The organism is Streptomyces longisporoflavus (assembly GCF_014649775.1).
GTDB classification, from domain to species: domain Bacteria; phylum Actinomycetota; class Actinomycetes; order Streptomycetales; family Streptomycetaceae; genus Streptomyces; species Streptomyces longisporoflavus.
Genome location: NZ_BMTR01000024.1, coordinates 1 through 55,549, shown reverse-complemented (window position 1 = coordinate 55,549; position 55,549 = coordinate 1). Strand labels below are relative to the sequence as shown.

Genomic DNA, 55,549 nt, shown 5'->3' with positions numbered 1-55,549 from the left:
AAGGAAGTGCAGGCGTCGGCGACGCACGGCACACCGCTGCGCGTCGAGGACCACATCCAGACGTTCCCGGCCGACCCCGGCCAGCTGTACATGATCCCCGCCGGCACCCCGCACGCCTCCGGCGCGGGCAACCTCGTTCTGGAGATCAGCGCCACCCCGTACCTCTACTCGCTGCGGTTTTACGACTGGCTGCGCCGCGCCTCCGGAGTGCCCAGGCCGTTGTCGCACCAGCACGCCTTCGCCAACCTCGACACCGCGCGGCGCGGCACCGACGTCGTCGCCGATCTCGTCCAGCAGCCGCGCGTCCTGCGGGAGGCGGCGGGCTGGCGCGAGGAGGTCGTCGGCTCCCTGCCCGAGATGTTCTACGCGGTCCACCGTTTCGTCCTCGACGGTACGAGCCCGGCGCAGGACGACACGAAGGGCCGTTTCCACATCCTGAACGTCGCCGCCGGTGACGGCGTGGTGGTGGAGACCGCCGACGGCCGGCGTCACGACCTCGCGTTCGCCGAGACACTCACCGTGCCCGCGGCGGTGGGCGGTTACCGTCTGCACCCCGTCGGCGCACGGCCCGTCCACGTCGTCAAGTCCCTGGTGACACCCTCATGACCCGCGTGCCCGTCCTTGAGATCGGCGGCACCCACGTCACCGCCGCCCTGGTGGACACGGCCGGCGGCCCGCCGGTCACCGATTCCGTCGTCCGCAGGCCGGTGTCCGCCGACGCGGGCGCCGCGCAGATCCTCGACTCCTTCGCCGAGGCCGCCCGGCACATACCGGCGCCCGCCGGTGCGCACTGGGGTGTCGCCGTACCAGGTCCGTTCGACTACGCGGCCGGCATCGGCAGATTCCGGGGCATCGGCAAGTTCGAAGCGCTGCACGACCTCGACGTCGGACAGGGGCTGCGCGAGCGGCTGCCGCACGCGCAGGTCATCAGCTTCCTCAACGACGCCGACGCCTTCGCCCTCGGAGAACACCACAGCGGTGCCGCGGCCGGCCGGAGCCGGTCGGTGTGCCTCACGCTCGGTACCGGCGTCGGATCCTCCTTCCTGTCCGAGGGACACCCCGTCACCGAAGGGCCCGCTGTCCCGCCGGAAGGCCGGGCCCACCGCATCAGCGTCGACGGACTGCCGCTGGAGAAGGTGGTCTCGCGGTGGGCGATCCGTACGCGCTATGCCAGGGCCGCCGGTCTGGACGACACGGCCGAAGGCCCGGACGTCAGCACCATCGCCGAGCTGGCCCGCCGGGGCGACCGGCACGCCGCCGGGACCATCGGCGGGTGCTTCACCACGCTGGGGCGCACCCTGGCACCCTGGTGTGCCGCCTTCCGGCCGGACGTCATGGTGATCGGCGGCTCCATGGCCGCCTCCTGGGACCTCATCGGTCCCGCGCTGCGCGACGGTCTCACCCTGGGAGCCGAGGCCGCCGGGCCAGGAGCGGAGCGCATCATCGCCGCGATGGACCTGTGCACCGCCCGACGCCCCGACGACGCACCCCTGATCGGCGCCGCGCACTGGGCCCTTGCGCACCGGCCCGAGGGCTCCCCGCCCGATCCGGCCGCCCTCGCCGCCGCCCCCGTCACCGGTATCGCCCACCGAGCGGCCCGGCCGTGACCCTCACGACCCGCGAAGGCGGGCCGCAGCATCCACCCGCCGGGTCGGACGCCGCCGATGGCCGGACACTCTCTACAATGGCGGCGCCCGCGGCTCCGGCAACCCACCGTCGGCGCAGCCCCCCTGACGGCACGAAGGAAGGACCGGCCGTGGCGCAGCAACGACCGACCGACGCCGCCGCCGCCGCGCCGACGATGCGCGACGTCGCCGCCCGTGCCGGGGTCAGTGCGATGACCGTCTCGCGGGTACTCAAAGACGACCCCCGGGTCACCGAGGCGACCAGAAGGCGGGTGCTGAGCGCCGTCGACGCACTCGGCTACCGGCGCAACGAAACCGCTCGACGTCTGCGGGTCGGCGGCAGCGGGATGATCGGTCTGCTCGTCACCAACCTGTCCAACCCCTTCTACTCCCGCCTGGCGCTCGGCGTCCAGGAGGTGGCCTACGCACACGGCCTGCGCGTCCTGCTCGGCAACACCGCCGAACAGGCCGACCGGGAGCGCGGCCTGGTGGAGGACCTCGCCGCCAGCCAGGTCGACGGAATGATCGTCGTGCCCGCGAGCGGCATCCACCGACACCTGACACCGGCGGCCCTGCGCGGCATGCCCCTCGTCCTGGCCTCGCGGCCGCCGGCGGGACTGGAAGCCGACTGCGTCCTGGTGGACGACTTCGGCGGAGCCGAAGCGGCCACCGGCCGGCTCATCGAGGACGGCCACCGGCGCATCGGTTTCCTCGGCAACCCGCCGGCGCTCTACACCGGCGCCGAACGGTTCCGCGGCTACTGGGCCGCCCACGAGGAAGCCGGCCTGGAACCGGACGAGCGCCACATCCGCCGCGGACTGTCCGACGTTGCCACGGCCGAACGCGCCGCCGTCGCCCTGCTGAGCGAGCCGGACGCCCCCACCGCCCTCTTCTGCACCAACAACCGTCTCACCCACGGCGCCATCCGGGCCGTCCGCACCCTCGGCGCCCCGGTGTCCCTGGCCGGATTCGACGATTTCGACCTCGCGGACGTCCTCGGACTCCCGCTGACGCTCGCCTCCTACGACGCCGACGAGATCGGGCGCAGAGCCGGCCAGATGCTCGTCGACCGCATCAACGCGGGTCCCGGCACCCCGCTGCCCGTACGACGTTCGGTGGTCCCCATCGAAGTCATCCGATACGGCGCCGACCTCACCTAAAACTGCTGCCATCCGCTCCTCCGGGCCCGCCGACGCTCACCGAGCCGTCCGCCGGCCCGGCGGACAGACCTGCCGCCCCCGCGCGCGGAATCCTCGACGGAGTCACCATGCACGACGACCGTACGCTGACCGAACGCCGACTCGCTCGGGTACTCGACCAGCGCCTCAGGCCCGCAGTCCACGCCCGCTCCGTCCCACTTGAGGTGAGCGCCCATCACATCCCGGGCGAACCCCTGCCGGTGAGCGAAGGGATCGCCGGGCCCTACAAGCCGATCGACACCGGCGCGCACTGGGGGCCGGCCTGGTCCACCAGCTGGTTCAGGATCCGCGGCACCATCCCCGCGGACTGGGCCGGGGAACGGGTCGAGGCGGTGCTCGACCTCGGCTTCGGCACCACCCAGCCCGGGTTCTCCGCCGAAGGACTCGTCTACCGGGCGGACGGCACACCGGTGAAGGCCCTCAACCCGCGCAACTCCTGGCTCCTGATAGCCGAACGAGCCCTGGGCGGCGAGGACTTCGAGTTCCACATCGAGGCCGCCGCCAACCCGCTGATCTTCGACTCCGCCGCCGGCGACCCCTTCGTCCCCACCCGTGCGGGCGACGTCGCCTCCTGGCTGCGCTCCGACAACCCCGCCGGGCCCGTGGGCGAACCGCTGTACCGGCTCACCCGCATGGATCTCGCCGTCTTCGACGAGACCGTCTGGGAACTCGTCCAGGACCTCGACGTGCTGTCCGGGCTCATGCACCAGCTTCCCGAGGACTCCACCCGCCGCAGCCAGATCCGCACCACGGTGAGCAGGGCTCTCGATGCGATCGACCTCCAGGACATCAGCGGCACCGCAGGAGAGGCGAGGACCCTGCTGTCCCCCGCACTCTCCGCGCCCGCGCACGCGAGCGCCCACCGCATCTCGGCCGTCGGCCACGCGCACATCGACACGGCCTGGCTGTGGCCGGTACGGGAAACCGTCCGCAAGGCGGCCCGCACCGTATCGAACGTGACCGCCCTGATGGACGACCACCCCGACTTCCGGTTCGTCATGTCCCAGGCCCAGCAACTGGCCTGGCTCAAGGAACTGCGCCCCGAGGTGTACGCCCGGGTGCGGCAGAAGGTGGCGACCGGGCAGTTCCTGCCGACCGGCAGCCTGTGGGTCGAGCCCGACACCAACCTCTCCGGCGGCGAGTCCCTGGTCCGCCAGTTCGTCCACGGCAAGCGGTTCTACCTGGAGGAATTCGGCGTCGAGACGCGCGACATGTGGCTGCCGGACACCTTCGGCTACAACGCCGCACTGCCCCAGCTCATGAAACTCGCCGGCATCGACTGGTTCCTGACGCAGAAGATCTCCTGGAACACCACCAACGCGTTCCCGCACCACACCTTCTGGTGGGAGGGCATCGACGGCTCCCGCGTCTTCAGCCACTTCCCGCCCGTCGACTCCTACAACGGCGACCTCTCCGGCGCCGACATCGGCCACACCGAACGCAACTTCCGCGACAAGGGAGCAGCCAACCGCTCCCTGGTGCCCTTCGGCTACGGCGACGGCGGAGGCGGGCCCACCCGCGAGATGCTGGCACGCGCCGACCGGCTCGCGGACCTCGAGGGCTCGGCGAAGGTCGAGATGGAGGGCCCCGCCGACTTCTTCACCAAGGCACAGCAGGAGTACGCCGACGCGCCGGTATGGGTCGGCGAGCTCTACCTGGAACTCCACCGGGGCACCCTCACCAGCCAGCTCGCCACCAAACAGGGCAACCGGCGCTGCGAACACCTGCTGCGCGAGGCGGAGTTGTGGTCCGCCACCGCGGCGGTGCGTATTGGTGAGCCGTACCCGTACGCCGCACTCGACCGCATCTGGAAGACCGTTCTGCTCCACCAGTTCCACGACATCCTGCCCGGCTCCTCCATCGCCTGGGTACACCGGGAGACGGAAGAGGCCCACCAGGAGGCCGCCCGCGAGCTGAACGCCATCATCGACGCTGCCCAACGAGCCCTGGCCGGCCCGCCGGCCACCGACGGCGGCGAAGTCATCTTCAACGCCGCCCCGCACAGCCGCGCGGGTGTGCCCGCCCTCGGCGCCGCACCCCGGAACACGGCGCCCCGTGCGACGCCCGTACGAGCAGGCCGCGACGGCAGTCTCGTCCTGGACAACGGCCTCGTGCGGATCACGGTCGACGCCCGTGGACTGATCACCTCCGCGTACGATCTGACCGCCGGGCGCGAAGCACTCGCCCCCGGCACGTTGGGCAACCTCCTCCAGCTCCACCAGGATTTCCCCAACCAATGGGACGCCTGGGACGTCGACGCGTTCTACCGCAACACCGTCCACGACCTCACCCGGGCCGACGAAGTCAGCGCCGACGGCGACGCCATCGAGGTCGTACGCATCGTCAACCGGTCCCGCATCCGCCAACGGCTGTCACTGGGCGAGGGGGCCCGCCGACTCGACATCGACACCACCGTCGACTGGCGGGAGCGAGAGAAGATCCTCAAGGCCGCGTTCCCCTTCGACCTCCGCGCCGGCCACTCCACCGGCGAGATCCCCTTCGGCCACGTCCAACGACCCACTCACTCCAATACCAGTTGGGACGCGGCCCGCTTCGAGATCTGCGCCCACCGCTTCCTGCACCTCGCCGAGCCTGGCTGGGGAACGGCCCTGGTCAACGACTCCACCTACGGCCACGACGTCACCCACGACGTGCGGCCCGACGGGGGTACGACCACCACGGCCAGGCTCTCGCTGCTGCGCGCCCCCCTCTTCCCCGACCCGGAAGCCGACCAGGGCGAACACCGGTTCCGTTACGGCCTGGTGATCGGCGCGGACATCGGCGACGCCGTCCGCGAGGGCTACGGCTTCAACCTTGCCGAACGCGCCGTCGCCGGCACGGCCGTCGTGGCCCCCTTGGTCGGTGTCGACCACGCCGGTGTCGTGATCGAGGCGGTCAAGCTCGCGGACGACGGCTCGGGTGACGTGATCGTGCGTCTCTACGAATCGCTCGGCGGCCGCGCCAAGGCGACCTTGCGCGCGGGATTTCCCCTGGCCTCCGCCACCATGACCGACCTTCTCGAACGCCCCCTCGCGGACGAACCCGAACCGGCCGTCACCGCCGACGGGGTGGCCCTCGCCTTGCGCCCGTTCCAGATCGTCACGGTACGGCTGCTCCCGCGCGACTGAGTTCCGCGCGGCGGAGGGGGCGGCAGCTCTGTGAATCTTCAACAGACCCTCCCTTTCGGACACTCGGGCACCCAGCACGAAAGACGTTGAGCTGGCTTCCAGGGCGGCCGGCGTGCCCGAATGTTGGCGTTTCTTGACCTGTACACGACCATCCCTTGGGTTTGCAATGACGTGACGCACGTCTACTGCATCGCATAGGGGGAACAGCACGGTGAGATCGTTACGCATCAAGGCGGCCGTCACAGGTCTGGCCGCCGCGGCTCTGTTGCTGGTCGGCGCCGTACCGGCCCCGGCACAGAGCCAGCAGGAAGACAAAAAGACCACCTACAAGATCACCCCGTACGTCATCTCCGACCCGGCACTCATCGCCGAACCGGAGAAACTCGTCGAGGAAGTGAAGAAACACGGCGATCTGGACCGGCTGGGCATCAAGCCGTCGACCTCCAACGGCCCCTCGAAGATGACGAAGAAGTCAGCCCTCGCGGCAGATCCGGCGAGCTACGTGGTGGACTCCTCACGGTTCCCGAGCGGCCGCATCCCGGACGACATCTACGACTACACCAACTGGGACGAGTGCGACACCAACTCCGGTGCCGCGTCACAGGACGCCGGGTGGATCAAGAACCGCTACTCGTACTGCCAGAAGCACCTGGTGTTCATGCCGGCCTTCGAATGCGGGCTCTTCCCTCCGCGATGCCGGCTTGCCGGCACCTACTCCTCGTCGAACACGCTGATCGGCTACGGCAAGGTCGGCGGTCACGAGGATCACCCCAACTTCCGCTGGGCCGACTTCCGGCTCAAGGTGGAGAACATCGTCACCACCGGCCCGTTCGCCGGCTCCGGAGCGGACATGAGCGCCGCCATGGAGTGCGAGGGCGACTACAAGGACGATGAGCCCAACCACAACGACGAGCACGCCTGCTACGCACACGAGAACGAGGAAACCGAAAAGTCCATCAATGAGTGGCGCGTGAACAACGAGGCGTACTTCGACATCGCTTCCCAGGCGGTCAGCTCGGACCCGTTGTGGGGCGAACAGATCGCCACCGGCGTGTTCCACATCGAGTACGAGTTTGATCTGCCGTGGTACTTCCAGTTCATCGACACCGAGGGTCCCGAAGGGGGCATGCGGTTCGACTCGGCGTGGTACCTGCAGTCGCACAAGCTCGGCTCCGTGTTCGACCGGGCGGTGCCCGGCATGTCGTACACGAAGTCCGACGCGGCCGTCGGCGGCGTCGCCACCCACCTGGAAGAGGCAAGGGCCAACCCGGGGGCCACGATGCCCACCCAGACCGACAAGCACCTGGCCGGCGGCACACCCGGCGACCCCATACACCGGCTCGCACAGGCCAAGGGCGAAAAGCAGAGCTTCCGGTACGACGAGAACCGGCGCATCGTCCGCAACTTCTGCGCCACCAAAGCGATGCAGGACCTCAAGGCGACCCTGCCGGTGAACCAGGGACCATACGACTGCGACGAATACCCCATGGCCTCGACCTATGAGGGCGCGGGACGGCACCTGTTCCCCGACGAGCCCTACGGCGGCGCCCAGTATGAGCGCCACTACTCGGCGCGCTGGGTCAACAGCGAGGTCAACCAGGAGGCCGGGCGCCGCCTCGGCCGCTGGTACGACGTCGACCGGCTGCTCGATCAGGACGCGTTCTACATACCCATTCGCTGAGCGGCCGAGCTCCCCGCCGAGGGAACCAATCCGCTTCTGAGTACCGCTCGTGTGGGGTCCGGCCGACAGGCCGGGCCCCACACACGTACCCGTTCAGTCCGTTCAGCCCGCTCCGTCTGTTCAGTCCGCTCGGTCCGCGTCCGGCCAGAACTGGACCAGGGCCCAGCCGCCCGGCTCGGCGAACCCACCGTCCGGGGCAGGGTCGTTCTCCCGCCACGCCACCCGTGCCCGCCACTTGCCGGCATGCGGGAGCCTGAAGACGTCCGACTTGCCCCCGGCCGCGATCTCGTCCACCAGGAACCGGCCCGAGGGCAGGTCAAGCGACACGAGTTCCGTCGACGGCCACTCCTCCGCCAGGGCCGCCGGACCGTCCCAGGCCTCCAGGCGCAACCGCGCGTTCAGAATGTCCTCGTCCGACCCGATGTAGAGCATGGTGGCGTTGGAGCTGACGAAACTGCCCACCGACCGCGGTGACGCCGGCCGTTCCCCGTCCTGCCCCTCCTCGTCGACCAGGCCGAACAGCCGGTGGTCCACGACCACTTTCAGCTCGTGCGACGCCACGATTCGGGACATACGACACCTCCTGAGACCGCTGCCAGGGGTGACACTTTGCCGCAGGACCCGCCCGGGCGCCACCGACTACCCGATCGAGGCCGTGCCGGCCACCGCGGCGCGCGATCCCACGATCAGACTCGCGTCTCGCGGGTACCGGATCCCCATGGGCGACATCCTGACAGGCACCTGCTCGTGGACCGACCCGGCACTGATGCGCAGCGGCTGGTATCCGACCGGCCACCGCAGCGCCGAGGGCCGACTGCGGTACTACGCGGAACGGTTCGCGGTGGTCGAGGCCGACGCCTCGTACTACGCCCTGCCCCAAGAACGCGTCAGCCGCATGTGGGCCCAGCGCACACCGGACGGCTTCACCTTCGACATCAAAGCCTTCTCCCTGCTGACCGGACACCCCACCCGCCAGGCGGTCATGCCCGACGGACTGCCGGCCGATCCCCGCGACGGCGGCGTACTCGACCACGTGTGGGCGCGCTTCGCCCAGGCGGTCGAACCACTGCGGCAGACCGGACGGCTCGGCAGCGTACTGTTCCAGTTCCCGCCCTGGCTGCAGCCCGGCGCCCGTGCCGAACAGGTCCTGGCGCAGACCGCGCGGCGCACGGCCGGCTGGCCCATCGCCGTGGAGTTCCGGCACCCCGACTGGTGGCGCGCACAGCAGGCCGCCTCGACGTGCTCCCTGCTCGCCGAGCACGGCATGAGCGCCGTCGCCGTCGACATGGTCCAGGGCCTGCCCTCCTCCCTGCCGCCCGTCGCGCCCGTGACCGCCCAGCGGCTGGCCGTGGTGCGTTTCCACGGGCGCAACCCGTCGTGGGGGCGAGGCAGCAAGGAAGAGCGCTTCCGGTACACGTACACCCGAGACGAACTCGCCCAGTGGCTACCGCGGCTGCGTGAACTCGCCCGGCAGACAGACCGGGTCCACGTCCTGTTCAACAACTGCTGCGGCGACGCTTCAGCACGGGCCGCCGAACAGATGCACCGCCTGCTCTACGCAGATCACGAACAGACATGACCGAGCCTGTGGATGGGAGCCGCGCCGACCCATTGGTGGTAGGTGTCTACGTCGACGTTGCTGCCGCACACGATGGTGACAATGTGCCGCCCGGCGAAGCGGTCACGGTCTTCGAGGATCGCCGCGATGCCGAGCGCGGCCGACGGTTCGACGACGAGACCGGCGTGGTCGAGGAGCATCCGCATACCGGCGGTGATCGACGCCTCCCGGACCAGGACGGCGTCGTCGGCGACCAGGAGAAGGTCGTCCAGGACGGCCGGGATGGGGCGCCGGCCGGCGACGCCGTCAGCGATGGTGTCGGTCGAGTCGGTGGTGACGACACGCCGTTGGCGCCATGAGTGTGTCATCGCCGGCGCGCCCAGCGGCTGGACGCAGATCACCTCGACTTCGGGCGCCAAGGCCCTCATCACATGACCCACGCCGGTGGCCAGCGCCCCGCCGCCGAGAGCGATCAGGACGGTGTCGAAGGACGGCGCGGTGTCCACCAGCTCCAGGCCGATGGTCGCCGCGCCCTCGCAGGTCTCGATGTCCAGGCTGTCCTCGACCAGCCTGATGCCGTCGTACCGCGCAATCGCCGCCGCCCGCTCGCGAGCCATCTCGTGGTCGCCGTCGACCAGCTCCAACCCGGCGCCCAGTGCGCGGATGCGATCAAGCTTGGCCCGAGTCGCAAAGCGGGATGCCACGACCGTGACGTCCAGTCCCCGGCCACGACCGGACCACGCGAGGGCTTGGCCGAGGTTGCCCGCGCTCGCGCACACCACGGCTCGCGAGGCGTTGTCGGCCAGCAGGCTGGCGACGACCTCGGTGCCGCGTGCCTTGAAGCTGCGGACCGGGTTCGCCGTCTCGAGCTTGATGCTCACCGCACACCCGAGGTCGTGCTCCAGCGCCTCGCAGCGGTACAGCGGAGTATCGAGAAAGACCGGATCGATTACCCGGCGGGCCGCCCGTATCCGGGCAGTGTCGAGGCGCGTCTCCTGCACGACACAGCAGCGTAGCGCCACCGGCGCTGGTCCCGTGGACAACTTCCGTGATTTGCGGGCCGGTTGAGGTGCCGCCCTCCGGCGGGTTCCTCGGGGCGTTCGGGCGTTCGGCTCACGCCGCCTACCGGACCGCTTTGCGCTGCTCCCTGCGCAGGTACGCGTCATGCACGGCAGAGATGAAAACTCCGGCGACGAAAGCGGCCGGAGCGCCATAGAGCAGCAGGCCCTCGACACTGGAGATCCAGTCCCCGATTGCCAGCGCCGCAACGAAATCGACGTAGCAGAACAGGAACAGCAACCCAGAGCCGGTCTTCGACATCATCAGATCCCCCCGCCGTCACCGTCACCACCCTCACCACTCGCTGCATGCCCGGCCTGATGCCGCCTGACACCGCCTTCCCCACCCCTCAAGTGACGCCGAACCTCAGTCGTAATGACATTCGTTTTCATGTACCGTCTGCTGTGCTCACTGCTCACCGAACACACCGGAGGTCCTCATGGCCGTGCCCAAACGCAAGATGTCACGCAGCAACACCCGGCACCGTCGCGCGCAGTGGAAGGCCACGACGCCGCAGCTGGTGGTGGTCACACTGGACGGCGTGCCGTACCGCGTCCCCCAGCGTTTGGCCAAGGCGTACGAGCGTGGCCTGCTCCGCCCCGAAGGCTGAAGCCCGCATGACTCACGCCCCCTCGCGGCGCCTCCCCGTCACCGTCCTGTCGGGATTCCTGGGCGCCGGAAAGACCACTCTGCTCAATCATGTCCTCGGGAACCGCGAGGGTCTGCGCGTCGCCGTCATCGTCAACGACATGAGCGAGGTCAACATCGACGCCGCCCTCGTGCGCGGTGGCGAGGCGGCCCTGTCGCGTACCGAGGAGCGCCTGGTCGAGATGACGAACGGGTGCATCTGCTGCACCCTGCGCGACGACCTCCTGGAGGAGGTGGACCGGCTGGCGCGCGACGGGCGCTTCGACTACCTCCTCATCGAGTCCTCCGGCATCTCCGAGCCCATGCCGGTGGCGGCCACCTTCGCCTTCGCCCGCGACGACGGCGCCACGCTCGGCGACCTGGCCCGCCTCGACACGATGGTCACGCTCGTGGACGCCGCCAACTTCCTGCTCGAGCTGGCCGGAGGTGACGAGCTGGCCGAACGGGGCCTGGACCAGTACGAGGACGACGAACGCACTGTCAGCGACCTGCTGATGGACCAGATCGAGTTCGCCGACGTCATCGTCCTCAACAAGCTCGACCTCGTCGACGCCGCATCCGCCGCCCGGCTGCGGGCCACGTTGGCACGGCTCAACCCCGCCGCCCGCGTCGTACCGGCCGTGCGGGGCCGCGTACCGGTCGGCGAGGTCCTGGGTACCGGCAGTTTCGACCTGGAGCGGGCGCAGCAGGCCCCGGGGTGGGTCAGGGAACTCAACGGTGACCATGTTCCCGAGACGGAGGAGTACGGCATCTCCTCGACCGTCTTCCGCTCCGGAACCCCTTTCCACCCAGGGCGGTTGTGGACATTTGTGACGGAGGCGCTGGACAGCGGCGCCTACGGGCAGGTTCTCAGGTCCAAAGGCTTCTTCGCCCTCGCCAGCCGGCCCCGAGTGACGGGGCTGTGGTCGCAGGCCGGCTCGGTGGCGCGCTTCGAGCCTTCCTACGCTCGTGACACCGACAGCCCTCACGCCCAGGAACTCGTCTTCATCGGAACCCAGTTGGAAGCGGAGCCGTTGCGGACCGCCCTGACCGGCTGCCTGATGCGGGAAGGCGAGGCCCTGCCCGCTTCCGACCCCTTCCCCGCCTGGGACACCTATGGCTTCGACGAGAGCTGCGCGCACGAGCACGTCCCCCTCACCACCGTGACGGGGCACTGAGACTCCGGGCCTGGCGGTGGTCGCAGCGACGGCACCGTCCGGCCCGGTACATGCCTGTGCCAGAAAGGCCCGCCCGGGGACGACAGGAAGAAGCCTGCCGCGATCGCCGTCCAGCGCCTCCCCCCAAGCCGAGGGCTACCGGCTCAGTCTCCTGCGCCTGCCCTGACATCCGCAGGCGAGTCCCGCTCCCGAATCGCTGATGGAAATGATTACCATGTACCTTACGATTCTGGAGGTGGGCGGCCTGCGCGAAACATCAGTAACTCAGCTGCCGGCGCCGTTGCGCCCGACACGCCAGCGGAAGGCCGTGATGAGCGCTCTGCACCAGCGCGCCGGTTTCACCTCCGCCCGGGAGTTGCATGAAGCACTGGAAGCCGAGGGCATCACCATCGGCCTGACCACGGTGTACCGGACTCTCCACACCCTGGACCGGTCCGGACGGCTCGACGTCGTACGGGAGAAGAACGGGGAACGGCTCTACCGGCCCCGCCCCGCCGACGGGCACCGCCACTACCTCGTCTGCCGCGACTGCGGCCTCAGCGCGGAGGTCGAGGCCGGCGTGGTCGAACGTTGGGCGGAGTACGTCTCCGAGGTCATGGGCTTCACCGAGGTCGAGCACACAGTGGAACTGACCGGTGTCTGCGACCGGTGCCGCTTCCCCCGGCCCACCACCCCGAACTCCGGGGAGCAGCACGCCTGAAGGCGGCCAACTGCCGATGGAGCGCACATCAAGCCCCGGCGTCCCCGTGCCCCTGCCCAGCGTGGTCTTCGCGGTCGTCTCCGGCGAAGGCGGCATCCTGCTCGCCCTCGGCGGTTGCGTTCCCACGAGCCCGTACGTCACGACGATCTCGCACCGTCTCCCTGACCTGCCGGACGGTCGGTGCAGCAGGACACACCGGCCTCCGCCGCGCTCGCATGATCCCCTGTCACGGCAGCGTGGAGCGCCCGCCGACCGTCTGTCGGCGGGCGCTCCGGGAGAAGCCCTTGGGGAGAGGACCGGTCAGTGACCGTCCACCGTTCCGGAGAGTTCGTTGGTGCTCTTCGGCAGCTTCACGGACTTCAGCTTCTTACCCGAGTCCAGGTCGAAGGCGTGCAGTTGGCGCTTGCCCGGCTCCGAGACGTACGCCGTGTGGTCACGGACGAAGAGGGTGGGCCTGGGCTGCTGCCAGTCCAGGGGCTCCGTCCAGTCGCCGACCGCTTCGATCTTCCTGTCCACCTTCCCGGTCTCCGGGTCGATGACGTGGAGAACACCGTTGGTGCCGAGCACCAGGGCTTCGCCGTGCGGGCCACGGGCGAGCGAACGGAAGGAGTAGCTGGTGCCGAGGTCGACCAGCTTCATCTTCGCCGTGCGGGTGTCGATCAGGGATATGCGGGTGGGCCGTTCCAGTTCCGCCTCGGGGTCGGTCTTGTAGTCGCCCAGGAGGACCGGGGAGACGTCGCTGCCGGCCTGGTTGCCGATGCGGGCGTAGTCGTCGGGGGCGTCGACCTTGGTGAACTTGCCCTCCTTGTAGAGCAGTACGCCGTCCTCACAGCCGAGACCGACCACCTCACCCTTGGCGGCGGCCTCTCCGTGGACACCCGGGCAGTTCTCGGCGCGTGCGATCTCCTTGTTCTTCTTGTTCAGGACGAGGGCGCCGGTGCGCTTCTCCTCGGTGCCCAGGGTGCTGACGAGTTCACCGTTGGCCAGTTCGATGGCGACGCCGTGGTGGGGCTTGGCGGAGGTGTAGTTCCGGTCTTGCGGCTGCTTCCCGTCGGCCAGGTCTGCGGGATCGAAGACGTTCACCTTGCCCGTACCGTCGGTGAACAGGGTTGTCTTGCCGCCGTGCCGTACGACGTGACCGGGCTTCGAACCCTTGAAATCGGCGTCCGTGAAGGACTGCCGGGCCGCGTCGAACACGCGGAAGCCGCTGTCGGTGGAGATCATGACGTGGTCTTTGTCGCCCGCCGGGTTGACCCGGTTGAATCCGGGCAGCTCGACGGTCTTCGCCAACTTCAGGCTCTCGCCGTCGAGTACGTACAGTCCGCCGTCGTAGGAGGCGACCAGCGGGTTCTTGACCGCGGTGGCCTTGCTGCTCTTCGTCTGCGTCGGCTCGGCGTCGGACGAGACGTCGTCGCTGCCGCCGCAGGCGGTCAGTGCCATGGACGTCGTCAGGGCGAGGGCCGCCCCCGTGAGCATTCTGGCGCGTGTCGACCTGTTCATTGTGTGTATGTCCTCTCCGGCCCCGGGGGGCGCGGGATTGTGTGGTGGGCGGCCGGCGGTCGATGCGCCGGTCCTCGGGGGAAGTTGGTCAGTCACCGGTGAGGCCTTCGGCCATGGCCGAGGTGTTGGCGCGCATCATTTCCAGGTAGGTGCCGGCGCCCTTGCCCTTCTCGGTCAGCGACTCGGAGTACAGGGAGACGACGTCCACCTCGCCGCCCATCTCCTGGCGCAGGACCTCTGCGAGCCGGGTGGGCTGGGAGGAGTCGGCGAAGACGGTGCGCACCTCGGCCTTCTCCATGGCCCGGGTGAGGGAGCGCAGGTCGGAGGAGCTCGGTGAGGCGAGTGTGGTGCCGCTGGGGATGACCGCGCCGATCACTCGGAAGCCGAAGCGCTCGGCCAGGTACCCGAAGACGTGGTGGTTGGTCACCAGGGCGCGGCGGTCCTCGGGGATGTCCGCGAAGGACTTCTCCATCCAGGTGGTGAGGTCGGCGAGTTGTCCGTCGTAGTGTTCGGCGTTGTCCCGGACGGCCTTCTCGCGCACGCCGTCGACGTGTTCCACGACTTGGTCGGTGATCAGGCCGACCGTCTCGCGCACGCGGTCGGGGTCGGTCCAGAAGTGCGGGTCCGGCTCGCCGGCCCCGGCGTCGGGGCCGCCCTCCTCGCCGGCGTGGAAGGTGAGGGGATCGGCCGCCTCGCCGGCCGCGAAGGTGGCCACCCCTGATTCGCGGGCCGCCTCCACGTGCCGCAGGACGTTCTCCTCAAGGCCCAGGCCGTTGTAGACGACGAGGTCGGCGTTCTCCAACTCGGCGGCCTGTACGGCCGACAGGCCGAACGAGTGCGGGTCGGCGTTGGGCTTCATCAGGACACTGACGTCCGCCTCGTCCCCGACGATTTCCCGGGTGATGTCACCGAGGATGTTGGTCGTCACCACGACCCGGGGCCGCTCATCGCCACCCGCACAGCCGGACGCCGTACCGGCGACGACAAAGAAGGCGACCAGGGTCAACAGCGCGGCGCGCACCCGCGCTGCCCGCACACGCGCGCTCATCGGCCCGTCTCCGCCATCAGGGACGGCCGGATCTCCAGCTCGAAGGTGCGGGCGACACGGAGATTGTCGTTGTAGTCGATCTCGTACACGCGCTTGCCCGCGGGATCGTTGAGGTAGGCCCGGCTCCGGTCGACCTCGATCACCTGCGCCGCGGCCTTACCGGTGGCGGCCTCGGGGACGTCCTTCAGCAGACGCTTGGTGACCGCGGTCTCCTTGCCGGTGGATATGTCGTAACCGTGCAGGGCTCCGTCGGTCTCCAGGACGACGAGCGGGGCGCCTTCACCGGCGGTGTTGGCGGCGACCACGGGGCCGGTCTCCACTCGCTTCCAGGAACGCTCGGTGACGTCCAGGACCCAGACGGCGTCCTTCCCCGCCGGTGCGGTGAGCGTGGTGCTGCCCGGCCGGTGCCGGAATTCCGTGGCCCGCTCCGCCTTCGGCACGTCCTTGCCGTACGGGATCTTCTCGGCGGCGAAGGTGCCGTCGTCCTCGTGGACGAGCAACGCACCGTCGGCGCACCCGAGGACGATCCCCCGCCGGGTGACCGCGTCCCCCTTGGGGTCCTTGCACCGGGACTCCGGAGCGACGACGCGCTTGCCGGACCGGTCGAGCACAACGACCTTCGCGGCGGCGTCGCCGTCGCTCGTGAGGGCGACCAGGTGTTCCGCGTACGGCACGACGGCCCCGGCATAGGTACCCGGGAGGTGGTCGGGGGCGGAGAGGGCACCCTTCTCCAGATCGGCACGGGCGTATACGTCCGTCTTGCCGTCCGCTGCCGTGACCACCGTGACGCCCGCATCGCTGCGGATGCTCGTGCCGGCGCCGCCGGGGATTTGGCCCACCTGTCGGATCTTCGCGCGGTAGTAGTGCACGTGGTCTCCGTGGTCGACCATCCAGGCACCGCTGTCGAGGACGTGGGTGCCGTCCGCGCCGTGGAAGTAGCCGAAGCGGCCGTCCGTGGTGAGTTCGGTGGCACCGGCTCTGCGAGCCGTGTCGTGGGTCTTGCCGGTGATCAGGTCCAGCACTCGGGTGTCGCCGGTGCCGGGGTCGCCGAGAAGGAGCCGGGACTGCTGCTCGGCGGCCTCTTCGGCACCCTCGACGTAGCCGTGGGGGGTGGCGGAGGAAGAGGGGCTTTCGGAGCTGGACTTGGCGTCGTCCTGGCCGGCGCAACCCGCGGTCAGCAAGACCACGGACAGGAGTGCAGGCACCAGGGGTATGACGTTTCTTCGGACGAACAAGGGAGATCGCCTCAGGTTTCGTTCGGTCGGGTCGTGGGGGCGTTTGCGGTGAACGTGGCGGCACGGGCGGGAAGCCCGGCGCGGCGGGCACGACGCCGGTGCCGCCACCCGGACGCCAGGTGGGACAAGAAGAAGAGGCTGACGGCGAGGGCCGAGACGGTCGCGCCGGCGGCGGTGCTCAGGTGCCAGGAGAGCAGCAGGCCGCCGAAGGTGGCGGCCGCGCCGAGCGCCGCGGCGAGGCTCATGACGCCGCGGACGCTGCGCGCCCAGGGCAGGGCTGCCGCCGGCGGGGCGATGAGCAGGCCGAGTACGAGCAGCGTGCCCACGATGTGGAAGGAGGCGACGATGGCCAGGGCCAGCAGCCCGAGCAGCACGGCGTGCGCCAGTCGAGGACGCAGGCCGAGCGTCCGTGCCTTGCGTTCGTCGAACGCGAGGGCCAGGAAGGCACGGTGACCGAACACCGAGACGACCAGCGCAAGGACCAGCGCCGCCCCCAGGAGGATCAAGTCGCTCTCGCGTACGGCGAGGACGTCACCGAAGAGGAACCCGGTGAGGTCCACGGCGAACGACTGCGAGCGCGACACGATGATGACGCCGAGGGACAGCATGCCGACGAAGAGCAGACCGATGCCGGTGTCCTGGGACAGCCTCGGAGTTCGGCCGAGGGCGGTGACACCGGCCGTCATGACGACCGCGCTCACCACCGCCCCCACCAGCAGGTTGCCCCCGAGCAGCGCGGCGACCGCGACGCCGGGCAGCAGGCCGTGGGACATGGCGTCACCGAGGAAGGCCATCCCCCTCAGCACCACCCACGTCCCCGCGAGGGCGCATATCGCCGACACCAGAATCCCGGCCCACAGGGCCCGCTGCACAAAGGCCACCTCGAAAGGGGCCGTCAACCACTCCATGCGAGCACCCTACAATGACAACCATGTTCAAAAACCACCCACCGGCACCGCCCGGCGACGCCCCGGGGAGCGAGCGCCTCCGGTTCAGCGACCTGGACGCGGGCTACCCCGGCCGTCCAGTACTCCGCCAACTCAGCGCCTCCATACCGGCCTTGGCCATGACAGCGCTCGTCGGACCGAACGGCAGCGGTAAGTCCACGCTGCTCGGCGTCATCGCCGGAGTGATCGACACCACATCCGGACAGCTCCGCTACGCAGAAGGCCGCCCCCCTGCCTTCGTCCCGCAGCGCGGCGCCGTGGGCGACACACTCCCCCTCACGGCACGGCAGACCGTGGAGATGGGCCGCTGGCAAGAGCGAGGGCTGTGGCGGCGGCCGACCCACCAGGACCACAGCGTGGTCGAATCCGCCATGGAACGACTGGGCATCGCCGACCTGGCCACCCGCCAGCTCGGCGAGTTGTCCGGCGGGCAACGTCAGCGCGTCCTGATCGCCCAGGGCCTCGCCCAACAATCCGACCTGCTGCTCCTGGACGAGCCGACCACCGGGCTCGACCCCGAAGCCCGGCAGCGGATCACTGCGCTGCTGACGGAACTTGTCGCCGACGGCACGACCGTCGTCCAGGCCACCCACGACCTGGAGGCCGCCCGCTCGGCCGACGCCTGCCTGCTCCTCAGCGACGGACGGCTGGTCGGGCAGGGCCCGCCCGAGCAGGTACTCACCCCCACGGCCCTGTCCCGGATCTGGCAACCGGCGTGAAGCGGCCGGATACGGGCGGCCCGCGCCGGTTCCGCTCGGCACCGTGTGATCACCGCACCGAGGGCCGCCGGCCGGTCGGGAACAGTGGATGCGCAACGGCGAAGCGAGTTACGTGAGCGATCAGAAGTACGCGGGGAGACGTGGCGGATTCGCCGACGCCGTGCGCCTGACCATGCGGATCTGCGTGCAGCTCCTGCTCGGCGCACTCGCACTCCTCACCATCGTCACGGTCGCCGTCCTGCTCGGGCCGATGCTCGCGCTCGACCTCTACACACCGCCCGTCGCGGCCTGGTGGACCGTGTTCACCGCCGTCGTCGTCCAGGGGGTGCCGTTCCTCCTGCTCGGCGCGTTGGTCTCCGCGGCCGTCGGCGCGCTCGTCCCCGGGCGGGTCTTCTCCCGCTTGCTGCCGCGCAGTCCGGCGCTGGCGGTGCCGGTGGCGGGCGCGGCCGGTGCGGTCCTGCCCGGATGCGAGTGCGCGTCCGTGCCGGTGGCCGGCAGTCTGATGCGGCGCGGGGTCGCCCCAGCGGCAGCGCTCGCCTTCCTGCTCTCCGCTCCCGCGATCAACCCCGTCGTGCTCGTCGCCACGTCGCTCGCGTTCCCCGGCCAACCGATGATGGTGGTAGCTCGGTTCACCGCCTCGCTCGCCACCGCCGTGGCCATGGGCTGGCTGTGGGCGCGCTTCGGCCGCACGCAGTGGCTTCGCCTGTCGTCGAGACCGGCGGCCGAATCCGGCACCTCACGCGCGGGTGCCTTCGTGGCGGGGCTGCAACACGACTTCCTGCACGCCGGGGGCTTTTTGGTGGTGGGAGCGGGCGCGGCAGCGACCTTCAACATCGCCGTGCCGCGAGCGCTGCTCGACGTCTTCACGGCATCCGCCTGGGTGTCGGTCCTGCTCCTGGCCCTGCTCGCCGTGGTGTTGTGCGTGTGCAGCGAGGCGGACGCCTTCGTCGCCGCGTCGCTGAGCGGGTTCGGACCGGTGGCCCAGCTGGCCTTCATGGTGGTCGGGCCGATGGTCGACCTCAAGCTGTTCGCGCTCCAGGCGGGCACGTTCGGGCGGGAGTTCGCCCTGCGGTTCTCGTCCGCCACCTGGGTGACCGCGGTGTTGGGCAGTGTGCTCGTGGGGTGGTGGCTGCTGTGAGGAAGTACGGTCCCGCCGTTCTCTTGCTCCTGGTGGGCGCCGCGGTGCTGCGCATCTCGCTGTTCAGTGACCTCTACCTCCGGTACGTACAGGCAGGGTTGCGTCCCTATCTGATCCTCTCCGGGGTGATGCTGGGATCGCTCGGTCTGCTACGGGGTGCACTGACCGTGCGAGCGGCACGGACGGGTGCCCCCGGCACCGAAGGGCACGGTCACCCGGCCGAGGACGGACCGGACCACGGCCACTCCCACGCGGGCGGCCCGCGCATCGCCTGGCTGCTCGCTCTTCCCGCCGTCGCGCTGCTCTGTTTCCCGCCGCCTGCGCTGGGTTCCTACAGTGCGGCCCGGGAGGAAGCCCGGCGTGCCGAGGAGTACGTCGGCACGTTCCCCGCACTTCCGGCCGGCGACCCGGTGGAGTTGAGCCTGGCCGAGTTCGGCTCCCGCGCCGCCTACGACAGCAGGTACTCGCTGCGCGACCGCACGGTGCGCCTGACCGGGTTCGTCTCCACGGGCGACGGCGGCACCTGGTACGTCACCCGGCTGCAAGTGGCGTGCTGCGCCGCCGACGCGACCGCGGTCAAGGCAGAGGTCCGAGGCGCGGGGGCACCGGAGGCCGACGCATGGGTGACGGTGACGGGCACCTGGCACCCCCGGGGCAGGCTGGGTCCGGCAGCGGCCTGGCCCCCCGTGCTGGACGCCACGACGGTCCGTGCGATCACCGAGCCGTCGGACCCCTACGAGGAACGCTGAGGCCAGGCCCCTCTCCCGGTGTCACGCCACGCCCGGCCCTCTGATGCCGGGCGTCCGTCATCCGGCATGCAGGCTGAAGGGCGGGTAACTGTCGGTGAGCAGGCCGACGTATGCCTGCACACGCAGGTTGTAGCGATAGACGCCCACGACGAAAGCCCGGAGCCCGGGAGGGTATTCGCCGGTGATCAGAACAGCGAAGAATCCCGCGATCACAGCGATCATCGCGGCCATGCTGAGCACGAACAGCACCAGGTAGTGCGGGACAGCGAGCAGCCACTTGACCAGGGGCTGCCACCGCGACATCCGTTCGGGGTAGGTGAACGTCACGAGGGTGTTCGGATCGACCCCGTCGTCGCCTGAAGCGGACTGGAAGTCGAAGGGCGGGTAATCCTCCCGCAGGAACAGCACGTAGCTGGCGACGCGCCACTCGTAGCGGAAGGTCATGGCGATCGCGTCGAAGAGCGGGCGGGGGATGCGCCGGGTGAACAGCACGGTGAAGAAGGCGATGAAGGTCAGCACGCTACGCAGCAGGCTGAGCGCGTAGGCGATCAGCAGTTGCGGCACCGCGAGGAGCCACTGCACCAGCGGCCGCCAGCGGGCCACGTGATGTGTGCTTCGAAGGTCGAGTTGAGCGGGGTAGGGAGTGGCCAGTGTCATGGTGCCCTCCTTGGGACGGCACGGCATGGGGTGCGGCGACCTCGCGCCGCCGCGTGCGTGACCCGCAGGCGACCTGCTGCCCGTATGGGCCCTTCGGTCTGCGCTGTTCGGAGACCATGATCGGACCCTTACAACGTAAGCTTACTTTGTAAGTCGTACGCTTGCTGAAGACAACCGTCAAGGCGCGGGACCGGAGAGAGCCGATGAGCCACGCCGAGGCCGGTTCCCGGCCCCCGCTGAGCCGGGAGCGGGTACTGCGCACTGCCGTCCTGCTCGCCGACGCGAACGGGATCGACTCGCTCACCATGCGCAAGCTCGGCGTGGAACTCGGTGTCGAGGCAATGTCGTTGTACCGTCACGTGGCGAACAAGGTCGACCTGCTCGACGGCATGATCGACTCCGTTTTCGAGGAGATCGACCTGCCGACCGGCGAAAGCGACTGGCAATCCGCCATGCGCCGCCGGGCCGTCTCCGCCCGCACGGTCATGTCCCGCCATCCCTGGGCGACGGGCCTCATGGAGTCACGGGCCGCCCCGGGGCCGGCCACCCTGCGCCACCACGACGCCGTGATCGCAACGCTCCGCGCAGCGGGATTCACGATCGAGTTGACCGCCCATGTGGTCTCCGTCCTGGACAGCTACATCTACGGCTTCGCACTCCAGGAGGCGAGCCTGCCCCTCGACGCCACGGCTGAGCAGGGAACGGCGGAGGACGCCACGGCGGAGACAGCGCAGAAGTCGGCGAAAGTCACGCCCGCTCCGCACGCGCAACTCACCTCGGGCCGCTATCCCCACCTCACCGAGATGACCGTAGAACACATCCTTCAGCCGGGATACGACCACGGCGACGAGTTCATGTTCGGACTCGACCTGATCCTCGACGGGCTCGAGCGGGCCCGCGCCGACGGACCGACCCGGCCGCGAACCGCCCGCCGTCGATCCTGACGACGGTGCCGTGGTCAGTACAGCTGAGAGGCGGAGCGGGTCACGGCCTGCTGCCTGTTTGGCGTGGTGTAGGCGAAGTTGAGGACTGTACGGCGCAGGCCGGCTCGGCGTAGCGGAGTGACGCGATGGGCCGTGGTGTCGCTGCGCAGGAGATAGCCGTCACCGGGCCGGTGATGGGCACGCCTGGCGGCGTCGCTGCGGAGGGTGTTCAGGTTGCCGGCGCGTTGGGCGTATTCCAGGAGTCCGCCGTCGGCGGGGTCGGCCGGTGCCTCGGTGAACAGCACCAGCGCCAGGGGGTAGTCGTCGGTGTGAGCTCCGTGGGTGTCGCCTTGCTGATGGAGGCTGTTGATGACGTGGCGTTCGAGGGGATCGCTCACGGGAACGGCCTGCAGGTCCGCGATCCGGCCGAGCAGGTCGAGCAGATACTCGTCGCGGTACAGCTGCGGGATCAGTTCGGACTCCCGGGCGATGGCGTGGCCGCCGAGGGTGGTCATGTGACGGGGTGAGCGGTCCATGCATTCCATGGCGAAGTCCCGTCGCACGGCAAGCTTTCCCAGCCGCTTGACCTCGCTGTCGAGGACCGGCAGCGCCTCGGGTGGCACCAGTGCGGGCAGGGGCAGGTAGCCGTCGGCGGCGAAACGGTCGCGGAGGGCACGGGTGTACTCGGGTAAGGACAGCACGCACACGCTTTACCCGGCTCCGCCCACAACCATGTCGCTCCGTCCCGGGGCCGTCTCCTCTTTCCGCGCGGCGCCATCCGTCCCGGAAATTCATCCGCGTAGGCGTAGACCGCAGGCAGAAAAAGCGCAGGCAGCAGCCGCTCCGCCGCCGTGAGGAAGATCACTGGGGACAACCCGGCGCGTCCGCAGATCATCCTCCCCCGTGATCAAGGAAGTGGCAGCGGCAGCTGTTGGCCGAGTGGCCGGTACGTCAGATTCAGATAAGGCAAGACCCTCCATGGCCCCCGAAAAGCGCATCCTCGCGCGCGCAACCCGTCGCAATGTTCTCGCCGCCACCGTGCTGGGGGCCATGACGCCCGTAGGTGTCGGCATAGGCATGGCACTCCGCGCGGAGAGTGACAGCGGCAGCGCGCCCGTCAATCCTCACCAGTCACCCGACATGAGTACGGCGGGCCCCTCGGGTACGTGGGCGGCCTCCGGGCCGCAGCCCGAGACCACGGAGTCGATCGTGCAGATCGTCGCGCATCCCGACGACGACCTGTTCTTCATCAACCCCGAGGTCGGACAGTCGCTGCGCAGCGGCCGGCCCCTGGCCACCATCTACCTGACATCCGGGGAGTCCAACGGCATCAACGGGCCCCGGGAGGGCGCGGGCCGGGGCGGCCCCCGCCCCGCCCGCGACAAGCACAAGTTCGCCAAGGCACGGCAGAACGGTATCCGCGCCGCCTACGCGGAAATGGTCACCGGGCAGCCGGGCCACCCCTGGCAGCGCTCCGTCATCGCGACGGCGGGCGGCGGGCAGGCTGAGCTCGACACGCTGCGGGGATATCCCCACGTCCAATTGGTGTGGACGCTGCTGCACGAGGCGGGCAGCATCCGCGGTGACCGCCCGCACAGTCTGCACGGGCTGTGGCAGGGCCGGGTGGGTGTGCTCGGCTCCCAGTTGGCGCACGGTGGTGTGGTCACCCGCGATTTCTCGTACAGCAGGGAACAGCTCATCCAGACATTGACCGGCTACCTGGAGCGGTTCCGGCCGACCCAGGTGCGCATGCAGAACCCGACGCCGGGCCGCCTCGACCGCAACCTCAGGTGCTCCGACCACCAGGATCACCGTTTCGGCGCCCGGTTCGTCCAGCAGGCCCTCGCCCGCTACGCCGCGGGCGGCGCACGTCCTCACTTCACCGTGCAGGCCTACATGGGCTACTTCAACGGCGGTCTGCCCCGGGCACTCGACCCCGCTTCCGGCGCCTCCAAGGCCCGGACCCTCGAGACGTACTCCTGGAGCGACGACACCTCACGGAACTCCTGCACGGACCCGGCGGGCTGTGGCGACCTCAAAGTCGCCGCGCATCCGAAGCCCCGCTGGTCGCACAGCATCCACCACGCCGGCGACAGCGGCACCGACTGGCTCCTGGCGGGCAAGGACGACAGCCTGTGGGCCTTCGCCGTACTGGACGGACGGATCGCGCACTGGCACCGGCCCGCCGAGGCGACAGGAAGCGGCGGGCGACGGAGTTCGAGCCGGTGGACGGGGCCCGTATTCCAGACGGAGACCGGTATGGACACCGGTGTACGGCCGGTGGCCCTGCCCGACGGACGCATCGCCGTCTTCGGAACGCGCACCCTGCTCGGCGATCAGTCCGCGGCCGCTTACCGCAGGGAAGCGGGGTTCGTCGTTCAGGAGGACCCGGGCGGGCCCTTTGGCCCCTGGCAGTCGCTGGGCAGCCCGGAGCTGTCCGACGAGGTCGGTACCAACGACATCAGTTCGCCCGCGGTCGTGGTGCACGACGACGGCACGATGGCGGTGTTCCTGCGCGACAGCAGCCACCAGCTGACCGCGCGCATGCGGCAGACGGACGGGACGTGGACGCCCTGGCGGGGCCTCGGCGGCAAGGCCGTGCACGGCGATCCGGTCGCCGCGACGGACCGCGCCGGGCGCGCCTACGTCCTTGCCGCCACCCCGCACAGCGTCCTGGCCTGGGTCCAGGACAGCCCGGGTGCGAAGGTGCGCGGCCCGCTGGCCACCGGTCTTCCGGTCACCACCTTGCCGTTGACCGTCCGCAGGGACGACGACGGTGTCCGGGTGTTCTACCGCGCCCCCGGCTCCGGGCACGTGTGCTCGGCCGGCCTGCACGCGGACGCCCTCACCCCTTCCCCGGCGGAGCCGGGCCGGGTGCGCCGGTCATCCAGCACGCGCAGGTCATCCGGCGCGCACAGGTCGCCGGCCGTCACCGATCTGGGCGGGCCCGGCGGCTACGGCCCGGTGAGTGCCGCTCCGGACGGCCGGGGCACTGTCCTGCTCGCGGCGCGGACCGCCACGGGCGATGTCGCCACGGCCTGGGCTGCCCGGGGCACCGCCGGGCGCCGACCGCAGTGGAACCAGACCGGGGTGCTCCCGGCCGGCGCGCCGGCAAGTGTTCTGCTGGCCTCGGGCGGCGTCGTCCTCGCCATGCTCGGTCTCGACAGCCGCCTGTACTGGACCCGTGCCCCGCGTGGAGGAGGTCGCCTGGCCCCCTGGCAGCCGACGAAGCCCACGACGGCGGGGAGGTCGAAGGCGTGATGCGGATGCTGCCCGCCACCAATCGGCAAGACCCGCGGAACACACCGAACAAACAGGACACGCAGGACATGCGGGACGTGCAGGACACCCAGCGCCCTCAGGACCCGCGCGACCCGTTCTTCGACAACGCGAAGTTCCTCCTGATCGTCCTGGTCGCTCTCGGCCACTCCTGGGAGCAGATCGTCAACGGCACGCACACGCTCCAGGCGGTCCACACCCTGGTGTACGCGTTCCACATGCCGGCGTTCATCCTGCTGTGCGGCTACTTTTCGCAGCGCTTCACCGGCCGCCCCGACCAGGTACGCCGCCTGATCGAAGGGGTGCTCATCCCCTACCTCCTGTTCGAGACGGCCTACTCCGCCACGAACAGCGCCGTACGAGGCGAGCCTTTTACCCTCACCCCCACGGAACCCACCTACCTCTGCTGGTTCCTCGTCGCCCTGTTCCTGTGGCGGCTGAGCACTCCCCTGTGGCGGGCGATCCGCCACCCCGTGCCGATCGCCGTACTGATCTCCCTCGCGGCCGGCCTCACGACGATGGGCTACGACCTGGCGCTTCCGCGCGTGCTGATGTTCCTGCCGTGGTTCGTCCTCGGCCTGAACCTGCGCCCGGAGCACTTCGCCCTCCTGCGCCGAAGGGCGGCCCGCCGCTGCGGCGTGGCGGCACTGGCCTGCGCCGGGATCGCCGCGTACCTGCTGATCCCCGCACCCGATGAGCACTGGCTGTCCATGGACGCCGGCTACACGGACCTCGACGTGACCTGGCCGCAGTATCTGGCCGTACGCATCTGCCTCTTCGCCCTCAGCGCGGTGCTGGTCGCCGCGTTCTTCGCCTGTGTGCCCCGACGCCGTACGGCCTTTACGGCTCTCGGCGCAGCCACGATGTACCCCTATCTCCTGCACGGCCTCCTGATCCGCGCGGGCGAGGCAGCGGGCCTGTACCCGGCCGTGAAGGACCTGGGCGCGGCCGGCCAGATCCTGCTCACCCTCGGTGTCATCGCCGCGGTGTTCCTGCTGTCGACTCCACCGGTACGGAAACTGCTGCGTCCGCTGGTGGAGCCTCGGCTGCCGCGGACTGCCGTGCCGGTGGGCGAGCGTTCGCGGTAGGGACGGGCGCGGCGCGCTTCCCCGCCCCGCCTCGCGCTGCCGCTGCCGGTGGCCGCGCCTACGGTTGCTGTATGGCGCTCTCCCGTGAAGAACGCGAACAGTTCCTGTCCGAGCCGCATGTCGCCGCCCTCGGCGTCGACGCGGGTGACGCACGCGGGCCGCTGCTGGTGCCGATCTGGTACGCCTATGAGCCCGGCGGCCTGCCCTGGATCCTCACCGGCGTGGACTCCCGCAAGATGCAGCGGATCAGGGCCGCAGGCCACTTCAGCCTGCTGGTCCAGCGCACGACGCCGACGGTCAGGTACGTCTCTGTCGAAGGGCCCGTCGCCGAGGTGACCGAGGCGGCCGGCGGCCTGCACCGCGAGATGGCCGGCCGCTATCTGGCGGGTGACGCGCTTGAGCAGTACGCGGTGTGGGCGGAGGCCGAGCTCGGCGATCACGTCGTGGTCCGGATGCGGCCGGAGCACTGGCTGTCGGCCGATATGGGAGCGGGCTGAACGGGACGGGCGGCAGCGCCCGGTGTTCCAGGCCGCGCACTCCGCGCGCCGCCGCCCACCACAGCGACTGGGCCGGCGACGACACCGCCGGCCGGCCCTCCGCGTACCACCGGCGGCCCGGGGGTGCGCGGGGTGCGCGGAAGCAAAGTCTGCTTGTCTGACATGCTGGCCGGATGAGCCCCTCGAGCAGAGACGCGTTTGAGGAGCCGCTCTTGGTACTTGAGGCGGAGTTCCACGACCCGGACGCCTACGTCCTGACCCTGCGCGGCACCGCGGACGCCACCACCAGCGACCAGCTCGAGGATGCCTTCACTCGCGCCGCCGGACAGGGCACTCCACTGATCGTGGATCTGGGAGCGATGACGTTCGGCGACGCGACCCTGCTGGGACTGCTGCTGAACGCCTGCCAAGACACCCGGCTGATCCTGGTCGGCCCAGTGACGGCAACCTTCCGGCGCCGCCTCAGCGTTTCCGGCACCGAAGCGATCTTCACGATCTGCCCCAGCCTCTCCCGGGCCCTCGCCAGCCTCGCCTGAACCGCCCCCCCCCTTCTTACCGCAGACTTGCATTGACCGCCCCGATCGGGTGTGCCCCGGCCGTTGCTGGGCACGTGGCCGGGTACGGGCAGAGCGCCCAGCTCATGACGGGAAGCGGGATGCATGCTCGCAACGACGGAGAGCCGGCGGACGCAGACGCAAGCGGAGGACGAGATCGCCCGGCGGGCACACACCGACCCGTCATCGGTAAGCCCGCGCGACGCGCGCACCATCTCCAAGCGCTTCTTCGACCAGCTCGGCAAGCTCGATGAAGGAACGCACGACTACCGGTACGTGCGCGGCTGCCTGATCGAGATCAACCTCTCCCTCGTGCAGTACGCGGCCTCACGGTTCAGGCACCGCGGCCCGCAGGAGATGGAAGACATCATCCAGGTCGGCACGATCGGCCTGATCAAGGCCATCGACCGGTTCGAGCTGACCCGCGAGGTCGAGTTCATCTCCTTCGCCGTTCCCTACATCACCGGTGAGATCAAGCGGTTCTTCCGCGACACCAGCTGGGCCGTGCACGTACCGCGCCGCCTGCAGGAAGCCCGCCTCGAACTGGCCAAGGCCACCGAGGAGTTGAGCACCCGCCTCGGACGCTCGCCCTCCACGGCGGAGCTCGCGGAACTGATGCAGCTGGAGCCCTGCGAGGTGGTACAGGCACAGGTGGCCTCCAACGGCTACGCCTCCTTCTCACTGGACGGCACGTTCACTGGTGGAAGCGATGATTCCGAACCGGCCCTCGCGGACTTCGTAGGCTTCGAGGACCAGTCCTTCGACCTGATCGTCAACTTCCGGTCTCTCGCCCCGCTGATCGCCGGCCTCGACGAACGCGACCGCCGGATCATCCACCTCCGCTTCGTCGAGGAACGCACCCAGAGCGAGATCGGCGCAGTGCTGCACTGCTCCCAGATGCACGTCTCACGCCTGATCACCCGTGTCATCGCCGAGCTGCGTGCGGGCTTGATGAGCAACAGCTGACCAGGGTGAGGGCTGTGTTCTCTCGCCCGGCGGTCATCACACAGACCTGGTGGCGGCAACATCCAAGAGAGCGGGGTGGCAGCAGGGCTGGGGTGTCGAGGACTGTCTTGGAAGCAGTCCGTATATGCCTGTCGACCAAGTGTGTGCCGCGCTACGCTGCAAATAGTCCGCGGTCAAGTGGTTGCTGTTAGCGCAGCAGCCGACTTGCCGGCGATCTTCCGGGCCCGGGTGGGGGCCCTTTTGCCAGCGGCTGCTTCCAGCGGGAGCCTCTTTCCGCCACACCACGGCACACCGCGTTCCTGGCGCCTCGGCCTTTCAGCTCCCGCCATCGCGCTTCCCACCGGTGTGCTCTCCCCCAGACCCCGGGAGTAGTAATGCGCGGCTACTTCGCAGACGAAGTCCTGCTGATGCTGCCCCTGCCGACCAGCCCCGGTGTGCGACTGCGGGGCGAGGTCCTCGGCTCTCACCGAGGGCCCCTGGCGCTGGCGCTGACCGACGAAGCCGCACGGACCGACGAGATCATCCTCGATCTCACCGACGTGCACTACGTGTCGAACAGCGTCCTGCAGACTCTCGCCCTCCTGGCCTGTCGCCTCAGCCCGCCCCAGTGCCTGATCGTCAGGGCGGGCAGCGAACTGGGGCTGCGTGCGAGGACTGCCGCCTACGGCTGGGAGCGGATAGCGACCCTGCGTCTCGTAGAGACGTAGCCGCGTAGCCACGGCGTAGTTTCGTCCAGTTCCGTGGATCTCGCTTCCGGCACCGGTCGCGGCCGCATTCCCGGCGAATGGCAAGCTGGCCACTCGCATCCACGTGGGAAGGTCGGCCCGAACCTCATGAGCAGCAGTACTCCCGGCGCCCTGGAGCGTGCCGCCGGCCATCAACAGCGGTTCGACGCGGCCTTCGAGAAGTACTTCGCCGATCTCCCCGGCGACCTCAACGGTGCACAACTGGGCCGATTCCCGCCCCGCTGTCTGGAATTGCTGGCGCAGCTGTCCCTGCGCGGCGGCAAGCGGGTCCGGGTCGCCCTGCTCTACGAGGCCGCAGGCCTGGTCACCGACAAGGAGGTACCGGGACTCGCGGAGGCGGCCCTGAGTCTCGAACTGCTCCACAGTCACGCGCTCATCCTCGACGACATCACGGACGACTCGCCGACGCGACGCGGCGGCCCCTCCACGTACTACGCATGCCGCGAAGACCTCCCGCACAACCCCCGGGCCGCGCTGGGACTCGCCATGATGGTGGGTGATCTGGCCGGTTTCCTGGCCCTGCGCGTCCTGTTGGAGGCCGACCTGCCCGCCGACAGCAAACAGGCCCTGCTCGATGTCCAGCTCGGCGTTACCACCGAAACCGTCATCGGTCAGGTCCTCGACCTCGAACGCGACGTACACCCCTGGGCCGATGAGGCATTGCCGGAAACGGTCGTCGAGTACAAGACAGCCCGCTACACCATCCTGGCTCCCCTGCGCCTGGGCCTGCTGGCCGCAGGCCAGGACCTGGCGGAGCACGAGGAAAGCCTGCGCCGCTATGCGCAGTCGGCCGGCCTCAGCGGGCAGCTGCGCGACGATTACCTCGACCTCTTCGGCGACCCCGCGATGACGGGCAAACCCCGGGGCGCCGACCTGCGGGCCGGTCGCCTCACCTACCTGACCCGCCGGCTCCTCGCCGTCACGAGCGGAGCCGAGCACGACACCGTCGAAGCCGCCCTCGGCAACCCCCACTGCACACCGCAGACCATCGATCGCATCCGTGACATCGCCCACCACCACAACGTCCACACCCTCCTGCAGACGGACATCGACCGCTACGCGCAAGCCGCAGCCGAGGAAGCCGCCTCCTGGCACCGGCACTGGAACGAAAAGGCCGTCTCCCTCTTCGAACAACTGCCGATGTGGAACACCCGCAGAACCCGATGACCTCCTGCCCCGCGCCTCGGTCCACGTCGGCACCAAGGCAGGCAAGAAGCGCGAACTCGCGCCGGTGGCGGGCTCGTTGACGTGACAGCCTGCCCGGGCCTCTCCGCCGGCGCCAACGTTGCGCCCGGGGCGCACGTGGTGACAGCCTGACTCGAAAAAGACCGGAACGTTCCACTGTCCTTGCCCCGCCCCACGCTTTGAGAGGCACCTGATGAGCAGTGAACCGGCAGACATCCACCAGATAGACACCTCCCTTCCGCACAGCGCACGCGTATGGAACTACTGGCTGGGCGGCAAGGACCATTACGAATCCGACCAACGGGCCGGAGACGCCTACAAGGAGAAGTTCCCCCTGATCGTCCCGATGGCCCGGGAGTCGCGCGACGTGCTGCGCCGTTCGGTGAGCTGGATGGCGCGAGAAGGCATCAAACAGTTCCTCGACGTGGGTGCCGGGCTGCCAACGGCCAACAACACCCACGAGATCGCCCAGCGCATAGCGCGAGATTGCCGGGTCGTCTACGTGGACCACGACCCGATCGTCCTGATGCACGTCGACACGCTGTTGCGCAGTACGCCCGAAGGCGCCACCGATTACGTGCTGGCGGACATGCGCGACACCGGCCAGATTCTCCAGGGCGCCGCGAAAACGCTCGACATGTCCCGGCCCATCGGCCTTGTGATCAATGATGTGCTCGGTCACATAGACCCCTGGGAAGACGCACTGACTCTGGTGCGCGGCCTGGTGGCGGGCCTCCCTTCCGGCAGCTATGTCTCGCTGACACATTCCGATGCCGACGACGAGCTGCACCGCAGCGTGCAGGAGGAGTACAACAACTCCGGCGCCATTCCCTACATTCTGCGCGGCCCGGAGCAGACGGTCTCGCTCTTCGACGGTCTTGAACTGGTCGACCCCGGCTTCGTGCCCTGGCCGAAGTGGAAGCCGGACGCGGCCATGCCCGGCACGCTGACCATAAGGGCGGGCTGGGTCGGCGTGGCACGCGTGCCGTAAACCCCGCCGGCCACACGGAGTTCACGCGAACTTCCCGTTTGTTGAAGTGCCAACTGTGGGAATGAAACCGCTTGTTGAGACGGAAGTGTCATCCCCCCACAGGAGGCCCCATGCGCCGTCGACTGACCGCTCTCGCCGTAAGCGCCGCTTCTCTCACCCTGGGTCTTGGCGTAGCCGCGGCCCCCGCCTCGGCCGTGCCCGCGGACAAGGCGCAGGTGCTCAGCAGGTGGACCCAGACCGACGCGGGCAGCTACAGCGCCTGGGTGTCGGCCAACGGAAACCAGGGGGCCTGGAGCGCCTACCAGTTCAACTGGACCACCGACTACTGCTCAAGCTCCCCCGACAACCCGCTGGGCTTCCCCTTCAAGACGGCCTGCGCTCGCCACGACTTCGGCTACCGCAACTACAAGGAAGCGGGCACGTTCAACGCCAACAAAGCCCGCGTCGACAGCGCCTTCTACGAGGACCTGAAGAGAGTGTGCGCGGGATACAGCGGCGCGACGAGAACCACCTGCAACGGCACGGCCTGGACCTACTACCAGGCCGTCGACAAACTGGGCTTCTCCGGTGTGGTGGGCGACGGGACCGCCCGCTGACCGACCCCCTACCCGCGCGATGGGCGGTGACCGCATACGCGATCGCCGCCCATCACCTGCCCCACCGCCGCAGCGGACCACCCGCGTCCCCTAGGCCCTGGCCACGCTGCGCGAACCGGACCGGCTGTTCCTGGTTCTGCGGCTGGGCCTGGCCCGCAGCCTCAACGGGCAGGGCCGCCATGAGGAGGCTCTCGCCGAGGCCGAGCGCGCCGCCGAGCTGCACCGCGGTCTGCCCCCGGAGCAGCGCGGTCAGGAGGCCGGCGCCATCGATCTTGTCGTGGCCACCGCCCTCCTGGAGCTGGGCCGCCACAGCGAAGCCCGTGTCCGGGCCGCAACCGCTAACGAAGCCTGCCTGGCCTCCTTCGGCCCGGCCCATCGCCGCACCATAGAGGCCCGCGCGTTGCTCGACCGAATCGACGGCGCCTGAGCCATAGGGGTCGTCAGTTCGGGCGCCGGACAGGGGCCCTGCCGGGACGGGGCCGGTGCAGTCAGGGCTCGGCGGAGCCGGAGGAGTGGGTGCCGGTGTCCCGCGACCGCTCTGGGCCGGTGCCGGGGGCCCGGCCCTGGCCGGGTTCGAAGCTGCGGTCGCGAGGCGTGCCGTCGCCGTACCAGCTGGACAGGATGCGCAGGCTTTCCGCGTCCGCCGTCCCCGGCCGCGCGGTGTAGACGGTCAGGTACTGCTCGCGGTCGTCGGGCAGGTGCAAGGTCTCGAACTGCAGCGTCAGCGCACCCACCACCGGGTGCTCGAAGCGCTTGTAGCCGTGCGACTTGCTCTTGACCGTGTGCATCGACCAGTGCCTGCGGAACTCTTCGCTCTTCAGCGACAGCTCGCCGACGAGCGCGGCCAGTTGCGGGTCGTCGGGGTGTCGTCCGGCGTCGAGGCGCAGGTGGCCCACCGTGTCCTTGACGACGAACTCCCGGTCCGGGTAGAGCCGGAGCACGCTCTCGTCGAGAAGCACCAGCCGGGCGAGGTTGCGCTCATGCGGAGCCAGTGCCCCGAAGTCGGTGATCAGCGCGCACGCGAGCTGGTTCCAGGCAAGGATGTCCATACGCCGCCCGAAGACGAACGCGGGTGTGTCGCCGATGGCGTACAGCAGCTGCCGCAGGCCCGGCCTGGCCTGCTGCGGCCGGTCCTGGCGTGGCCCGCCGGCCGGCTGCCGGGCCAGGCGGTGCAGGTGGCTGCGCTCGTCCTCGTCCAGCTCCAGCACCCGGGCGACCGCGTCCAGTACGGATTCGGAGACACCGGGGTTGCGGCCCTGCTCAAGGCGTACGTAGTACTCGACGCTGATCCCGGCCAGGTATGCCAACTCCTCGCGGCGCAGCCCTGGCACCCGCCGGATGCCGCCGCCGGGGGCCAAGCCGACCTTTTCGGGGAGCAGTCGGGCGCGGCGGGAACGCAGGAACTCTCCGAGCTCGGTACGTCGCTTCATCACGCCATCATCTCCTCAAGCGGGCGCGTGAGGGTGGTCCTGCCAGTACCCATGAAGGGCCGTACCCGGGAACAGCGGAGGGATCACAGCGTCTCCCGCACCTGCCGACAATGGCGGCGTACGACCACCGCGCACACCGGCGCATCCCGACGAGGAGTGGGTGTATGACGAAGCAGCCCCTGTCCCGGCGTTCCGTGCTGTCCGCCACCGCTGCCACGGCCGCCACCGCGGTCCTGGCCGTGACGCCGCCGGCCGCCGCGCGTCCGGCGGCGCCCGCCCGGGCCCGCGGCGCGGTACTCCCGGACCGCTATGTCGTACCTGGAGACCGCGCGTTCCCCACCGGCAGCGCCAACGACCCACGCACCGGTCACCTTTACGTCGGCAGCGCCGAGGACGGCACGCTCTACCGGGGCCACCTCACCAAGCCTCAGGTACGCCCCTGGTCGCCCGACGGCGCCGACGGCCGCAGCATCACCTCCGGCCTGGCCGTCGACGGCGCCGGCCGGCTCTTCGTGGGGGGCGCGGACACCGGCACGCTGCGCGTGTACGACACGGCCGGCGGCACTCTCCTCGCCCTGCTGCACGGCGTGGAGGGCGGGTTCGTCAACGAGATCACCGTCGCATCCGATGGCACCGCCTACGCCACCGACTCCTTCCGCCCGGTCATCTACCGCCTGACCCGCTCGGGCGCCCGCTGGACCCTCGAGCGCTGGCTCGACGTCGCCCGCACGCCCATCGACTGGATCGACGGGCAGCACAACCTCAACGGCATCGTCTGCGTGGGCGGCCATCTGCTGACCGTCAACAGCAATACCGGCCAGCTGTGGCGCATCGACCGCCACACCGGCGACGTACGCGAAGTTGACCTCGGTGGTCACCTGCTCCGCAACGGCGACGGACTCGTCTGGCGTGACGGCCGCCTCCACGTGGTCCAGGGCAACATCAACGCCACCCCCGGCCTCATCCCGCAGGTGGCCGTCGTCCAGATGTCCGCCGACCTGACTGCGGGCCGCTACAGCGCCCGCATCATCCCTCCCGGCGGCTTCCACCACCCCAGCTCGGCGTCGATCTTCCGAGACCGGATCATCGTGGTCAACAGCCAGTACAACCGCTGGATCGCCGGCCTGCCGCCGGAGGTGCTGCCGTTCACGGTCTCCAGCATCCCGCTGACCGACGCCGAACCGGTGTGATCCGCGCAGCCTAATTGCACACAGGATGCGCGCGAGTGCCCGCAAGCACCGCCGGGCCCGCCACAGGACGCGGCTTGTAGAAGGACTCCTCCAGGTAGGGGGCCTCTGCAATACCGCTCCCGGGCAACCCGCCACCATTCCCGGCCCGCTTCAGACGGACGGCCCCCGGCTGATCTGCACGACGCGCAAGCAGCGCCCGCACGACGTACAAGCGGCGCCCGATGTACTCGTAATCCCCGGCTCGTCACGGCAAGACGAGACCGTCGGTGACCTTGTACAGCAGCTCGCTCATCTCCGTCGCCACCGCACGTGCCTCCTCGTCCGTCGCCGCCGCACCCATCGCAAGCTCCAGCTCGTGGATTCGGGCCGCGGTCGCCGGCACCCGGTACCGCTCTACCCACATGGACCACCTGCTCAGAAACACAGACGTGGCCACGGCATCACCTCTGGACCGGGCGAACTCCTCGTCGAACACGGCTGTCCGCTCTTCATCCAGACGTTCCACCGCCTTCCGCAACGCCGCTACGGTCACCGCGGAGCGGGGGACCACGGGCTCCGAGGAGGACGGGTCGAACTGCTGGTCAGACACTATGGACTCTCCTTGGCGAGAGAGGAATCGAACCGGCACGGCAGGGCCGAAGGGGGCCCACGCAGCACACTCTCGCGCGGACCGAGATCCCATGGCCGGAATGGGCGAACTCGCCCGGAAACAACACGGCTTCTGGACGATCAGGCGGGCGGGCCAACGGCGCGAGGGCAGGGCGCCGGCCCCCCGATCTGCGAGCGGCGGAGTCTCCCCAAGGGGCCCGCGCCTGCCCGGCTAAACTGGTGATCACTGTTTTAGGAGATCCACCGTGCCTACCCGCCCCCGCGTTCTGTTCGTGACCGACCTCGCCTATCAGGCCCGAGGCCGACGCTACTGCGACGAGGACATCTTCCTGTCCTCCCGGCTGGGTGACGCCTTCGCCATCGCCTTGTGCCACCCTATGGACGCCGCCGGGCTGATGGACGCGTTCGACGCGGTCCTCGTCCGCAACAGCGGTCCCGTGCTGCACTACCAGGAGGCCTACGACGCCTTCCGGGAGCAGGCTCTGGCACGCGGCACTCGCGTCTACAACCCGCTGTCCGGGCGGGGCGACATGGCCGGCAAGCAGTACCTGCTGGACCTGACCGCCGCCGGGTACCCGGTCATCCCAACCGTCGACCGGCCCCGGGACCTCCACCTGCTGCCTGCGACCGCGCAGTATGCGGTCAAGCCGAAGGCGGGCGCGGACTCCATCGGCCTGGCCTTCGCGCCCGCCGACCAACTCGGTGACCTGGTCGACGGCGACGTCCTGGTCCAGCCGCGCATCGACTTCCGCTACGAGGTGTCCTTCTATTACGTCGACGACGCCTTCCAGTACGCCCTCTACGCCCCCGACCCCTCCCGGCGCTGGGAACTCGTACCGTATGAGCCCACCGAAGCGGACCTCGCCTTCGCCCGGCGGTTCATCGACTGGAACACTCTCGATCACGGCATCCAGCGCGTGGACGCCTGCCGCACACGAGAGGGCGACCTGCTTCTGGTCGAGCTGGAGGACCTCAACCCCTACCTCTCCCTGGACCTGATCCCCGAGCAGACCCGGCACGCCTTCGCGACCAACCTGACGGCTTCCCTGCACCGCTTCCTGGACGCCTGAGCGGGCAGGCACCCTCTCAACCACTCCGCGCGCTATGCCCTATTCGGGCAGCTGCTCCGTGTTCTGGTTGGCCGTGAGCAGCCAGCGCCCGTCCTCCTTGGCCATCACATATAGCGGCGAGGTCGGGTTGCCGGTCGGCTCGCCGTCCAGTGTCAGGTACTGGCCGCGCGCCTTGACTGCCGCGACGTCGGGGCGGATGAAGAGCACATCCACCAGTTCGTAGCGGACCGAACCGTTCGCCATCGCGCCGGGCAGTGACTTGTGTGTGAACGCCGCGATCTCCTCGAGTCCGGTGAGCAGCTTTCCGTGTGCCGTCGTCCAGATCGCGTCGGACCGGAAGAGGCTCAGGAATTCGTCGGGGAGCTCGTTGACCTGCGAGTGCTCGATCGTGGCGATGACCCGCTCGATCGCTTGGAGATCGGCGGATCGTGCGAGTGCGTCTGTTGTTGCTGTGGTTGTGTTCATGAACATCAGCTTCTGACCTCAACCGGGCTTGAGGTCAAGCGAGTTGGTGCACTGCTCCCAAGAAGTCGTGTTCCGGAGCTAGAGACGCGCACCGGTCAGGGAGTTCGTCCGTCAGGGCTGCGAAGGGCACGCGGTGGCGCCGCGTCCTGTTCCGTGAGGTGGCTGTCCATGGTGGTGTTCAGGTCGGCCATGAATGCTTCGACCTGCTCCAGGAACTGGCGCGGGTAGGGCGACATCGCGGCGTCGAGACGGTGGGCGAGCGGGCCGAAGAACTCGTCCGCCCGTTCCTGGATGTGTGCTCCGCTGCGCAGCGTGACGACGCGCCGGTCGGAGTGTTCGCGGGCCCGCGTGATGTGCCCCGCCGCTTCGAGACGGTTGAGGAGCGCGGTGGTGGCGCCGGTGGAGAGAGAGATCCGCTCGCTCAGCCGCGCCGGCGACAGGGGGGTGCCGCGCTCCTCGGCGGCGGCGATCTCAAGGACCGCGGTCGCATCCGTGGAGTGCAGGCCCAGCCAGGCGGCGAAGCGCCGGCTGAGCTCGGCGTAGTGGCCGCCGTAGATCCTCAGCGACTCCATCAGCCGCTCACGCTGCTCCGCGACACCGTCGCGCACTGCTTCCTTCACGTCTGCGCCCTTCGCTCCTGTCACGCGGTCCGCACGGTCATCGCGCTTTGACAACCTACCGCGACCACTTTACCTTCACCGTGGAATTACTTCACCATGGAGGTACCTAGCGTGCGCGACCCGTCCCCCACCCCTGACGCGACGACCGAGCCCTATCGATGGCGGTGGCTGATCCTGGCGGCGATGATCGTCGCGGAGATCATGGATCTCCTGGACGCCTCGATCGTCAACGTCGCCGGACCGGACCTGGAGAAATCCCTCGGTGCCGGTTCCGTCGGACTGCAATGGGTGATCGGCGGCTACGCCCTCACCCTGGGCGCCGGGCTCGTGCTCGGCGGCCGGCTCGGCGACCGCTACGGCCGGCGCCGGATGTTCCTGATCGGACTCGGGGCCTTCACCGCGGCCTCCCTGCTGTGCGCGATCGCGCCGAACATCGAGTCGCTGATCGTCTTCCGCCTGATTCAGGGCACCGCCGGCGCGATGCTGCTGCCCCAGGGCCTGGGCCTGCTGCGGGAGAACTTCTCCGGCCCCGAGCTCACCAAGGTCTTCGCGATCTTCGGGCCCGTCCTGGGCCTGGGCGGCATCATCGGCCCGGTCCTGGGCGGCTTCCTCATCGAGGGCGACTTCTTCGGCCTGGGCTGGCGGTCGGTGTTCCTGATCAACCTGCCCATCGGGATCGCGGCGCTGATCGTCGCCGCGAAGTTCGTGCCCAAGAAGGCGGGCGACCGCACGGTACGGGTCGACATGACCGGCGCCGCCCTGGTCGTGGTGTCCTGTGCCCTGCTGGTGCTGCCGCTGAACCAGGGGCAGGAAGGGGGCTGGCCGCTGTGGACGTGGCTGTCCATGGCCGCCTCGGTGATCGGCTTCGCCTTCTTCGCCCTTCAGCAGCGCCGCACGGCCGCCGCCGGCCGCGAGCCGCTGGTGACCCCGGGCCTGCTGCGCAAGCCGGCCTTCACCGTCGGCCTCGGCGGCATCGCCCTGTTCTTCGGCGGACTGATCGGTACCCAGCTCGTGCTGACCCTGTTCCTCCAGATCGGCCGGCACTTCACCGCCGGTGACGCGGGCCTCGGCAACCTGCCCCTCGCGGTGGGAACCGCGATCGGCGGCGCCATCAGCGGCGCGTTCCTCGCCGACAGGATCGGCCGCAAGGTGCTCCAGATCGGACCGCTGGTCCAGCTGGCCGGCGCGGCCGTGCTGTGGTTCGAGCTCGACGGACTCGACGCCGACTCGTTCTCGATCTGGGACATCGCTCCCGGCGTGGCGGTGGCGGGCGTCGGCGCCGGCATCGTGATCGCCGCCCTGTTCAGCTTCATCCTGGCCGCGGTCGACGACGACGAGATCGGCTCCGCCTCCGGTGTCCTGTCGGCCGTCCAGGCGGTCGGCGGCTCCGTCGGCGTCGCGGTCTTCGGCTCGGTGTTCTTCGCCCGGGCCAAGACCGGTGACTTCACCGGCGGCTTCCACCGCGCGCTGATCGTCCAGGCATGCCTGCTGGCGGTCTTCCTCGCGATCACCTTCCTGCTGCCCAAGAAGGGCCGCCCCGAAGAAGAGCAGCACGGCGCCACCCCCGACACGGCTGCCGACGGCTCCGGCACCAAGCAACACCTCAGCGTCTGAGCGCCGGTCGGCGGGTGGTCGAGCGGCGTGTCAGCGCCTTCGCACCGCACCGAGCTGCGAGCGGTCGAGGCCGGGGTCGGTGAACCCCCGCGCGACGGCGTGCAGGACGCGGGCCATCGTCTGGGCCGCGGGTGTGGCGGCGCGCTGGGCCGGGGTGGCCAGCAGGATGCGGCGGGCGGGCGGGGCGGTGTCGGGAGACCGGTCATGGGACAGGGGCAGCAGGCGTACGTCACTGCGCCGGTTGGTCAGGGCCAGCCGGGGCGCAAGAACCAGGCCGAGGCCGGCGGCGACCATCGCCTGCGCTTCCTGATAGTCGTGGGAGGCGTAGGCGATGCGCGGTTCGAATCCCGCCTGACGACAGGCGCGCCGCAGCACGTCCGCCACCGGGTGGTTCTCGGCACGGATGATCCACTCCTGTTCCGCGAGATCGGACAGCCGCACACGATCGGAGGCGACCAGCGGTGAACTGGTCGGCACGACAAGGACCGTGGGGTCTTCGAGGAGTGGTGTGAGGATCAACTGGTCGTCGTCGATGCGATTCCAGTCGTAGTCCCACAGCAGCGACAGCTCCACCTCGCCGGTGTGCAGCATCTCCCGCAGCTGGGCCAGCACACCGGCGCGTACGACCGTGCGCACCTGCGGGTGGGCCCGGCGGAAACGGGTCAGGGCCAAGGGCAGCAGCGAGGCGCTGGCGGTCGGGAAGGATCCGAGGGTCACCACACCGCGGTCCAGATGACCGAACGCCTCCAAGTCGGCCTCCGCCGCCTGTAGTTCGCGGCGAATGGTGCGGCCCCGCTCGGCGAGCGCGGCGCCGGCCGCGGTGGTGCGCACGCCGCGCGGCAGCCGCTCGATCAGCGGCTGCCCGGCCTCGCGCTCGAGCAGCGACATCTGTTGGGAGGCGGCGGATGTGGTCATGGACAGCGCCTCGGCGGCGGCGGTGAGCGAGCCGCGCTCGGCGACCTCGGCGAGCAACAGCAGTCGGCGGACATTGAGCATGCAGAGACTTTAGACCAGCTAAAGCCTCCTCAAGAAACAAGACATTGTGCTCAAGACAACGGCTCTGCGAGAGTCTGCCGGACGCAGCGGACCCGCACCCGATGCGCTGAGAGAAAGACGCTCTGACATGCACGTTCCCGCAACCCTCGTACGCGGTGGGACCAGCAAGTGCTGGCTCTTCCCCCAAGTGCACATGCCTGCCGACCGCGACCGGATCGAACGCATCCTGGTCGACGCCTACGGCGCGGCGGACCCCGTTCAGCTCGACGGCATCGGCGGCGCCACCCCCACCACGTCCAAGGCGGCCGTGGTGGGCGCGAGTGCTCATGCCGGCGTCGACATCGACTATCTCTTCGCCCAGGTCGGCATCGGGACCGGCACGGTCGAGTGGGGCAGCAACTGCGGCAACTGCGCGACAGCCATCGCCCTGTACGCGGTGACCGAGGGGCTGGTGCCGCTCGGGGACGAGCGCACCCCCGTGGTCATGCGCAACATCAACACGGGCGCCGTCCTGGAAGCGGAGGTGGACACCCCGGGAGGCAGGGTGCAGGAGTTCGGGGACCGTACGGTCCCGGGCACACTGGCCGGCGGCGTGCCGGTGAATCTCACCTTCCGTCACCCTGCCGGCGCCGCGACAGGACACCTGCTGCCGACCGGCCGGCCCGCCGAGGTCCTGCCGGTCGGCGGGCGGTCGTTGACCGTGAGCATGGTGGACGCCGGCGCCCCGGTGGTTTTGGTGGACGCGCTGCGCGCCCGGCGGACCGGAGCCGAGACGCCGGAGCACATGCGCACGGACGTGCCCTGGCTTCGTTCCGCCCGGCATGCCGCCGCAGTCCGCATGGGCCTGGCCGCCCCCGGGGACGCGCCCGGTGACGCCGTGCCCAAGGTCGGCCTCGTCGGCCCTCCCGTCGCCTACACCACCACCCTCGGCGAGCAGGTGGGCGCGCACGAGTACGACGTGTCCGTACGGATGCTGTCGATGAACTCCCCGCACCCGGCCATCGGCCTCACCTCCGCGGTCGCCGTGGCCGCCGCCAACCTCGCCGCGGGCACCGTGGTGGCCGAGGCATCCACCGCCACCGGCGGCCTCCTGCGCATCGGCACCCCCGCAGGCGTGCTGTCCGTGGAGCCCTCGGGCACCGGACCGGACCGGGTCACCGTCGCCCGTGCCGCGCGCGTGCTGTGCCAGGCCCGCATCCTCGTACGCGATCCCGCGCTGTCGGCCGCGGCCTGACCCCCGCCCCCTCCCCCGGTGAGCCGCAGCCACCGGGCCCTCTCGCCCGCCCCGCCCCCGCAGGACAAAGAGGACAATGATGTCTCCTGAGCTGGTTTCCGTCGGCGCGCTGCTCGTCATGTTCGTCGTCGGCACCGTCCTGCCGATCAACATCGGCATCCTGGCCTTCGTCGCGTCGTTCGCGATCGGCACGACGGCATTGAACATGACGGAGGATCAGATATTCGAGGGGTTCCCCGTGGAACTCTTCCTCACCATCGTCGGCGTCACCTACCTGTTCGCCGTGGCCCGCCGCAACGGCACGGTCGATCTTCTGGTGGCCTCCGGAGTCCGCCTGGTCAGGGGCCGTACCTCCCTCATCCCCTGGGTGCTGTTCCTGCTGGCCGGTGTACTGACGTCGCTGGGCACCTTCACCCCCGCCGCCGTAGCGATCCTGGTGCCCATCGCGATGAACTTCGCCTTCCGCTACGACATCAACCCGCTCATGACCGGGATGATGGTGATCAGCGGCGCCCACGCCGGGGCCTTCTCGCCCATGGCCGTCTCGGGAGCCCTGGTGCTCGGCATGGTCGACGACACCGAACTGTCCGTCGCCCCCGCGACCCTCTTCTTCGCCAGCTTCGCCGTCAATCTCCTGCTGTCCGTGCTGACCTTCGCTGCCCTGCGGCGCCGCACGATGACGGCGGATCCGACCGCGCGGCCGGAACAGGAGACGGCCGACGGCGACACGGCCGCACAGCCGGCCACCTGGCACCAGTGGGCCACGCTCGCCGCCCTCGCCGGCCTGGTGGTGTGCGCTCTCGGCTTCCGGATGCCGATCGGTGTCCTCGCCCTGGCCGCCGGAGCACTGCTTGCCCTTCTGGACATGAAACGCCAGGAGAAGGCGGTGGACGGCATCAGCTGGCACACCCTGCTGCTCGTCGGCGGCATGATGACCTACATCGCGATGCTGGAGCATGCCGGGATCATCGAGAAGATCTCCCGGCACGCGGCCGACTTCGGAGCCCCGCTCGTCGTAGCCCTCCTGCTCTGCTTCACGGTCGCCGTCACCTCTGCCTTCGCCTCCTCGACCGCGATCCTCACCGCGATCATCCCGATCGCCGTGCCGCTGCTGCTGTCCAGCCACCTCAGCACGACAGGCCTGATAGCCGCCCTCGCCGTCTCCACCACGATCGTCGACGTCTCACCGTTCTCCACCAACGGAGCGCTCGTGCTGAGCAACGCCCGGGGAGTGGAGCGGCGCGGCTTCTACCGCCAGGTCCTCGGCTACACCTGCGGCATCGTCGCCGCGGGGCCGGTGGTGGCCTGGGGCGCTCTCGTCCTGCCCTGGTCCTGAAGCCGGCCGGCGGCGTTCAGGCGCCCGGAAGGAACAGGCAGAACGGGTGGCCGTGCGGGTCGCTCAGGACCCGCACATCCTTCTGGGGCTGATACTCCCGCAGCGTCGCGCCCAGGGCGCAAGCCCGCTCGGTCTCCGCCTCCAGGTCGTCGACCTGCAGGTCCAAGTGCGCCTGCATCTGTTGAGTGCCCGGGCGCTGCGGCCACGTCGGAGCAATGTGATCGCTCTCCAGCTGGAAGCTGAGACCGGGCCGTTCCCCGTCCGGGGGCTTCAGGCGGACCCACTCCGGGCTTCGCTCGGCTTCCTGCCAGCCGAGCATGGCCCGGTAGAAGTCGGCCAGCGCGCAGGGATCGGGAGTACCGAGAACAAAAGCACCGAGCGTTGCAGTCATGTCGTAAAGCCTTGCCCCAAGGACCGCCCTTACGCATCCTGGCGCCCCGCCGCCCCGTCTCCGCCCGCGCACCGAACGCCTCCCCCAGCGAAGCGGAATGTCCTCACGAGGGTCCCACGGCGGCCTCCTGCGCGTCGAGCAACTTCCTCCCCGTGCGCGGCCACCCCAGCACAAGACGCCTCGAGCGGCGCCAGCATGCTGCGGCCGAGGTCGTCAGCGCGTACTCCACCCGCCGCTGCGAGCCGTCATACACGGTGCGCGACACCAGGCTGGAGCGTTCGAGGCCGCGCAGCGACTGCTTGAGGGACTTGGGACTGATGCGGGGCAAGCACGCGGAGTTCGGAGAAGCGGCGCGGCCCGTCGCGCAGACAGCGGATGACCAGAGCCGCCCACTTGTCCCCGAAGCGGAACGGCACGGCTGCGGAGGGGCACAGAGGTATTCCGAAGATGCGCAACATCGTTGTGTTCGGCGCGGGCGGCCGGGCGGGGCGCAGGGCCGTCGCCGAGCCGCGCCGGCCGCTACAGCCTTCGGGAGTCCGGCGACATGATGGCCCGCATCTCCTACGACGACTTCGCCATCGCCCTCTTGGACGAGATCGAGGCCCCCCGCCAGCACCGGAGCCATCCGGCCGTGACCTGAGGGCGAGTCGTGAGGGCGCAGTTGTCGCGCCCCCGCCGACCGGGCAACGACTCCCGTACCGGCGCGCTCGTCGAACCGTGGGGCCCTGCTCGGTCAGCTCGGCGGCGCATCGTCGAGCCGCGTCAACTCCGCCGCGCTCAGCGCGAGGCCGGCGGCCAGGGCCGAGTCCTTGACGGAAGCCGGGCGACTGGCTCCCGGCACCGGGATCATGGCCGGGGAACGGGTGAGCAGCCAGGCCAGGGCTATCTGCTGGGGGCTTACGTCGCGCTCGGCCGCGACGTGATGAAAGGCCGTGCCCGCGCTGGTCGCGTCCGACGGGCCGTCCAGGGAGCTGCGGGAGATGCCGCCCAGCGGACTCCAGGGCAGGAAGGCCAGCCCCAGTTCTGTGCTCAGCCGCAACTCGGGCTCGCTGCCGCGCACGGCGGGAGAATACTGATTCTGCACGGAGACAAGTCCGTCGCCGAGGATCGCGTGCGCCTCGCGGATCTGGGCGGTGTTCACGTTGGAGATCCCGGCCGCGCGGATCGTGCCGGCGTCGAGCAGTTCGGCCAGTGCCCCGACGGAGTCGGCCCAGGGCACCGCCGGATCCGGCTTGTGCAGTTGATAGAGACCGATGGCCTCGGCACCCAGCCGCTTCAGGGATGCCTCGGCGGCGCGCTTGAGGTGTCCGGGGGCGCCGTTGACCGTCCAGCTGCCGTCGCCGGGCCGACCCCGGCCGCCCTTGGTGGCGACCAGGACGCCGGAGGTGTCGCTGCCGTAGCGGGCGAGGGCACGGGCGATGAGCCGTTCGTTGTGGCCCTGCTCGTCGGCGTGCCAGTGGTAGCTGTCGGCCGTGTCGATGAGCGTGACGCCCGCGTCGAGGGCGGCGTGGATGGTGGCGATGGCCCGTTCCTGGTCCGGCCGTTGCTCGATGGACAGCGGCATGGCGCCCAGCCCTATGGCGCTGACGGTGGTGTTGGCGATGGTGCGGTACCGCATGGCGGGTGTGCTCCTTCTAGGTGGCCGGGACAGCGTCCGCGTCGAGGGCTTCGGTGATCGCGCCGGGCAGCCAGTCGGTGACGCGGGAGAAGGAGAAGCCCAGTTCCTTCGCACGGGCGTTGCTCATGGCGTAGTGGCGATCGAAGGAGAACGGCGAGGCTTCCTCTCCCGCGGCGACGATCCGGTAAACGGGTGCCCGGCCTGCCTGCGCCGCGATGACGGCCACCAGAGCGCGTACGTCGAGCAGCCCGTCGGAGCAGGCGTTCACCGGGCCGGTGAAGTCGCCGCCCGTGGTCGCCCACAGCAGCAGGTCCGCCAGCTCCTCGTAGTGGATGAATACCGTCGGCAGCACCGTGGCGTGCACCGCGATTCGTGTGCCTTGGCCGACGCGCTCCGTGTAGTGCGCCAGGCGACCGGTGAACTCCCGCACGCCGCCGCCCAGTACGTGGGCGCTGCGCACGGCGGCGAAGGCGAACCCGCCCTCCCGGGTGAAGAGGGCCTCCGCCTGGCGCTTGCCCTCGGCGTAGTGGGCCTCCAGGTACGCCGCGTCGTGCCAGGGGAGGTCCATCTCCACCCGCCAGGCGGCGGGGTCCACGACGTCTTCCGGCACGGGTGTGCCGTGCGGGACGCAGGGCAGTGCGGCGGTCGCCGGGTCGTACACCTCGATCGTGGAGGTCATGACGTACCGGGCGGTGCGGTCGCGGAAGACGCGGGCCGCGACGGCGGCCTGCACGGGGGTGTAGCAGACCTGGTCGACGACCACGTCGAAGGTGCGGGAGCCTAGGGCGGTGAGCAGGGCGTTCTCGTCGTCGCGGTCGGCGACGAGATGCTCGGTGCCGGGGAGCGGCGGGGTGGATCCGCGGTTGATCACAGTGACTTGGTGGCCGGCCTCAACCAGGCGCCGCACCAGGAGCTTTCCGAAGTACCGACTGCCTCCGATGACACAGATTCTCTTCATGCCCCGATCCTGGAGGTCTACTGTCAGCAGCAGAAGTACCGGCTTACTGGTTGCGTATTAAGGAAAACTGTTGATCGATGTGCAGCGGCTCCGCGTTCTGCGGGCAGTGGCGGAGCACGGCAGCTTCAACCGGGCGGCGGCAGCGCTGCGCCTCACCCCCTCGGCCGTCTCCCAGCACGTGGCCGTCCTCGAACGCAGCCTCGGCACGCCGGTCGTGGCCCGCAGCACGCGCGGGGTCACCCTCACCCGGGCCGGCCGGATCATGGTCCAGGCCGCCGAATCGGTCACCGCGGAACTCGCTTACGCACAACAGCAAGTGGACCGGCTCGGTACGGGGCGCACGCAGCTCACCGTCGCCACGTTCACCAGCGGCGGCCGGGTTCTGCTGCCCGGTGCTCTGGCCCGGCTGACGGCAGCCCACCCCGACACCGTGCTCCATGTCAGAGAGGGCGAGCCCGAAGACAGCCTGGCGCTGGTCCGCCAGGGGGCCGTGGACCTCGCGCTCGCCTACCACTTCGACGGGCCGCTGCCCGGCCAGGTGCGCCAGAACTCCGGCGTGCAGTGGACCGCACTTCTCGAAGACCCCTTGCACGTGGTGCTGCCCCAAGGACACCGACTGGCCGGCCGCGCCGCACTCGACATCGCCGAGCTGGCAGCCGAGCCCTGGGTCCTCGGCTGCCTCAAGACAGAGGCCTACCTGCGGCGTTACGCCGAGCGCGCCGACTTCGTCCCGGAGCTGCGCGGCACGACGACCGACTACTTCTTCGCCCGCTCGCTCGTCGCGGCGGGCATGGGGGTCTCACTGATCCCCTCCATCGCACTGGCCCCACAGGTGCCGGGTGTACACACCCTCCCGCTCAAGGACCCGGCACCGGCCCGGCACATCGGCGTCGCCACCATCGCCCGCCGCCGCGACCACCCCCAGCTCACCACCCTTGTCCACGCCCTCCAGGAACAGGCAACAGCACTGGACCTCGGGTGACCCGGCGCTGAGGTCCGCCAGGTACCGCGGTGCAGCGGTCTCGGTGCCGCGTGTTCACGGCAGGAACGTCACGGCGGGGAAGGCTTCGGACGGTCCGTCGAGCAGGTCTTCCCTGCGGTGGCGCAGGTGCTGGTCGAAGAACGCGAGCGGATACGCCTGCTGGATCCGCACCGCCTGGTGGGGGTCGAGGGTGCCGATCACATCCTCGAGCTGCTGCCGGCTCCATCCGTACACCTTCGCCACCTGGGGGAACAGCGCCTCATTGTCGCCGTAGGAGATGTGGGCGGCGCCCCGGGCCTGGATGTCCAGCCGCCAGCCCTTCAGCTGCGACCAGAACGCGGCAGCCGCGGGATTCGTGGCCCGGGTGAACTCCGCGGACATCATCATGAACGGCCGGTACAGGTCGCCGGTCAGCGGCGGCTTCATCTGCATCGGGCCGTCAAGACTCAGCCCGGCCCGGATCCGCTCGTCCGCGAGCATGGCGCATGCCGTGGCCGTCCCGCCCTTCGACCAGCCGAGCGCGCCCGTACGCCGCGTGTCGAGAGAGCCGAGCAGCCCGGCCGGCAACTCCCGTCGGTCGGCGTCGGGATTGGACCCGGCGGCGAGCTGTTCGACGCAGTCCAGGACGAAGCGCAGATCAGCGGCGAAGTCCCCGGGCAGCGTCGGCGCCCGCTCGTCGTCGAGAGGAACGGCGATCCGGCCGTCGGGGAACTGGGTGTAGGTGTCGTATTGGTGAGCCACCGTCACCACCGCGTATCCGTGACTGGCGAGCTCCTGGACCATGAGCGTGTGATCGCCCTGGTGGCTGTGCGCGCCGTGCGAGAACACGACCACAGGCAGCCGCCGGCCTATCCGCCGCACCGGAGCACCCGCATGGCCGGCAGTCAGCGGCCCCATCGAGGCCAGCTCGCCGAGCCCGGCGTCGGCGAGGAACGCCCGGAACGCGCCGGGCGGCATCCAGGGCGCCACGGGGTAGCGCCGCACGTCCCGGGCGGGATACCAGATGGTGGCCATCAGCTCGCGGAAGCGGCCGTTGCCGGCGATGTCGTCCGGACGCGTCCGGTCGACGAGGTGCAGTTGGACCGTGCCCACCGGGTGCGGCCCCCTCGGCCCGGGCAGCGTCAGCCGCCTCGCGGCCGGCCCGCCGACGACCGGGCCGGCCCACGCGGGGCCCGCCACACCGGCAAACGGCACGGCCGCTCCGGCGGCCAGCGCGGCTCCCAGCATGTGCCGGCGCGTCAAGCCTCTCGGGCTGATGAATGGCGTACTGGACATGGGCCCTCCCCTGGTGACAGACCGTCAACCGTGCCCCGCGGCCGGCCCGCGGACACAGCACGACGCTGCCACATACCCCTCCCCCGCAGCATCGGCCCACCGATCAACTACACGCCGCCCACACCAGCCCACGGGCCTACGCCCCTGGGCCAATAAATCGGCAGTGCCGTCCAGCTGCGAACGCCACCCCGGTCACCCCCGCTCGCAGTTCATTGGTCAGTCAGCTTCCGTCAAGGCCGCGTGCGCGGCGGTGAGAATCCGCTCGGACAGAGGGGAGCCCTGAGTGGCCCGGGACAGGACCAGCGCGCCGAACAGGGTGCACAGACGCACGAGGCCATCCTGGTCGGCATCGGCGAGGAAGTCGGCGAAGTCTGCCACCCCCTCGGCGTAGACGCGCCGGGCCTCGTCTCCCCCGCCCCCGCGCGCGATGTCGGTGGCGAGCCCGGCGACCGGACAGCCGTCGGCCGCGTTGTCGCGATGTTCGACGGAGAGGTAGGTGTCGACCAGCTTGCGCTGAGCGGCGGAGCGCTGCCCCTCGTACTGCTCGCGTCCGGCGGCGTGGCGGCGGGCGAGCTCGGCGAAGGCGTGGGCGGCGGCCTCGTCCACCAGCGCCTCCTTGGAGTCGAACTGCTTGTAGAAGGCGCCATGGGTCAGACCGGCCGCCTGCATCAGATCGGCCACACTCACCTGCGTGCCCTGCTCCCGGAAGAGCCGGGAGGCGGTGTCCACGACCCGCCTGCGGTTCTCCTCCGCCTGCGCCTGCGATACGCGACCCATGGCCACCTCCTATGTAGATCCGTATTGGATGTCGACTGGCATCTATCGTAGACTCCCATTTAGATTATGCATGTAATCTAAAAACGTGATGCGGGTGCCGGACGTCGCCCGCCGGAACCGGGAAGCAGGATCAGGCATGGAACTCAAGAACGCGGTCGCCGTCGTCACCGGCGCCAACCGGGGCCTCGGCCGGCACCTGGCCGCCCAGCTCGTGCAGCGCGGCGCGAAGGTGTACGCGGCGGCCCGCCGCCCCGAGACAGTCGACCTGGCCGGCGTCACGCCGCTGCGCCTGGACGTCACGGACGAGGCGTCGATCCGCGAGGCCGCCCGCGTCGCCTCCGACGCGACGCTGCTCATCAACAACGCGGGCGCCTCCACCGGCGCCACCCTGATCGGCGGCGACCTGGACGAGGTACGCCGGGAAATGGACACCAACTTCTTCGGTCCACTCGTCGCCAGCCGCGCCTTCGCCCCTGTCATCGAGGGCAACGGCGGCGGCGCCGTCCTCAACGTGCTGTCCGTCCTGTCCTGGCTGCACCCGGCAGACCTCGGCTCCTATGCCGCCTCCAAGGCCGCCGCCTGGGCCCTGAGCAACGCGAGCCGCGAGGAGCTGGCGCCGCGCGGCATCACGGTCTCCGCGCTGCACGTCGGCTACATGGACACCGACATGGCCGCGGCCGTGCCCGCCGACCAGAAGGTCTCCGCCGCCGACGTCGCGGGCCAGGCCCTCGACGGCATCGAGAGGGGCCTGCCCGAGATCCTCGCCGACGAGCTGACCCGGCAGGTCAAGCAGGGCCTGGCCACCACGCCGCCGCCGAACGCCGCCTGAGCCCTCCGGGGCCCGGCGGCGCTCCCCCGCCGGGCCGCCCCCTCCCGGCCGCACCGGCAGGCCGCGCGAGCGAAGACCAGAGCACAGACTGAGTCCTGCCGACCACCCCGGAACGAACGAACACCCCGCCCCCACACAGCCGGGAAGCGAAATGGAGACGACGATGAAGGCCTACATGGTCGACACATACGGCGACGCGTCCGGCACGCGCACCGCCGAGATCCCCGACCCCGTCGTCGGCACCGACGATGTCCTCGTCAAGATCCACGCGGCGAGCGTCAACCCACTGGACACGAGGATCCGAAACGGCGAATTCAAGGCGATCCTGCCCTACCGGCTGCCCCTCGTCCTGGGCAACGACCTGGCCGGCACTGTCGTCCAAGTAGGCTCGTCCGTCACCAAGTTCGCGGTCGGCGACGACGTATACGCCCGCCCCGACAAGGACCGCATCGGCACCTTCGCCGAGCTCATCGCCGTCCACCAGAACGACCTGGCCCCCAAACCCGCCACCCTCACCATGACCGAGGCCGCCTCCCTCCCCTTGGTCGCCCTCACCGCCTGGCAGGCCTTGGTCGAACGGGCCCACGTACAGCCGGGCCACAAGGTGCTCGTCCACGCGGGCGCAGGCGGCCTCGGCTCCATCGCCGTGCAACTCGCCAAGGCACTCGGCGCGCATGTGGCCACCACCGTCAGCACCGCCAAAGTCGGCCTGGCCGGACAACTCGGCGCCGACGAAGTCATCGACTACCGCACGCAGGACTTCGAGGCCCTCCTGGACGACTACGACGTCGTCCTGGACAGCATCGGCGGCGACAACCTCGGCAAGTCCCTGCGCATCCTCAAGCCCGGCGGCACCGCCATCAGCGTCGCGGGCCCGCCCGACCCGGCCTTCGCCCGCGAACTCGGCGCGAACCCCGTCCTCCGCCTCGCGATGACCGCACTCAGCTTCAAGACCCGGCGTCGGGCCAAGCGCCACGGCGTGACGTACTCGTTCCTGTTCATGAGGGCCAGTGGCGACCAACTCCGCGAGCTCACCCCCCTCATCGAGACCGGAAGGATCCGCCCCGTCATCGACCGCGTCTTCCCCTTCGACGAAACCGCCCAGGCCATGGAGTACGTCGAAAACGGCCGCGCGAAGGGCGGCAAGGTGGTCGTCGTCATGCCTTGAGAACAGGTCACGAGCATCGCTCGGCTGCAGAGACCGAGGTGTACTACATCACAGCCGGGGGTTGCAGGCAGGCGGCCAGCCAGTCCCGGGTGAGGGTGATGCTCGAGGTCTGGCCGAGGCCGGCCAGCTGTCCGCTGTCGTTGATCTCGCTGGGGTCCACGTAGCCGTCGTGCTCGACCTTGGGGGTCAGCAACCAGATGCGGCCACCGTCGGCCAGCGATTCCTTCGCCCTGACGAGCGTGTCCCTCAGGTCGCCGTCGTCCCTGCGCCACCACAGGAGAACGACATCGACCGCATCCGCATATTCTTCGTTCACGACCTCGGCCCCGGTGACCTCTTCGACCGACGCGCGCAGCGCCTGGTCGCACTCCCCGCCTCGGCCGAACACCAGAACAGTCTGGGACGGCTCAAATCCGAGGCGCTCTGCCAGGTCTCGGCTGGAACTCGCCTGCTGCGCTGTCTCGGACACCTTTACTCCCGTTCGCTTTTCACCTGCGTCGGCGGCGGCATCGGCGGCGCCGATACCGGAGTCAGCGGCCGAGGGCCTTGGCCAGTTGCTGCTTGTTCATCGACGACCGGCCGTCGATGTTGCGCTTCTTGGCCTCCTCGTACAGCTGGTCCTTCGTCGGCCCCTGAGACCCGCTGTGGGAGCGCTCGCCGCCCCGCTGGGAAGCGGACTTCCTGTCCCGGGTGGAGGTCTTGCTCGCCGACTTCGACTCACCGGAACGGGCCCGCTCCTTGTTCACGGTGCGCGCGGCGATCTCCTTCGCCCGCCCCTCGGAGGTACCACGCTTCTCCGCGCCCTCCTTGATGTGCTCGTACTGACGCTCACGCTTCTTGTTCGAACCCTGCGGCATGACGTGCTCCTTTCGGGTGGGGCGCTGCATGGCCCAACTTGCGACGACCTTCCGCGTACCCCCCGACCGGCGCTTCTCACGGATCTCTGCGGCGTGCTTCCATCAGATGCGGGACGTGGGGGCCGTGCGAGCAGACAGCGACCGAACGGATGAGCCCGGAGCCCGTTCAGCGGACAGTTGCCGAGCCAGCACGAGGTACGAGGCACCGGTCATGCCTCGCCGGTCACGCACGTACCCAGTCCTCGAGAGTGTCGCTGGTGTGCTGAACCTCTTCCATCAGGCGGGTCGCCTCCACGACCAGAACGCCGTAGGGACGAGCGGGGTCGGCCAGCGGCAGCTTCTGGGACTCGGCTTCCCCCGTGACTTCCCGGCGCCGTGCTTGTGCGTCGCAGGTCAGTTCGGCCAACTTCTTTGCTTGGTCCGTCAGATTCTTCTCGTCCAGGGTGCTCAGCGCTTCGGCTATCTCGGAGATGGCTTCGAGGAAAGCCGCATACCGGCTCAGGAAGTCGCGGTAGTGGTAGTCGTTCTCCTCCTGCCGCCACTGGTCGAGACTCCGCGTCAAGGAAGCCAACTGGTGCAGGGTCCGCTCCAGCGCATTCAGCACCGTTTCGTAGCCTTGGAAGGAGACGTGGCCGCGATGCCGCTTCAGCAGTCGCCGGGGGTTGTAGTGGATGCTCTCCTTGGCGCTGTTCAGGCCGGCCCTGGCCTGCGAGATCAGGTCATCCGGCTGCGCGGCGCGCTCGCGCCACCGGACGATGGTGCCCTCCTCCGGCGCCCCGTCGCGCAGAGCGGGGTGCATGTCTGCCGTCAAGTCCCGGAGCGCACGGGCGAGAATGCGCACGCTGTGCTCGGCGCTGCGGTAGCGCAGCGGCGGGGCGATGGTGACGTTGACGGCGGTGCCGATGGCGCAACCGATGAGGACCAGGAGCACGATCTGTCCCAGCTGGGTGATGCGGGTCAGATTGTCGGTGGCGCTGCTGTAGGTGGAGAACGCGAAGAACGCGGCGGTGGCAACCTGTGGCCCCTGGACCCCGAGCACCCGTGAGCGGCCGATCGAGAGAGCGATGACCGCCACCAACACGAAGGTCAACAGATCGGGCCCGGCGAGGAAGCCGAGCGCGGCCTGCACGGCCACTCCGGCCGCGACCGCGCCGACGTAACGCAGGGACTGCGCCACGGACTGATAGACCGTCACATACATGATCATCACGGCGGAGAACGGCGCGAACGCCGGCGACTGCGCGTTAAGAGCGTAGAAGGAAACCACCCAGGCCAACGAGGCCGCCAGAGTGCTCTTACCGGTCAGCAGCAGGGTGTCGCGTTCGGAGCCCGCGTGGCCAATGGCTCTCCCCCACCACTGCCCGGCCCGCACGATCCATCCCGGCGAGCCCTGAGTGCCCGGCTTGCCAACCCCCATGTCGACACACACTCTCCTTCCTGTACCTGGACACACTCTTGCCCCGGTCGGAGTACCGCGCATCGACCACCCCATGCACACGGGATCAGGCAGGGGGACGGGTTGCGGTAATCGGTTCAGGGGGCGGCGAGTACACCGACACCGGGCGCCCGCACCGCGAACGGCATGAAGTCGGCTACCTCGCCAGTGCCGGCACCCGCAGTGTCCGGGGGCCTCGACGGCAGACCGCTCTCCTCGAAACCCTCAGCACCCTCAGCGTGCGGCCACAGTGAACATACTGCCCTGCGAATCACAGAGAGTAGTCGTCGCGTTCTCCCGGTCGCTGTGGCGCACGACTGATCCGCCGTGGCGGAGCGCCGCACGAACTGTGGCGTCCGGGTCGGTGACCGTGAAGTAGACGTCCCACCGGGGCAGATCCGCCGGATCCGGCGCCCCGCCGACCCCGCCCGAACCCAGGCGGGCAAGCACCTTCCCCTGCTGGCGCAGGACGACTTCGTCGTCCTCGTAGTTCACCTCGCAGCAGCCGGGCCGTTCGCAGGCCCAGTCCAGGACCTGGCCGTAGAAAATGGCCGACTGGAAGGCGTCGGGCGATCGCAGGCGCAGCCAGACCGGCGCGTCCGCACGCCAGGAGTGCCAGTCGGAGATCAGCTGCCCCTCCCAGATACCGAACACGGCGCCATCCCGGTCCGCCGCCAGCGCTCCGCGCCCCACCGGGAACCGCAGCGGCCCCACCGCTACGGTGGCGCTGCGCTCACGGATCCGGGCGGCCGTCTCATCGGCGTCCTCGACCGCGAAGTAGGGAGTCCATGCGGCGGGAACCCGCAGAGCGGAGGCCAGGGCGCCGATACCGGCCACGGGCCTGCCCTCGTGCAGGGCGACGCGGAAGTCCTCGCCCAGACTCGCGGGGCGGAACGTCCACCCGAAGACGGCGCTGTAGAACGACTCCGCGGCCGTCAGGTCGTGCGTCAACAAGCTCGCCCAGCACGGCGCGCCGACGATCTCACGACTGGTGGTCGCCCCGGCGGCGGAGGCAACAGATCTGTGTTCGGTCATCGCACTCACTCAGCGTTCCATGAACAAGGAGGCGAGGCAGCGGATCGGCTGCCCCGAGAACCCTGCGCGCGGCCCGCGCCAAACCAACCAACTGGCCTGTTTGCCCGAATACGCCCGCGCTTGCCATGCTATCCACCAAAAGAGCCTGCTGGGGCCACGAGGCGCGGCGTTCCGCCCGCAGCGCGCTCAGACCAGGAGGTGGCCGCCGCCCCAGGACCCCTGGAGCGGCGTCGACGAAAGGGAGAAGGAAGCGATCCGTCCGCCGCCGCTGATCGGGCGCGCACAGCAATCGACCAAAGGTCTAGACCAAGCAGCCGACCACGCAAAGTCGTCACCCGCTACCCGCGCCGCGTTCGAGTCGTACGCGGTGCCGACCGTCACCCGCGGACTGCGCCGCCAGCTAGACGTTGACCTCACCGGTACGCCGCAGGGCGGCGCGGCGGCGCAGGCGCATCGGCAGTACGTACCAGCAGAATCCGAACCAGAGCATGACCGTGCCGACGAGCACTTCGGCCAGCACGCCGGGAACCACCAGACGCAGAATCAGCAGCAGCGTGCAGCCGATGGTCAGTGCGAGCAGCACCATGCCGAAGATCATCAAACGGCTTGCCGCCTCGACCACATCGTCCTTCATGCGCTGACCGGACAGGAAGCGGTGGATGGAGACGGGTGCTATCAGCGAACCCGTCGCCGACGCGCCGAGGACGACCGTGATCACGTAGAGGACCCGGCCGAACGTGTCCAGGTCCCTGAAAAGAGGAGTGAAGGCGACACTGAGCAGGAATCCGAAAAGGATCTGTACCCCGGTCTGGGCGACCCGGGTCTCCTGAAGGATTTCGTTCCAGCGCCGATTGACTCTCTGACGTGCGTACTCCGGCGGTTCAAAGCCGTGTTCCGGAGCACCGCCCTGGCCCCCGCGACAGGCTGAGGCATTCACGGTGAACTCGACCGACTGCTCCGTCATGGACATGGGCTCCTCCAACGTACCGAGAAACCGAATGCCCCATTCGGGCCGCTTCATGCAGGCCTCCCGGCAGGGCAGGCGCACCGGTTTCGTGCTCCCGCCCCAGCCTCGTCGAGGCGCACGCGAGACGGTGCGCGGCGTCGGTCAGGCTGTGTGCTGGTACGCCGGGTAGGTGATGTACCCAGCGATCGGCCGAGCCGGGCTCTCCCGTAGACGCAACGACAGGCCGTCGCCACCTTGCTTCCCGGCGCGTTCCCGCCGCCGCGGCAACAATGGAGGGATGAACACTGCAGAGCTTTTGGCGGACGCGTTCGATCGTGTCCGGGAGGAAGTGCATGCTGCCGTCGAGGGCCTTTCGCCCGAGGAGCTCGCATTCCGTCCCGACGACCAGGCCAACTCGATCGTCTGGCTGGTGTGGCACCTCACCCGCGTCCAGGACGACCATGTCGCTGACGCGGCCGGTCAGGATCAGGTGTGGACGGCCCGGGGCTGGGCCGACCGGTTCCAACTGCCGTTCGGCGAGGAGGAGACGGGCTACGGGCACACGGCCAAGCAGGTGGCCTCGCTCACCGGCGTCTCCGCCGACCAGTTGCGCGGCTATTACGACGCCGTCCACGAGCAGACGCTCTCCTTCGTGCGCACGCTCGACGACGCGGCGCTCGACCGCGTCGTCGACGAGCAATGGACGCCGCACGTCACCCTCGGCACCCGGCTGATCAGCGTCATCGGCGACGATCTCCAGCACACCGGCCAGGCCGCGTACGTCCGGGGCCTGCTGGAACGCCGTTGACACATGGGCTCCACGGCCGTCGCATCCGCCGGGCGGGCGCGCAGGACCGCACTCGGTCATTGAGCAGGTCTTTGGCCGGGATCCGCGGCTACGCCGGCTGCATCCGCCGCGTCGGCCGCGTCATCGTCGCCGCCGTGTGCCGATTTCCCTGCCGAACTGATCGGTTCCCGCCAGGGTTCGGTCGTGGGGCGATCGGGCTGCGGGGTCCGCAGTTCCGCCAGGTGGCCGACGATGATGGCGTGCATGGCCTCCGGGGTTTCCATGTCCGGCCGCATCGCCGCGTGGACGGCGAGCCCGTCCACCAGGGCATGCAGCCGGGCGGTCTCCCGGTCC

At 69.7% G+C, this 55,549-nt stretch carries 58 protein-coding genes and 1 pseudogene (1 of these 59 cut by a window edge); 32 read left to right on the top strand and 27 right to left on the bottom strand.

Translation table 11 applies throughout. The features are described from left to right. The 5 genes from IE226_RS34760 to IE226_RS34740 all read left to right on the top strand — a co-directional run. Nucleotides 1-606, top strand: partial view of a class I mannose-6-phosphate isomerase gene (locus IE226_RS34760; protein ID WP_190085452.1) — the final stretch only. 1,104 nt of this gene lie to the left of the window's left edge; the window shows 606 of its 1,710 coding nt (coding positions 1,105-1,710); its start codon lies beyond the left edge, outside the window; it ends in the stop codon at nt 604-606. Beyond that, nucleotides 603-1,607 carry an ROK family protein gene (locus tag IE226_RS34755; RefSeq protein ID WP_190085451.1) on the top strand — a complete coding sequence of 335 codons (1,005 nt, stop codon included), beginning with the start codon at nt 603-605 and terminating at the stop codon, nt 1,605-1,607. The genes IE226_RS34760 and IE226_RS34755 overlap by 4 nt, the downstream gene beginning before the upstream one ends. 149 nt (nt 1,608-1,756) lie before the next feature. After that, a complete protein-coding gene (locus IE226_RS34750) occupies nt 1,757-2,785 on the top strand; it encodes a LacI family DNA-binding transcriptional regulator (protein WP_373307089.1) in 1,029 nt (342 codons plus the stop codon). Between the two features lie 107 nt (nt 2,786-2,892). After that, entirely contained in the window at nt 2,893-5,952 is a 3,060-nt protein-coding gene (locus tag IE226_RS34745) for an alpha-mannosidase (protein ID WP_190085449.1), read from the top strand. 211 nt (nt 5,953-6,163) lie between these two features. Next, on the top strand, nt 6,164-7,633 hold the full coding sequence (locus IE226_RS34740) for a NucA/NucB deoxyribonuclease domain-containing protein (RefSeq protein WP_190085448.1): 1,470 nt from the start codon (nt 6,164-6,166) through the stop codon (nt 7,631-7,633). A 120-nt stretch (nt 7,634-7,753) separates the two neighbouring features. Here the strand turns inward: IE226_RS34740 and IE226_RS34735 are convergent, their stop codons facing one another. Beyond that, nucleotides 7,754-8,206, bottom strand: a complete 453-nt coding sequence (locus IE226_RS34735; RefSeq protein ID WP_190085447.1) for a hypothetical protein — start codon at nt 8,204-8,206, stop codon at nt 7,754-7,756. Nucleotides 8,207-8,351: 145 nt separating this feature from the next. Between IE226_RS34735 and IE226_RS34730 the strand changes: the two genes are divergently transcribed. Next, on the top strand, nt 8,352-9,212 hold the full coding sequence (locus IE226_RS34730) for a DUF72 domain-containing protein (protein WP_190085446.1): 861 nt from the start codon (nt 8,352-8,354) through the stop codon (nt 9,210-9,212). Here IE226_RS34730 and IE226_RS34725 read toward each other — a convergent pair. Both IE226_RS34725 and IE226_RS34720 read right to left on the bottom strand, forming a co-directional pair. Next, the gene (locus tag IE226_RS34725) at nt 9,197-10,192 is read right to left on the bottom strand and encodes a threonine ammonia-lyase (protein ID WP_190085445.1); all 996 of its coding nucleotides are present in this window, start codon (nt 10,190-10,192) and stop codon (nt 9,197-9,199) included. The genes IE226_RS34730 and IE226_RS34725 overlap by 16 nt on opposite strands. 121 nt (nt 10,193-10,313) lie before the next feature. Then, nucleotides 10,314-10,514, bottom strand: coding sequence for a hypothetical protein (locus IE226_RS34720; RefSeq protein WP_190085444.1), 201 nt, complete (start codon nt 10,512-10,514; stop codon nt 10,314-10,316). A 175-nt stretch (nt 10,515-10,689) separates the two neighbouring features. Between IE226_RS34720 and rpmF the strand changes: the two genes are divergently transcribed. The 4 genes and pseudogenes from rpmF to IE226_RS44345 form a co-directional block, all read left to right on the top strand. Continuing rightward, nucleotides 10,690-10,860, top strand: a complete 171-nt coding sequence (gene rpmF / locus IE226_RS34715; RefSeq protein ID WP_190085443.1) for a 50S ribosomal protein L32 — start codon at nt 10,690-10,692, stop codon at nt 10,858-10,860. A gap of 7 nt (nt 10,861-10,867) precedes the next feature. Beyond that, nucleotides 10,868-12,055, top strand: a complete 1,188-nt coding sequence (locus IE226_RS34710) for a GTP-binding protein (protein ID WP_190085442.1) — start codon at nt 10,868-10,870, stop codon at nt 12,053-12,055. Nucleotides 12,056-12,365: 310 nt separating this feature from the next. Then, nucleotides 12,366-12,755, top strand: coding sequence for a Fur family transcriptional regulator (locus IE226_RS34705; protein ID WP_229871719.1), 390 nt, complete (start codon nt 12,366-12,368; stop codon nt 12,753-12,755). 25 nt (nt 12,756-12,780) lie between these two features. Then, nucleotides 12,781-12,910: pseudogene (locus IE226_RS44345) on the top strand (metal ABC transporter permease); the annotation flags it as partial. Between the two features lie 145 nt (nt 12,911-13,055). Here the strand turns inward: IE226_RS44345 and aztD are convergent. The 4 genes from aztD to aztB all read right to left on the bottom strand — a co-directional run bounded on the left by aztD (nt 13,056) and on the right by aztB (nt 17,446). Then, nucleotides 13,056-14,255, bottom strand: a complete 1,200-nt coding sequence (gene aztD, locus IE226_RS34700) for a zinc metallochaperone AztD (protein WP_190085440.1) — start codon at nt 14,253-14,255, stop codon at nt 13,056-13,058. Between the two features lie 88 nt (nt 14,256-14,343). Next, on the bottom strand, nt 14,344-15,303 hold the full coding sequence (aztC, locus tag IE226_RS34695; RefSeq protein WP_190085439.1) for a zinc ABC transporter substrate-binding protein AztC: 960 nt from the start codon (nt 15,301-15,303) through the stop codon (nt 14,344-14,346). After that, on the bottom strand, nt 15,300-16,538 hold the full coding sequence (locus tag IE226_RS34690) for a hypothetical protein (RefSeq protein WP_190085438.1): 1,239 nt from the start codon (nt 16,536-16,538) through the stop codon (nt 15,300-15,302). Before IE226_RS34690 ends, aztC begins: the two co-directional genes overlap by 4 nt. Before the next feature lie 11 nt (nt 16,539-16,549). After that, a complete protein-coding gene (gene aztB / locus IE226_RS34685; protein ID WP_190085437.1) occupies nt 16,550-17,446 on the bottom strand; it encodes a zinc ABC transporter permease AztB in 897 nt (298 codons plus the stop codon). 14 nt (nt 17,447-17,460) lie between these two features. Between aztB and aztA the strand changes: the two genes are divergently transcribed. From aztA to IE226_RS34670, 3 genes are all read left to right on the top strand, one after another. Beyond that, nucleotides 17,461-18,204: a zinc ABC transporter ATP-binding protein AztA gene (gene aztA, locus IE226_RS34680; protein ID WP_373307088.1), complete on the top strand. Its 744-nt coding sequence runs from the start codon at nt 17,461-17,463 to the stop codon at nt 18,202-18,204. Nucleotides 18,205-18,376: 172 nt separating this feature from the next. Then, the gene (locus tag IE226_RS34675) at nt 18,377-19,342 is read left to right on the top strand and encodes a permease (RefSeq protein ID WP_229871725.1); all 966 of its coding nucleotides are present in this window, start codon (nt 18,377-18,379) and stop codon (nt 19,340-19,342) included. Next, the gene (locus tag IE226_RS34670; RefSeq protein ID WP_190085434.1) at nt 19,339-20,091 is read left to right on the top strand and encodes a TIGR03943 family putative permease subunit; all 753 of its coding nucleotides are present in this window, start codon (nt 19,339-19,341) and stop codon (nt 20,089-20,091) included. The genes IE226_RS34675 and IE226_RS34670 overlap by 4 nt, the downstream gene beginning before the upstream one ends. Before the next feature lie 57 nt (nt 20,092-20,148). Here the strand turns inward: IE226_RS34670 and IE226_RS34665 are convergent, their stop codons facing one another. Beyond that, nucleotides 20,149-20,748: a DUF4389 domain-containing protein gene (locus IE226_RS34665; protein WP_190085433.1), complete on the bottom strand. Its 600-nt coding sequence runs from the start codon at nt 20,746-20,748 to the stop codon at nt 20,149-20,151. Nucleotides 20,749-20,951: 203 nt separating this feature from the next. Between IE226_RS34665 and IE226_RS34660 the strand changes: the two genes are divergently transcribed. Continuing rightward, nucleotides 20,952-21,692, top strand: coding sequence for a TetR/AcrR family transcriptional regulator C-terminal domain-containing protein (locus IE226_RS34660; protein WP_190085432.1), 741 nt, complete (start codon nt 20,952-20,954; stop codon nt 21,690-21,692). Nucleotides 21,693-21,706: 14 nt separating this feature from the next. Here IE226_RS34660 and IE226_RS34655 read toward each other — a convergent pair whose 3' ends face one another. Further along, complete coding sequence (locus IE226_RS34655) at nt 21,707-22,372, bottom strand: HalD/BesD family halogenase (protein WP_190085431.1); 666 nt, start codon at nt 22,370-22,372, stop codon at nt 21,707-21,709. Nucleotides 22,373-22,649: 277 nt separating this feature from the next. Between IE226_RS34655 and IE226_RS34650 the strand changes: the two genes are divergently transcribed. The 9 genes from IE226_RS34650 (at nt 22,650) to IE226_RS34610 (ending at nt 31,573) form a co-directional block, all read left to right on the top strand. Further along, a complete protein-coding gene (locus IE226_RS34650; protein WP_190085430.1) occupies nt 22,650-24,932 on the top strand; it encodes a PIG-L family deacetylase in 2,283 nt (760 codons plus the stop codon). 68 nt (nt 24,933-25,000) lie between these two features. Further along, nucleotides 25,001-26,038: an acyltransferase family protein gene (locus IE226_RS34645; protein ID WP_190085429.1), complete on the top strand. Its 1,038-nt coding sequence runs from the start codon at nt 25,001-25,003 to the stop codon at nt 26,036-26,038. 71 nt (nt 26,039-26,109) lie between these two features. Beyond that, nucleotides 26,110-26,535, top strand: coding sequence for a pyridoxamine 5'-phosphate oxidase family protein (locus IE226_RS34640; protein WP_190085428.1), 426 nt, complete (start codon nt 26,110-26,112; stop codon nt 26,533-26,535). 173 nt (nt 26,536-26,708) lie between these two features. Further along, nucleotides 26,709-27,071: an STAS domain-containing protein gene (locus IE226_RS34635; protein WP_190085427.1), complete on the top strand. Its 363-nt coding sequence runs from the start codon at nt 26,709-26,711 to the stop codon at nt 27,069-27,071. Between the two features lie 123 nt (nt 27,072-27,194). Then, nucleotides 27,195-28,055 (top strand): SigB/SigF/SigG family RNA polymerase sigma factor, encoded by an 861-nt coding sequence (locus IE226_RS34630; RefSeq protein ID WP_190085426.1) that lies wholly within the window; start codon nt 27,195-27,197, stop codon nt 28,053-28,055. A gap of 374 nt (nt 28,056-28,429) precedes the next feature. After that, complete coding sequence (locus IE226_RS34625) at nt 28,430-28,762, top strand: STAS domain-containing protein (RefSeq protein WP_190085425.1); 333 nt, start codon at nt 28,430-28,432, stop codon at nt 28,760-28,762. A 126-nt stretch (nt 28,763-28,888) separates the two neighbouring features. After that, nucleotides 28,889-29,968, top strand: a complete 1,080-nt coding sequence (locus tag IE226_RS34620) for a polyprenyl synthetase family protein (protein ID WP_190085424.1) — start codon at nt 28,889-28,891, stop codon at nt 29,966-29,968. Nucleotides 29,969-30,179: 211 nt separating this feature from the next. Next, a complete protein-coding gene (locus IE226_RS34615) occupies nt 30,180-30,977 on the top strand; it encodes an SAM-dependent methyltransferase (protein WP_190085423.1) in 798 nt (265 codons plus the stop codon). Nucleotides 30,978-31,087: 110 nt separating this feature from the next. Further along, entirely contained in the window at nt 31,088-31,573 is a 486-nt protein-coding gene (locus IE226_RS34610) for a phospholipase (RefSeq protein WP_190085422.1), read from the top strand. Nucleotides 31,574-31,625: 52 nt separating this feature from the next. Here the strand turns inward: IE226_RS34610 and IE226_RS45135 are convergent, their stop codons facing one another. Both IE226_RS45135 and IE226_RS34600 read right to left on the bottom strand, forming a co-directional pair. Further along, on the bottom strand, nt 31,626-31,883 hold the full coding sequence (locus IE226_RS45135; protein ID WP_190085421.1) for a hypothetical protein: 258 nt from the start codon (nt 31,881-31,883) through the stop codon (nt 31,626-31,628). Between the two features lie 178 nt (nt 31,884-32,061). Further along, complete coding sequence (locus tag IE226_RS34600; RefSeq protein ID WP_190085420.1) at nt 32,062-33,003, bottom strand: helix-turn-helix transcriptional regulator; 942 nt, start codon at nt 33,001-33,003, stop codon at nt 32,062-32,064. 164 nt (nt 33,004-33,167) lie between these two features. Between IE226_RS34600 and IE226_RS34595 the strand changes: the two genes are divergently transcribed. Next, entirely contained in the window at nt 33,168-34,193 is a 1,026-nt protein-coding gene (locus IE226_RS34595) for an SMP-30/gluconolactonase/LRE family protein (protein ID WP_190085419.1), read from the top strand. Nucleotides 34,194-34,437: 244 nt separating this feature from the next. Here IE226_RS34595 and IE226_RS34590 read toward each other — a convergent pair whose 3' ends face one another. After that, nucleotides 34,438-34,782, bottom strand: coding sequence for a hypothetical protein (locus tag IE226_RS34590; protein ID WP_190085418.1), 345 nt, complete (start codon nt 34,780-34,782; stop codon nt 34,438-34,440). 265 nt (nt 34,783-35,047) lie between these two features. On the opposite strand from IE226_RS34590, the gene IE226_RS34585 reads away from it, so the two are divergent. Continuing rightward, nucleotides 35,048-35,872, top strand: a complete 825-nt coding sequence (locus IE226_RS34585; protein WP_190085417.1) for an ATP-grasp domain-containing protein — start codon at nt 35,048-35,050, stop codon at nt 35,870-35,872. A 39-nt stretch (nt 35,873-35,911) separates the two neighbouring features. Here the strand turns inward: IE226_RS34585 and IE226_RS34580 are convergent, their stop codons facing one another. Further along, on the bottom strand, nt 35,912-36,337 hold the full coding sequence (locus IE226_RS34580; protein WP_190085416.1) for an SgcJ/EcaC family oxidoreductase: 426 nt from the start codon (nt 36,335-36,337) through the stop codon (nt 35,912-35,914). A gap of 95 nt (nt 36,338-36,432) precedes the next feature. Further along, nucleotides 36,433-36,909 carry a MarR family winged helix-turn-helix transcriptional regulator gene (locus IE226_RS34575; RefSeq protein WP_190085492.1) on the bottom strand — a complete coding sequence of 159 codons (477 nt, stop codon included), beginning with the start codon at nt 36,907-36,909 and terminating at the stop codon, nt 36,433-36,435. A 144-nt stretch (nt 36,910-37,053) separates the two neighbouring features. On the opposite strand from IE226_RS34575, the gene IE226_RS34570 reads away from it, so the two are divergent. Next, the gene (locus IE226_RS34570) at nt 37,054-38,571 is read left to right on the top strand and encodes an MFS transporter (RefSeq protein ID WP_190085415.1); all 1,518 of its coding nucleotides are present in this window, start codon (nt 37,054-37,056) and stop codon (nt 38,569-38,571) included. Between the two features lie 30 nt (nt 38,572-38,601). On the opposite strand, the gene IE226_RS34565 is transcribed toward IE226_RS34570, so the two are convergent. Further along, nucleotides 38,602-39,567: a LysR family transcriptional regulator gene (locus tag IE226_RS34565; protein ID WP_190085414.1), complete on the bottom strand. Its 966-nt coding sequence runs from the start codon at nt 39,565-39,567 to the stop codon at nt 38,602-38,604. A gap of 127 nt (nt 39,568-39,694) precedes the next feature. Here IE226_RS34565 and IE226_RS34560 point away from each other — a divergent pair, with 127 nt between their 5' ends. Together IE226_RS34560 and IE226_RS34555 are read left to right on the top strand one after the other, a co-directional pair. Continuing rightward, complete coding sequence (locus tag IE226_RS34560) at nt 39,695-40,801, top strand: PrpF domain-containing protein (protein WP_190085413.1); 1,107 nt, start codon at nt 39,695-39,697, stop codon at nt 40,799-40,801. Between the two features lie 76 nt (nt 40,802-40,877). Beyond that, a complete protein-coding gene (locus IE226_RS34555) occupies nt 40,878-42,137 on the top strand; it encodes an SLC13 family permease (protein ID WP_229871716.1) in 1,260 nt (419 codons plus the stop codon). A 16-nt stretch (nt 42,138-42,153) separates the two neighbouring features. On the opposite strand, the gene IE226_RS34550 is transcribed toward IE226_RS34555, so the two are convergent. From IE226_RS34550 to IE226_RS34535, 4 genes are all read right to left on the bottom strand, one after another. After that, entirely contained in the window at nt 42,154-42,528 is a 375-nt protein-coding gene (locus IE226_RS34550; protein WP_190085412.1) for a VOC family protein, read from the bottom strand. Between the two features lie 103 nt (nt 42,529-42,631). Next, complete coding sequence (locus tag IE226_RS45130; protein WP_308429580.1) at nt 42,632-42,856, bottom strand: winged helix-turn-helix transcriptional regulator; 225 nt, start codon at nt 42,854-42,856, stop codon at nt 42,632-42,634. Between the two features lie 405 nt (nt 42,857-43,261). Continuing rightward, nucleotides 43,262-44,146 carry an aldo/keto reductase gene (locus tag IE226_RS34540; protein WP_190085411.1) on the bottom strand — a complete coding sequence of 295 codons (885 nt, stop codon included), beginning with the start codon at nt 44,144-44,146 and terminating at the stop codon, nt 43,262-43,264. A gap of 16 nt (nt 44,147-44,162) precedes the next feature. Continuing rightward, nucleotides 44,163-45,104, bottom strand: coding sequence for an NAD-dependent epimerase/dehydratase family protein (locus IE226_RS34535; RefSeq protein WP_190085410.1), 942 nt, complete (start codon nt 45,102-45,104; stop codon nt 44,163-44,165). Between the two features lie 70 nt (nt 45,105-45,174). Between IE226_RS34535 and IE226_RS34530 the strand changes: the two genes are divergently transcribed. Beyond that, nucleotides 45,175-46,086: a LysR family transcriptional regulator gene (locus IE226_RS34530; protein WP_190085409.1), complete on the top strand. Its 912-nt coding sequence runs from the start codon at nt 45,175-45,177 to the stop codon at nt 46,084-46,086. Nucleotides 46,087-46,140: 54 nt separating this feature from the next. Here the strand turns inward: IE226_RS34530 and IE226_RS34525 are convergent, their stop codons facing one another. Both IE226_RS34525 and IE226_RS34520 read right to left on the bottom strand, forming a co-directional pair. Continuing rightward, nucleotides 46,141-47,361 (bottom strand): alpha/beta hydrolase family protein, encoded by a 1,221-nt coding sequence (locus IE226_RS34525; RefSeq protein WP_190085408.1) that lies wholly within the window; start codon nt 47,359-47,361, stop codon nt 46,141-46,143. 216 nt (nt 47,362-47,577) lie between these two features. Continuing rightward, nucleotides 47,578-48,138 (bottom strand): TetR family transcriptional regulator, encoded by a 561-nt coding sequence (locus tag IE226_RS34520; RefSeq protein ID WP_190085407.1) that lies wholly within the window; start codon nt 48,136-48,138, stop codon nt 47,578-47,580. A gap of 136 nt (nt 48,139-48,274) precedes the next feature. On the opposite strand from IE226_RS34520, the gene IE226_RS34515 reads away from it, so the two are divergent. After that, nucleotides 48,275-48,967, top strand: a complete 693-nt coding sequence (locus tag IE226_RS34515) for an SDR family oxidoreductase (RefSeq protein ID WP_190085406.1) — start codon at nt 48,275-48,277, stop codon at nt 48,965-48,967. 163 nt (nt 48,968-49,130) lie between these two features. After that, a complete protein-coding gene (locus tag IE226_RS34510; RefSeq protein WP_190085490.1) occupies nt 49,131-50,135 on the top strand; it encodes an NADP-dependent oxidoreductase in 1,005 nt (334 codons plus the stop codon). Nucleotides 50,136-50,178: 43 nt separating this feature from the next. Here IE226_RS34510 and IE226_RS34505 read toward each other — a convergent pair whose 3' ends face one another. The 5 genes from IE226_RS34505 to IE226_RS34485 all read right to left on the bottom strand — a co-directional run bounded on the left by IE226_RS34505 (nt 50,179) and on the right by IE226_RS34485 (nt 54,426). Next, nucleotides 50,179-50,604, bottom strand: a complete 426-nt coding sequence (locus IE226_RS34505) for a DUF3052 domain-containing protein (protein WP_190085405.1) — start codon at nt 50,602-50,604, stop codon at nt 50,179-50,181. 61 nt (nt 50,605-50,665) lie between these two features. Then, a complete protein-coding gene (locus IE226_RS34500) occupies nt 50,666-50,992 on the bottom strand; it encodes a plasmid stabilization protein (protein WP_190085404.1) in 327 nt (108 codons plus the stop codon). 223 nt (nt 50,993-51,215) lie between these two features. Then, nucleotides 51,216-52,364, bottom strand: a complete 1,149-nt coding sequence (locus tag IE226_RS34495; protein WP_308429579.1) for an FUSC family protein — start codon at nt 52,362-52,364, stop codon at nt 51,216-51,218. 297 nt (nt 52,365-52,661) lie between these two features. Continuing rightward, a complete protein-coding gene (locus tag IE226_RS34490) occupies nt 52,662-53,462 on the bottom strand; it encodes a VOC family protein (protein ID WP_190085402.1) in 801 nt (266 codons plus the stop codon). 400 nt (nt 53,463-53,862) lie between these two features. Continuing rightward, complete coding sequence (locus IE226_RS34485; RefSeq protein ID WP_373307090.1) at nt 53,863-54,426, bottom strand: DUF6328 family protein; 564 nt, start codon at nt 54,424-54,426, stop codon at nt 53,863-53,865. 280 nt (nt 54,427-54,706) lie between these two features. Between IE226_RS34485 and IE226_RS34480 the strand changes: the two genes are divergently transcribed. Then, nucleotides 54,707-55,216 carry a mycothiol transferase gene (locus tag IE226_RS34480; RefSeq protein WP_190085401.1) on the top strand — a complete coding sequence of 170 codons (510 nt, stop codon included), beginning with the start codon at nt 54,707-54,709 and terminating at the stop codon, nt 55,214-55,216. A 56-nt stretch (nt 55,217-55,272) separates the two neighbouring features. Here the strand turns inward: IE226_RS34480 and IE226_RS34475 are convergent. After that, on the bottom strand, nt 55,273-55,549 hold a 277-nt coding region (locus IE226_RS34475), incomplete at its 5' end, for a TetR family transcriptional regulator C-terminal domain-containing protein (RefSeq protein ID WP_190085400.1).

Excerpts from the sequence above, each read along its gene's own strand:
- IE226_RS34755 (WP_190085451.1), top strand. The coding sequence starts at position 603 with ATGACCCGCGTGCCCGTCCTTGAGATCGGCGGCACCCACGTCACCGCC.
- IE226_RS34745 (WP_190085449.1), top strand. The coding sequence starts at position 2,893 with ATGCACGACGACCGTACGCTGACCGAACGCCGACTCGCTCGGGTACTC.
- IE226_RS34735 (WP_190085447.1), bottom strand. The coding sequence starts at position 8,206 with ATGTCCCGAATCGTGGCGTCGCACGAGCTGAAAGTGGTCGTGGACCAC.
- IE226_RS34730 (WP_190085446.1), top strand. The coding sequence starts at position 8,352 with ATGGGCGACATCCTGACAGGCACCTGCTCGTGGACCGACCCGGCACTG.
- IE226_RS34720 (WP_190085444.1), bottom strand. The coding sequence starts at position 10,514 with ATGATGTCGAAGACCGGCTCTGGGTTGCTGTTCCTGTTCTGCTACGTC.
- rpmF (WP_190085443.1), top strand. The coding sequence starts at position 10,690 with ATGGCCGTGCCCAAACGCAAGATGTCACGCAGCAACACCCGGCACCGT.
- IE226_RS34710 (WP_190085442.1), top strand. The coding sequence starts at position 10,868 with ATGACTCACGCCCCCTCGCGGCGCCTCCCCGTCACCGTCCTGTCGGGA.
- IE226_RS34705 (WP_229871719.1), top strand. The coding sequence starts at position 12,366 with ATGAGCGCTCTGCACCAGCGCGCCGGTTTCACCTCCGCCCGGGAGTTG.
- aztD (WP_190085440.1), bottom strand. The coding sequence starts at position 14,255 with ATGAACAGGTCGACACGCGCCAGAATGCTCACGGGGGCGGCCCTCGCC.
- aztC (WP_190085439.1), bottom strand. The coding sequence starts at position 15,303 with ATGAGCGCGCGTGTGCGGGCAGCGCGGGTGCGCGCCGCGCTGTTGACC.
- aztB (WP_190085437.1), bottom strand. The coding sequence starts at position 17,446 with ATGGAGTGGTTGACGGCCCCTTTCGAGGTGGCCTTTGTGCAGCGGGCC.
- aztA (WP_373307088.1), top strand. The coding sequence starts at position 17,461 with ATGACAACCATGTTCAAAAACCACCCACCGGCACCGCCCGGCGACGCC.
- IE226_RS34675 (WP_229871725.1), top strand. The coding sequence starts at position 18,377 with ATGCGGATCTGCGTGCAGCTCCTGCTCGGCGCACTCGCACTCCTCACC.
- IE226_RS34665 (WP_190085433.1), bottom strand. The coding sequence starts at position 20,748 with ATGACACTGGCCACTCCCTACCCCGCTCAACTCGACCTTCGAAGCACA.
- IE226_RS34660 (WP_190085432.1), top strand. The coding sequence starts at position 20,952 with ATGAGCCACGCCGAGGCCGGTTCCCGGCCCCCGCTGAGCCGGGAGCGG.
- IE226_RS34650 (WP_190085430.1), top strand. The coding sequence starts at position 22,650 with ATGGCCCCCGAAAAGCGCATCCTCGCGCGCGCAACCCGTCGCAATGTT.
- IE226_RS34645 (WP_190085429.1), top strand. The coding sequence starts at position 25,001 with ATGCGGGACGTGCAGGACACCCAGCGCCCTCAGGACCCGCGCGACCCG.
- IE226_RS34640 (WP_190085428.1), top strand. The coding sequence starts at position 26,110 with ATGGCGCTCTCCCGTGAAGAACGCGAACAGTTCCTGTCCGAGCCGCAT.
- IE226_RS34635 (WP_190085427.1), top strand. The coding sequence starts at position 26,709 with ATGAGCCCCTCGAGCAGAGACGCGTTTGAGGAGCCGCTCTTGGTACTT.
- IE226_RS34630 (WP_190085426.1), top strand. The coding sequence starts at position 27,195 with ATGCTCGCAACGACGGAGAGCCGGCGGACGCAGACGCAAGCGGAGGAC.
- IE226_RS34625 (WP_190085425.1), top strand. The coding sequence starts at position 28,430 with ATGCGCGGCTACTTCGCAGACGAAGTCCTGCTGATGCTGCCCCTGCCG.
- IE226_RS34620 (WP_190085424.1), top strand. The coding sequence starts at position 28,889 with ATGAGCAGCAGTACTCCCGGCGCCCTGGAGCGTGCCGCCGGCCATCAA.
- IE226_RS34615 (WP_190085423.1), top strand. The coding sequence starts at position 30,180 with ATGAGCAGTGAACCGGCAGACATCCACCAGATAGACACCTCCCTTCCG.
- IE226_RS34610 (WP_190085422.1), top strand. The coding sequence starts at position 31,088 with ATGCGCCGTCGACTGACCGCTCTCGCCGTAAGCGCCGCTTCTCTCACC.
- IE226_RS34600 (WP_190085420.1), bottom strand. The coding sequence starts at position 33,003 with ATGAAGCGACGTACCGAGCTCGGAGAGTTCCTGCGTTCCCGCCGCGCC.
- IE226_RS34595 (WP_190085419.1), top strand. The coding sequence starts at position 33,168 with ATGACGAAGCAGCCCCTGTCCCGGCGTTCCGTGCTGTCCGCCACCGCT.
- IE226_RS34580 (WP_190085416.1), bottom strand. The coding sequence starts at position 36,337 with ATGAACACAACCACAGCAACAACAGACGCACTCGCACGATCCGCCGAT.
- IE226_RS34575 (WP_190085492.1), bottom strand. The coding sequence starts at position 36,909 with ATGGAGTCGCTGAGGATCTACGGCGGCCACTACGCCGAGCTCAGCCGG.
- IE226_RS34570 (WP_190085415.1), top strand. The coding sequence starts at position 37,054 with ATGGAGGTACCTAGCGTGCGCGACCCGTCCCCCACCCCTGACGCGACG.
- IE226_RS34565 (WP_190085414.1), bottom strand. The coding sequence starts at position 39,567 with ATGCTCAATGTCCGCCGACTGCTGTTGCTCGCCGAGGTCGCCGAGCGC.
- IE226_RS34560 (WP_190085413.1), top strand. The coding sequence starts at position 39,695 with ATGCACGTTCCCGCAACCCTCGTACGCGGTGGGACCAGCAAGTGCTGG.
- IE226_RS34555 (WP_229871716.1), top strand. The coding sequence starts at position 40,878 with ATGATGTCTCCTGAGCTGGTTTCCGTCGGCGCGCTGCTCGTCATGTTC.
- IE226_RS34550 (WP_190085412.1), bottom strand. The coding sequence starts at position 42,528 with ATGACTGCAACGCTCGGTGCTTTTGTTCTCGGTACTCCCGATCCCTGC.
- IE226_RS34540 (WP_190085411.1), bottom strand. The coding sequence starts at position 44,146 with ATGCGGTACCGCACCATCGCCAACACCACCGTCAGCGCCATAGGGCTG.
- IE226_RS34535 (WP_190085410.1), bottom strand. The coding sequence starts at position 45,104 with ATGAAGAGAATCTGTGTCATCGGAGGCAGTCGGTACTTCGGAAAGCTC.
- IE226_RS34525 (WP_190085408.1), bottom strand. The coding sequence starts at position 47,361 with ATGTCCAGTACGCCATTCATCAGCCCGAGAGGCTTGACGCGCCGGCAC.
- IE226_RS34520 (WP_190085407.1), bottom strand. The coding sequence starts at position 48,138 with ATGGGTCGCGTATCGCAGGCGCAGGCGGAGGAGAACCGCAGGCGGGTC.
- IE226_RS34515 (WP_190085406.1), top strand. The coding sequence starts at position 48,275 with ATGGAACTCAAGAACGCGGTCGCCGTCGTCACCGGCGCCAACCGGGGC.
- IE226_RS34510 (WP_190085490.1), top strand. The coding sequence starts at position 49,131 with ATGAAGGCCTACATGGTCGACACATACGGCGACGCGTCCGGCACGCGC.
- IE226_RS34500 (WP_190085404.1), bottom strand. The coding sequence starts at position 50,992 with ATGCCGCAGGGTTCGAACAAGAAGCGTGAGCGTCAGTACGAGCACATC.
- IE226_RS34490 (WP_190085402.1), bottom strand. The coding sequence starts at position 53,462 with ATGACCGAACACAGATCTGTTGCCTCCGCCGCCGGGGCGACCACCAGT.
- IE226_RS34485 (WP_373307090.1), bottom strand. The coding sequence starts at position 54,426 with ATGACGGAGCAGTCGGTCGAGTTCACCGTGAATGCCTCAGCCTGTCGC.
- IE226_RS34480 (WP_190085401.1), top strand. The coding sequence starts at position 54,707 with ATGAACACTGCAGAGCTTTTGGCGGACGCGTTCGATCGTGTCCGGGAG.